Below are 57,671 nucleotides of genomic sequence, written 5' to 3'. Positions count from 1 at the left end.
GGCCGTTTGGTAGCAGGTGAGCCGACGACAGAGCCGCACCCAACGCGGTTGCCGTTAATTGCCGCCAAAACTATAGCTACCATGGCTGAAACCCTTTCAGGGCAAGGCGTTTCCCTAAGATTAACTAAGGTGCGCCCCAACCTATTGGGTTGAGGCGCACTCTGCTGGTTTATGTAATCAGTAGCCAAAGGCGTTAGCTCAACCTAGAAGGAAGAGATAACCGCTATAAATGCGATCAGGAGTCGCAGTGAAATTCGCTAGCCTAGTCAACCGCATAGCCTGATAGGTCTATAGCTGGGCGCAAAGGCTAAAGGGCGTTGCCAAATCCGGGTATGAATCTACCCAATTCGCCCTTAACCTTATTCTTTTCGCAGGCACCCACCGGTAGGGGGTGTCAAGATCGTCTAATGCTGTGGTACATCTGTGGGAATGCCTAAGCTAGGGTCAAACGGGTTTGCGATGAATCGAATCACAAATACGCTCCGCAGTCCTGGCTTGCCAATCTTTTCATGCGATCGCCTCGGCAGCGGTTTGCACGCTGGCCGGTTGAGATTATCACCCAGTTGAGCGTTTCAGCGCAGAGCACAAATCGTTGAAGAGAGGGATAAATCCAGCTGTTACCTGTGGCCCTAAAGCAATCTAAGCCTAAGCGAAACGATAGGGGCGACCGCGGCCTAGATCCATCAATCAAATATTGCTCAAGCTGAGGACAGAGACGCTATGATTGACCGCCCCCCAAGTCATTCTGTTCTGGCCAATCATGGGTTACCCCAAAAGCGTACTTCAGTGTTAACCGAAGCAGATGTTCTAATCACCGCAGCGCTAGCAGATCGAGCAGCCAGACAGCCAGACCTAGGAGCTGAAAACCAAGCCTTTGCTACGCTCGCTCAACAGCTGACCGGCGACCCGCAGTCAAGGCTCGAAACCCTGGTGCAGACTATTAAAGAGCTTTGCCCAGCTGACACGGTGGGCGTGAGCTTGCAGGAAACCCTCCCCGATGGCTCTCTAGGGTTTCGCTGGGTGGCGATCGCTGGTGCTCTAGGGGCTGGGGCACAAACGGCAGCGCTCAACGACTTCAGCCCCTGGAGCATGGCGGCGCGTTGTGGGCAACCACAACTCTATGCCCGTCCCGAGCGCTATTTTGCCGACCTGGGGCAGTCGCCGCTTCCTATTGTTGAGGCCCTGCTGGTACCGATCTGCGGTCAGAATCAGCCGCTTGGCACCCTTTGGCTGCTCACACACACCGAGCAGCGACCGTTTGATCGTGAAGATCTACGCTTGTCGACAAGTCTGGCAGGGTTTGCGGCGGCGGCGTTGCAGAGTATGCATCTCTGTCAGGAGGCAGGGCTAGCCTTGCAGTCTCAGCAAGCCTTGAAAGAGAGCGAAGCCTTTAACCACAGCATTTTTGAGAGCAGTGTTGACTGTATCAAAATCCTCGATCTCGACGGCTGCCTGCTCTCAATGAATGGTCCAGGGCGCTGTCTAATGGAGGTTGAAGACTGCACTCCTTTAGTTGGCACCGTTTGGGTTGAGTTTTGGCAAGTCTCCGATCGACCGAAGGCTGCTCAGGCTGTAACAACGGCGCAGGCCGGGGGAACAGGTCAGTTTAGTGGATATTGCCCCACTTTGAAGGGAACCCCGAAATGGTGGGAGGTGGTGGTGACCCCCATTTTGGATGGTTCGGGCCAGCCGAAGCAGTTGCTGGTTGTTTCACGAGATGTTAGCGATCGCAAACAGGCAGAGCAAATATTGCGCCAGAGTGAAGAGCAGAGCCGAAACATTTTGGCGAGTATCAGTGATGCTTTTGTTGCCCTGGATCAAAACTGGCAGTTTATCTATGTCAATCCAACGGCTGAAACGCTTCTAGGATATGCTCCTGGCGATTTGACTGGAAAAGATTTTTGGGAAGAATTTCCGGGTTTGGCGGGCAGCCAACTGGAGGAGATGCATCGGCGCGTGATGCGCGATCGCGTGGCCGAATCACTCACAGCGTTTTACCCTGACCACGATCGCTGGTACCACGTTCGCTCCTACCCAGCCGCCAATGGGATTACCATCTATTTCACAAATGTCACCGAGCAAATTCAAACTGCCGCTGCCCTGCGCCAATCTGAGGAACGCTATCGGACGCTGTTTGAGTCGATCGATGAAGGCTTTTGTGTGGTTGAAGTTCTGCTCGATGCTCACGGCACGCCGAGCGACTACCGCGTTTTAGAAGTCAACCCAATGTTTGAACAACAAACCGGACTACAACACGCCGTCGGTAAAACAGCGCGTCAGCTCAATCTAGAAGAGCACTGGATTGAGCTTTACGGTCGAGTTGCGCTGACGGGTGAAGCCACTCGGTTTGAAAATAGCTCCAAAACCCTCGGCGATCGCTGGTTTGATGTGTATGCCTGCCGCATGGGTGAGCCAGAAGCGCGAAAAGTGGCGATCATCTTCAAAAATATTAGCGATCGCAAGCAGGCCGAAGCACTGTTCCAACGCACCGCCGCGTTTGATGCTTTCCGGGTTTCTCTTACCGACGCGCTCCGCCCCCTGGCCGACCCAGTCGAGGTGCAGGCCACCGCCAGCTATTTGCTGGGCGAACACTTGGGCGCAAACCGCGTTGCCTACTTTGAGGTGTGCGGGACTGATTATGTAGTTGAGCAAGATTATGTCAACGGTGTCGCTGCCCTGGCCGGATGCTACCCCATCGATTCCTTTGGGCCGAAGCTGCTGGCGGCCTACCGCGCCGGTCGCACTGTGGCCGTAGCCGATGTGCAGGCCGACCCTCACCTGTCTGCAACTCAGCGATCGGCCTATGCCGCCATCCAGATTGAGTCTTACATTGGCATTCCCCTGATCAAGCACGGCGAGTTTGTGGCGGGGCTGGCCATTCACGCCGCCGAGCCACGGGTATGGACCCCGGATGAGATAGCTCTGGTGGAAGAAGTTGCCGAGCGCACCTGGGCCGCCGTGGAACGCGTCCGCGCCGAGGTCGCTCTACAGCAAACCTCCGCCGAGCTAGAGCGACAGCTACACCGGTTTGATGCGATCGCCACCTCCATCCCCGATTTCATTTACACCTTCGATTGCGCAGGACGCTTCACCTACTTCAATCCACAGCTGCTTGACCTCTTCCAAAAAACCTCGACCGAGGTGCTAGGCAAAACCCTCTTTGAAATAGATGACTATCCGGCAGATTTAGCCACCAAAATCCACGCTCAGCTTCAACAGGTGGTCGAGACCCGCCAACCCCTTAAAGATGAAACAGCCTTCACTAATGCATCAGGTTCAGGTCACTATGAATATGTTTTTGTGCCGCTTTTCGACGTGGACGGTGCAGTCGAAGCCGTCGCTGGCGTGTCCCGAGATATCACCCATCGCAAACAGGCGGAGAAGAACCTGCGGGAAAGTGAAGAACGCTTTCGGATGCTAGCTGATCAGATGTCGCAGTTTGCTTGGATGGCAGATCAAACCGGCTCAATCTTTTGGTACAACCGCCGCTGGTTTGAGTATACCGGTACCACCCTTGAATCAATGCAGGGCTGGGGTTGGCAACAGGTTCATCATCCAGAACACGTCGATCGCGTAGTCGAGCATTTTCGCCACTGCGTTGAAGCTGGCAAAGAATGGGAGGACACCTTTCCGCTGCGCAGCCAAGACGGCACCTACGGCTGGTTTCTGTCGCGCGCCGTCCCCGTTAGAGATGCAGCAGGGAACATTTTGCGCTGGTTTGGTACCAACACAGACATTACTGAGCGCCTGCAAGTCGAGCAAGAACGAGAGCAACTGCTAGAGCAAGAACAAGCCGCCCGTGAAGCCGCCGAACGGACAAACCGACTTAAAGATGAATTTTTAGCTGTGCTTTCCCATGAACTCAGGTCGCCGCTCAACCCGATCTTGGGCTGGGCCAGACTGCTGCGCGGTGGCAAGCTAGACCCAGTGAGAACGGCTGAAGCTTTGGCTACGATCGAGCGCAACGCCAAACTTCAGTGCCAACTCATCGACGACCTGCTCGACATTTCTCGCATCATGCAGGGCAAACTGGTGCTGAATGCGGCTCCGGTGAGTTTGGCGTTTGTCATTTCGTCGGCGATCGAAACCGTACAGCTAGCGGCAGATGCCAGACGCGTTGCCATTGAAGTCTACAGTGAGCCCAACGTTGGGCAGGTCGCTGGCGATGCCGGTCGCCTACAACAAGTGGTGTGGAACCTCCTGACCAACGCCGTGAAATTTACGCCCGCCGGCGGTAGGGTTGACGTTCGCCTCACCCAGGTCAACCACCAGGCTTGGCTACAGGTCAGCGATACCGGCAAAGGCATCACCCCAGAATTTCTGCCCTACGTCTTTGAGCACTTCCGGCAGGAGGATGGAGCGACAACCCGCAAGTTTGGCGGGCTAGGGTTAGGGCTGGCGATCGCCAAGCAAATTGTCACCCTCCACGGCGGCAAAATCTGGGTCGAGAGCCCAGGCGAAGACCAGGGTGCCACCTTCACAGTCGAACTGCCTTGCCTACAAACGGTTCCAGTTGAGGACGTAACCAACCCCATCGAGGTTGAGGCCGACCATCTTCCCCTAGCCAATCTGCGCGTGCTGATCGCCGATGATGACGCTGATTCTCGCGAGTTTGTGATGTTTGTCGTGGAACAAGCCGGAGCCGAAGTAACCGCCGTCAGTTCAGCGAGCCAGGCCTTACAACAGCTGACAACCGCATCCTTCGATCTGCTCCTCAGCGACATTGGCATGCCAGAGATGGATGGCTATGAGCTAATGCGTCAGGTTTCTCAGCTCCAAGAATTAGGGGGACAAACCCCGGCGGCTCCAGCTTTGCTGTTACCCAAGGCGATCGCCCTCACGGCCTATGCTGGAGAGCTCAATCAACAGCAAGCCCTAGCCGTTGGCTTTCAGGGGCATATCACCAAGCCCGTAGAACCGGATGATTTAATTAAGACAATTGTGGCCGTGATTAGCAGCAACTAAGCGATTGGGAAACTCTTGAATAAGAGTTTCCCAATCGCTTAGTTCTGCGGCTAGCCCTAAGGGGGCTAGCTAATACGCTTAAACGGTTGTTTAAAGAGTGAAGAAAATAGCAAAAAAACTCCCGCCGTATGGTTGGGAGTTTTTTGCTTCGCCGTGCAGAGGAAGAGGGCGATCGCCCTCTTCCTCTAGCTAACTTATGCGGGCATTAGTACGGTGTCGATAATGTGAATAACACCATTATCGGCGGCCACATCGGCGGTGGTCACCGTCGAATCGTTGATTTTTACTCCGCTAGAAGCATCGATTTTAACATCGGTGCCTTGGACGGTAGTGGCATTATTGAGCTTAGAGACATCCGCAGCCATCACCTTGCCAGAGACGACATGGTAAGTGAGAATTTCCTTCAGCTTGGGCACGTCTTGGAGCAGGCCATCCACGGTACCTTCTGGCAGTTTGGCAAAGGCTTCATCAGTGGGGGCAAAGACGGTGAATGGGCCTGCACCTTTGAGGGTGTCGACTAAGCCAGCAGCTTTAACAGCAGCTACTAGAGTATTAAATGAACCGGCGCTTACGGCAGTATCTACAATGTCAGCCATGGGGTTTTTCCTAGATTTATTACTAGTTAACTAAGGTCATCTGTCACGAATGAGCGGCTAACAATTGAACTATAACGTATCTAGGCTTAACGTGCCGTGAATTGATGATTTTAGAGTTAAATTTGGGTTAAATTGCTTGCCTCAATCGAACTCTAAAAAGCCAAATAGGGCGCGATATCATACCCGATCTAGGGCTTTCTGGTAGGCAGAACAAATATAGATATGCCAAAAAAAGCTATAGTTTGAGCTGTCTATATAGCCTAGGCTGATCTACAGCATCCTTAGGAAACATTCAAAAATAAGCAAAAACAAAGATCCCCTAAATTCCCTTCAGAAAGGGGAACGCTTACTCCTCTTATTGAGTGGGGCGAAGGGGATCTTCAGGTGCTTAAAGCTACAAGAAATCGCTTTCAAATACCCTTTTTGGGAAGGCCGGACAGTTGGCTCCCCTAGTCAAACAGGCCCTCTACGGTCTGGCGAAAGACAACGAGAGCGTGGGTCTCTTGAAAGGGTTTCAGAGCTTCGAACAGTTGATCGGAGATATCAGCGGTAACGAGAGTTTTAAGCTCAATGTTTGTGTTGTAGCCAGCAATATCGCCCATGCGTCTGCCGTGGCTACCAGCGCCCTGGGCAGGCACCAGGGTGTAGCCCGAGACCTTAAGCTCCGTAAGCAAGCTGATCAGCCGATTTTGCAGCACGGCTTCACCAATAATGGTGACGAGGGTGCCTTTGGTTAAAGAAGATGACATATTTACCTCTTAAAGAATGGTGTTTTGGAGCTGGAGTAGCAAGTTGGAGGGCGAACCCCGATGCGACCCACTGAATGGCTATTAAGCTGGTCTGGCTTGGTCGAGTAGATGGTGCAATGTCTGGCCTTCGATCGCCTCGGTTTCCAGCAGCTGCATGGTGATGGTCTCCATCAGGTCGCGGTTGTGGCGAATGGCGTCTAAGGCGTGCTGGTGAGCGGTTTCGACAATATCTTTGACTTCGCGATCGATCGCCTGGGCAGTTTCTTCGCTCATGGTGCGACGACCGCTGGCTCCCTGGTCGAGAAACATCGGGCGTGACCCCTGCTGATAGGCCAGCGGCCCCAGCACCTTGCTCATGCCAAAGGCGGTGACCATCTGCTCAGCTAGATCCGTTGCCCGCTGCAAATCGTTGGAAGCTCCGGTGGTGATGCTATTGAAGACAATTTCTTCCGCCGATCGCCCCCCTAGCAATGTGGCAATCTGTCCCCGCAGCTCGGCTTCATCCATCAAAAAGCGGTCTTCGGTGGGCAGTTGCAGGGTATAGCCCAGAGCCGCCATGCCCCGCGACACGATAGAGATTTTCTCGACTTTGCCGCTGCCCGGCATGAGAGAACCCACCAGGGCGTGGCCGACTTCGTGGTAAGCGACGATTTTTTTCTCTTTATCGTTGAGCACGCGGCTCTTTTTCTCTAGGCCGGCGACTACTCGCTCGATCGCTTCGGAAAAGTCGGCCTGGGCCACGGCTGGGCGATAGTTGCGGGCAGCCAGCAGGGCGGCTTCGTTAACCAGGTTGGCCAAGTCGGCTCCGGCAAACCCAGGGGTGCGGGTGGCGATCGCCTTCAAATCCACATCTTCTCCCAGCTTCACCGTCTGGGCGTGGATGCCGAGAATGGCCTCACGCCCGGAGAGGGCGGGGCGATCGACTAGCACCTGGCGGTCAAACCGACCGGGGCGCAAGAGAGCTGGGTCGAGAATTTCGGGCCGGTTGGTAGCCGCCAGCACAATCACCGTGGCGCCCTCAGCAGCAAAGCCGTCCATCTCAGAGAGCAATTGGTTGAGGGTTTGCTCGCGTTCGTCGTTGCCGCCGTACATGCCATTGCTGCTGCGCGACTTGCCGATCGCATCTAGCTCATCGATAAACACGATGCAGGGAGCCTGCTTCTGGGCCTGCTCAAAGAGGTCACGCACCCGCGATGAGCCCACCCCCACAAACATTTCCACAAACTCAGAGCCTGAAATGCTGAAGAAGGGCACCCCGGCCTCCCCGGCGACGGCTTTGGCCAGCAGGGTCTTGCCGGTGCCCGGTGGCCCAACCAAAAGAACACCCTTGGGAATGTGCGCCCCAATCTGGGTGTAGCGCTCCGGCGTTTTAAGAAAATCGACGATTTCCACCAGCTCGGTCTTGGCTTCGTCTACCCCGGCTACATCAGCAAAGGTGATCTTGGCAGCGTCGCCCTCCACATAGACCTTGGCCTTGCTCTTACCGATGGAGAGCATGCCCTGGGGGCCACCGCCGCCACCGCCGCGACGGAGGAAAAACTGCCAGATGCCCACAAAGATCAGCGGCGGAACCACCCAGCTCAGCAGGCTGCCCACCCAGCGATTTTTGGGCGGAGCCGTGGCGGCAAACTCGACACCGTTGGCCTCAAGGGTTTTGGGCAGGCTCAAATCAAAAATGGGAGTAGTGGAAAAGACCTGCCCGGCCTCCTCGTCAGCCACGGGCTTGAGCTGATACTGAATCTGGTTTTCGCTCACCTGCACCCGCGCCACCTCGCCCTCCTGCACCTGGTGAATAAACAGGCTGTAGGGCACACCCGGAATCTTCGGCCCGAGGATGCTGGGCAAGATGAAGCTGGCCGCCAGAAACACGACGCCCAAAATCAGAAAAATATTGTTGAAGAGGCGAAACTTTGGCGGCGTCGGTTTATCTTTGATGGGCATTTTGGCAACCTGGCAATAGGACGGAGGGTTCTTTTAGAATGACGGTCTGAGGTTTGATTTCTAGTTTGAATTGATGGAGTACAACATTAAAGTTCAAACACCTAAAAAACCATCGCCCCAGAGGTTAGAGCGACGGAAGCATAGAATTTTTTAGTGTTGCTCAGCTGTATGAATTTTTTGCTGCCTTAGGAGTAGGATGGGCGCTGCCCACCACTGATGACAGGGTGTAAAACCCTTAAAATGAATAGCGGACTGAATGCCAAGCAAGCATCCGCCAAGCAGACTTAAGGCTAACCCAGCGCGGGCCACTAGTTCGTCTGTCAAAAGAATGGGATGACACTGACCACAAAAACTTATGCAGGAGAATCGTAGCGTTTAGGATCTTTTTTGGGTTTCTTGCCCCCGCTAGAATCCGCCTTCGGTTTCTTAGATTCCTTATTGCCTTTCTTTTCCTTGCCCACAACCTTTACCTAATCTAAGAACTTAAATATCACTATCCAAATTGATGTTTTCAATTTCCACAAGCATCTTGCCCGCATAGGGGAAACAACAACCCTACAGAATTTCACAGTTCACTTAAAAACGCTGTGGGATTGAACCTGGGCGTTAAAACCTACCTCGGCACCTAGGCCGGCTGCTTCACAACGGGTAGCGTTGTCGCTAGGTAGCTTCAGTCTAGTTGGTATTGACTGGCTTTAACCGATCGCGCACTAATCATTGAGAACCGCCCTCACCCAGATCTCCACCCCAGGGTTCTGGTTGAGGGGAAGCGAAGGTGCGCCCGCGATCGCCCACACAGACCCTACACCAGGGACGCAGATCCATGCCCCAGGTCAGCAAAATCGCGCTATATAGAGGGGGTTGAGCCGTCATACTGACCTAGACCAGCTCAGCGCAGTTATTAGACCGTGGCTCACCCCAGGTATGGCTCTCCCGCAACCCTTCCCCACCGACGACGATTCACCAGCCTCTGCCCTGCCAGAAGAGATGTTTCCGGTAGTGGCCATTGGGGCGTCGGCGGGGGGGCTAGAGGCCTTTACCGAACTGCTGAGCCATTTGCCCACCACCACGGGCATGGCCTTTGTGCTGTTGCAGCATTTAGACCCCAACCAGCCCAGCCTGCTGAGCGAGATTATGGGCCGCACCACCGAGATGCCGGTGATGGAGGTGGTCGATGGAGTGGCGATCGCTCCTAACCATGTCTACGTCATTCCTCCCAATACGGCGTTGACCATTGTGGGGAGCGAGCTGCGGCTGCAACCTCGACCGCGATCGCGCACCGGCAGCCACCTCATCGACAGTTTCTTTAGTGCCCTGGCCCAGGAGCGGGGCACCAAAGCCATTGGCGTGGTGCTCTCGGGGGCCGATGCCGACGGCACCCTGGGTTTAAAGGCGATCAAGGCGGCGGGGGGCATCACTTTTTCGCAGTCGGAGACATCGGCAAAATTTAGCAGCATGCCCCACATGGCGATCGCCACCGGGCAGGTCGATTTCATTCAAACGCCAGAGGAAATTGCCCAGACCCTAGCCAGCCTCAGTGCCCACCCCTACATCACCAGTCCTAGCCCAGCAGAACTCGTGGCCCAGGAGCAGGCCCCAAGCGACACCGGGCTAAACACCATTCTCACCCTGCTGAAGCGGGCCACCAAAATTGACTTTGCCCAGTACAAGCCCAACACCGTCAAGCGGCGCATCTCTCGCCGCATGGCCCTGCATCACTTAGAGAGCCTGGAGAGCTACAGTCAGTACCTCCAGGCCAACCCCGAGGAGGTGCAGGCCCTGCACCAGGAAATTTTGATTGGTGTGACTGGCTTCTTTCGCGATGGCGACGTGTTTGCGGCCCTAGAGCAGACCGTGTTTCCGGCGCTGCTTCGTCAACGGCAGGTCCAAGCGGGCCAAGGCAACCCCGAACTGCCCGTGCGCATCTGGGTGGCAGGCTGCTCGACTGGCGAAGAGGCCTATTCCATCGCCATTTGCCTGCTGGAGTATCTGAGCCGCCACAGCGTCAGCCCGACGATTCAAATTTTTGCCACCGATGTCAGCAAGCTGGCCATTGAGGTAGCTCGCTCGGGCCGGTACTCGCCCACGCAGGTGAGCGACGTGTCGCCAGAGCGGTTGCAGCGGTTTTTTGTGCCCACCGACGGCGGCTACCAGGTTAACAAAGTGGTGCGAGAGCTGTGCATCTTTGCCTGCCAAAATCTGATCACTGACCCGCCCCTTTCGCGCCTAGATTTAATCAGCTGCCGCAATGTGTTGATTTACTTCAGGGTGTCCTTGCAGAGCAAGGTGCTGCCCATGTTTCACTACAGCCTCAAGCCCGACGGTTTTTTGCTGCTAGGGTCGTCGGAGACGACGGGGGAGTTTGGTCACCTGTTTTCGCTGATTGACAGCCGCTACAAGCTCTACGCCAAGCAGTCGTCGTCGCTGCCCTTGAACTTTGACTTTGACCCCACCACCTACACCCCCAGCCCCCAGCCCCCTCGGCCCGCGCCACCCCAAGAGCGCTTCTCAGAAACCGATCTCTATGACCTAGCTAACCAGACGGTGCTCGCCCGCTACGGTCCAGTGGGGGTGTTGGTGAATGACCGGCTGGAGATCTTGCAGTTTCGCGGGCAGACAGGGACTTATTTGGAGCCGGCGCCCGGTCGCGCCAGCCTCAATGTGCTCACCATGGCCAAGGAGGGGCTGCGGCTTGACCTGCGCACGGCCCTCTACCAAGCGCAGCAAACCAGCGAGGCGGTGCAGCGGCGATCGCTGCTGATCGAAGCGGGCGATCGCCGCCCCGTGCAAATTGAGGTTATGCCCCTCAATCCCCAGCCTGCTGACAAGGCCTACTACCTGGTGTTCTTCACCGATTTAGCACCAGACGGCACCGCCTCCCACACCGACATCCCCGCCACCGACCTAGAGAATCAGTACCGACAGGAAAACCTTGCCCTCCAGCAGGATCTCGACACCACCCGATCGCACCTGCAATCGATCATCCAAGAGCAGGAGGCCACCAACCAGGATCTGCGGGCCGCCAACGAAGAAATTCTCTCTAGTAACGAAGAGCTCCAGAGCACCAACGAAGAGCTGCAAACCGCCAAAGAAGAAATTCAGGCCACCAACGAAGAACTCAGCACCATCAACGATGAACTCTACCGCCGTAACTCCGAAACCACCCACATCAGCAACGACTTCCAAAACCTGCTCAGCAGCATCCACATTCCCATTCTGATGTTGGAGGACGACCTCAGAATTCGTCGCTTTACCCCCACCGCAGCCACCCTGTTCAACCTGATTCCTGGCGACGTGGGCCGCCCCCTGGGCGACATCAACCACCGCTTGGCGATCGCCGACCTCGAAGCCTGCATCCTAGCGGTGATCAATACCCTGGAGCAGAGCAGTCAGGAGGTGCAGGATCAGGAGGGCCGCTGGTACGACCTGCGCATTCGCCCCTACCGCACCCTCGACAACCGCATCGATGGGGCAGTGGTGGTGCTGGTGGATATTGATAACCTCAAGCGCAGTGCCGAGCAGCTGCGCCAGGCCCGTGACTACGCCGACGCCATTGTGCAGACCGTGCGCGAGGCCTTGGTGGTGCTCACCCACGACCTGCGGGTGGTGACGGCAAATCGGCAGTTTTATCAAACTTTTCAGGTTAGCCCCGGCGACACTGAGGGGCAATTGATCTTTGAGCTGGGCAACGGCCAGTGGGATATCCCGCAGCTGCGATCGCTGCTTCACGACCTGCTGCCCCAAAACATGCAGATCGACGATTTTGAAGTGGTGCATAACTTTGAGACCATTGGCCCTCAAACTATGTGGCTCAACGCCCGCAAGATGACCCAGGTCAATGGTGACGATTTAGTTTTGCTAGCGATTGAAACTGTGCTTGAGCGCGCCGCCAATGGAGACTAGATGAAAATGGTCTGATTAAAGGTATGAAATGTATAGGTAAATCGCTAATAGAGCTCGAATGACAGCAAAATCCAACCTGCAATATCTAGTCGGCAGTAAAGTCCGCAAGGGTGGGCTGCGCCCTGAGAGCAGTATTTCTTCAGAGAAAATTAGACCTAATCCAAGCCCAGAAATGGAGTTTTTCCTAAGAGAAATCTACAGCTCCCGAGCTAGGCTGGCGATTGTAGAAAGACTGTCACGAACGCCTGACCTTATCCTTGCTGAAGAAGGCAAACTCAGTCCACCGGAGATTATACCCAGCAAAACATTTTGGTATGATATCTCTCGACAGCAAGCGCTTTTTAGACTGAAATTAAACCTCTGAGGAAGGTGCCGCCAGCTACACTTTTTGGGATGACCAACCATCCTTAGGGAGACTGACCCATGAGCATCTCTCACCAAATCAAGGCAGTCTACCAACGCGCCCTTCGGCTGCGTGAGCAGGCCACCACCAACCCCATTGACCCCGCCCTGCTAGAGCTAGCCCTCAAAGATCTCTACCTTGTGCTTGAAGAGCTCCAGGCCGTAGATGCGGAGCTGCACGAGCAAAACCAGATACTCAACGACACTCGTTATCAGGCTGACCTTGAGCGCCAGCGCTACCGCACCCTGTTTGAGCTGGCCCCCGATGGCTACCTGGTCACCGATGCTAAAGGGAAAATCTACCACGCTAACCGAGCAGCAGAAGTCCTGTTTGCGCTGCCCCAGGCGGGGCTGGTGGGCAAACCCCTAATGGTGCTGATTGATCAGGGCGACTGGTCAGACTTTGAGCAGCGGCTAGCCCACCCTCATCCTGTCGCCACTGAGCCCTGGGAGGTCACCCTCAAATCGCGGCAGGGGGATCCGGTTATAGTGGCAATCGCCACCAACTTCCTCAAAGACAGCCGCCTAGGCGGCACCACCATTCTTTGGTCGCTGCGAGATATTTCTCAGCAGCGTCGTGTAGAGCAGCAGCTCCAGGCGGCCCACGTCGATCTCGAAGATCTCATTGCCGCCCGCACCGCAGACCTCATGCAGACCAACGCCCAACTGCTTCAAGATCTCAACGACTACCATCAGGGTAGGCTGCAGTGAATCTCATGTTTAAGCGCATTGATGCCGTACAGCAGCGGGCACTACTGCTGCACCAGCACGCCAGCGCGTCGCCTATTCAGCCCGAGCTGCTGGCCCTGGCCCTAGACGACCTCAGCCTAGTGCTCGAAGAGCTGCGCACCGCCCACGAAGAGTTAATTCAGCAAAATCAAGCCTTGGCTGACTATCGCCAGCAGCTGGAAATCGAGCGCCAGCGTTACCAAGACCTCTTTAACCTCGCCCCCGATGGTTACCTGGTAACTGATACCAAGGGCATTATCCAGGCGGGCAATGTGGCGATCGCAGCCATGCTGCGCCAGCCCCAGGAGTCGCTGGTGGGCAAACCCATGGTGCTGTTTCTACCGATTAAGCACCGCCGCGCCTTCTACGCCATGTTGGCCCAGCTCAGCCGCGCCGCCCAGGCGTTGCCTAAAAAAGCTTGGGAAACCAAGCTTTTGCCTCGGGAGGGCCCGGATATTGATGTGGCCATTACTGTCTCCATCAGCCGCGAGGGCCGCGAATCACACCTGCGCTGGCTGGTGCGAGACATTACTGAAAAAAAGCAGGCCGAGGCCAGAATTCACTACCAGGCCTTCTACGACCGGCTTACCGGTCTGCCCAATCGCGCTTTTCTCGACACTTACCTGCCCAAGGTGCTGGCCCAGGCCGATCGCCAACAGACTCAGGTGGCGGTGGCCTTTTTAGACCTCGACAAATTCAAAGACGTCAACGACAGCCTGGGCCACGAGGTGGGCGACCAAATGCTGCACCGGGTGGCCGAGCGCTTGGCCCAATGCCTGCGCAGCGAAGACCTGCTGGTGCGCTGGGGTGGTGATGAGTTTGTTTTGGTGCTCTCTCGGCTCACTGCGGCAGACTCGGTAGGGCGCACCTGCGATCGCATTTTAGAAAGCCTGGAACTCGCCTTCGAAATTGATGACCACCAGCTGCACATTGGCACCAGCATCGGCATCGCCCTCTTTCCCCAGGATGGCACCGACCCTACTACTCTGCTGCGCCATGCCGACCACGCTCTCTACCAGGCCAAAAACCAGGGCCGCAATACCTACCGTTTTTACCAACCGGGGTTGACCATCAAATGCCTTGACGATGGTGAACAAAGCCAGGGAAGCCAGTAGTTGTAGCGGCCCTAAACCCACAGACGTTTGCAACAGCTAGAGTTATTGCTCTATCCCTCACTTACTTGAAAGGTTCTGCACTCAGATCGAGTTATTCGAGCCCCATTGGGAGAAGGCGAATGAATTTCTAGGTAAGATTCTAAAGAAGCCTCGAACAGAACTCTCTCCTCTGGAAAGACAATGCGTTCGAAACGGTATATCGCCTCACTTACCACCCGAATAATTTGTATATCTGTCGTGTCATTAATGTAATAACAAAGGATGGACGAAGAAACTTCGCCTCTTAACTGATTAGGCAACTTTGACTTTAACAAAGAAAGTATATAGGACATAGCTTTTAGGGGATCATATTGAACGTAGATGATTACCTATAAGCTTTCCACCAGGCTGTCTAAGTAAATGCATGTTTTGTTTGATAATGTAGTTAATTTTTACATTTAACATACACAGTTCAATTGAACTTGGCTGTCTAAAATATAGGGAGCTTTTACCCATATATCCCTCTTTTGGGAGAAGACTTTAGAGGCTTCTTTGGCTCTTTTTTTCGAGCCGAAGGGCTGAGAGTATAGTTGGCCTTGCTCTCTTCAGGAGCAAATTATTCTACGGCTACACATTAGCAGTAAGCTGCTTTGCACTATCCTTATGTTTCATAACCCAATCTTAAATGCTAGTTTTTTCGGTTAATTTTGCTAGACGAACTAAACGCCAAACTTCGTCAACTAATTTCTCAACATCGATAGGTTTGAGCAAGTAGTCTTCAACTACTGGAAACATTTCTTGGACAAATTTGGCCAGATAATAAGCAGAAACTACAAGAATGGGGATCGTCTGCTCTCGATCTAAAGCCACGGCTTTAATTCTTTGAACCAGCGATAATGTATCTTCATTAAAAAAACTAGATTCACAGATTAGAATATCGGGGACCAAATCGTCTAAAAGAGCTATGGCGTCGGCGATCGATTCAACAGGTGTTACCTGTGCACCGCAAATCTCAAACAAAACTTCGTAAAGATATCGGCTGTCAGCATCATTGTCAACGACAAGTATCTGAACATCCTTGAGTAGACCAGGATTTGAAAGAACTTGGCTCGAAGCAGACATGCTATTGCCCTCTATAATAAACAACCAAAGTGCAAAAATCGCCGAAAAATGCTGATCGACCTAGACCATAAACGCTACCGCATCTCCCAATAAAGGCATAGCTTGATGGCAATGGCTACAGCGCCAATACACCTGGTTCGATCGGGCATGGCGAAGCGGTGTATTTGAGCAGCAGGGGCACGATTGTCTAACCCCCACAGATCGCCTTTGAGCGATCGCGCTGACTTTCTCCAGAGTAGAAACCGATTGAGCAAGGGGGGTAGTCATAAATTATCCGTTCAGGTGAGTTGGCCTACTCAAATACCCGAATCAGGTAGTCGAAATAAGCGCCGACCTCACTGTTATCTTCAGCAGATAAGAGGGCGATCGCGAAGGTTTTCATAGCGCGAATACTTTCAGCTATTCCTTCCATTGGGGTGCCGAGGGAGTTATACATTTGGCGCACGCCAATCACACCAATCTCTTCTAGGGGAGTGGTGTCTCCGGCGGCGACCCCGTAGCTGACCAGGCGCAGGTAATAGTCCATATCGCGTAGGCAGGTGGCGGTCATGTCTTTGCCGTAGGCGTTGCCGCCAGGAGCAACTAAGTCGGGGCGGTTTTGAAAGAGTTGGTTAGCCGCCTGTTTAACGATGCGATCGCGGCCGTCGGCCAATGACTGCACTAGCCGCACTCGCCGAGCACCGCTGGCGGCAAAAATCTTGATCTGCTCTGCTTCCCCTGGGGTGAGGTAGCGGCATTCGGTATCGGCATTAACAATTAATGTTTTAACAATGCTCACTTGATCACCCTCTTAATCTGCTTAACCACGGACAGCTTGATCTTGCGACAGCTCAATATGGACGTATCTAATAATTGAGGGATGAAGCTGACATGGAAGTGCGGGAAAGCTCGTCGGAACCTCTCTTACGATCGTGGTAGACAGAGGTTTTATTTCATGTGTGAATTGATTGAGACTAGGAGCTGGGCAAAAACTTCAGTAAACTTAGATTGCTTGAGGTATAAATTTGTCATTAATACGCATAAAGCTGTAGCGGGTGAAATCTGGAGTAAAGGCGACCAAAATTTCAGGGTTCAATCCTACCAAGCATTTTTTCGCTTTTCTATTCTCCAGCCTTATCCAACCTTGCGGGCACTGTCCAACTGCCCCCTACGGCGCGGTAAAGGTTGTCTAAAATGCCTATGGCAGCAGCAGCATCGGCGATTTCACGGGTGATGGGCTGCCCCTCTAGCGCAAACAAGCCGCCCCTCAGAGTGAGCACCTCACGATGGGGAACTTTGCCGGTGACAAAAGCCTTTTGCGCCGCTGGGTCAAGGATGGCACTGGTCAGGGCGATCGCTGTGGTACGGCCCAAGCCATGCAGAGGCTGGCTGGTGATTTCGCTGGCATAGCGACCTAGGTGCTGAAGGCGCTCGTTAGTGAGCTGGACAGTTTCGTTTTTTTCTCCAGCGTCGTAGGAGACGATGGTTTTGTCGATCATGTCTCTACTTTTAAGCATGGTGTAGAAGTCCTTTCTTAAAGGGATATTAACTAAACGAAACATGTTCCCTTTTTAAGAAGGGTTAATAACCAAAACTTTTGCTGAGAAACATGAGGGGATCAGACCTACTCACGAAGAACTTATCTACTGCTGAGATACTGATCCCCTAGCCCCCACAGTAAGGGGGTTAGTAGAATTGGGTGTTCTAAACGCAGTCGCTACTTCCTAAAGCCAGGCATAACCTTAATCACGCCGAGACCTTCTAAAGACCCAGCTGCGGCGATCGCCAGGACCAAAACCAGCTTCACACACAAGTCGCTATTTGACTGTTTGCCAATCGAGCGTGGCATGGCCAATCTTTTCACGGTTTTGCGGTTGATGTAGCGGTTATCTAAATTATGTCGCAGCTGTGATTGAACTACCGTTTAAGCCCTGTTTCAATCGTTTGATTTAATCAAAAATGTATCTAATTCTCATATTTTCCCTACCGCCTTCCCGTCCCCCTCACCTTCCTCACCTTCCTCATCTTCCTTATCCCCTCACCTTCCTCAACAACCCATCCACCCATCCACCCCCACTTCCTACTCCCTACTCCCTACTCCCTCTGCCACTCCCGCTCCTCCAGCTCCTTCTGAGGTAGCAGCAGCGTCGCTTCAATCTCCTGCCGAATAGTTTCGGTCACTTCACAGTTGCTGTTCAAACAATCCACCAGCAGCTGGTTGGCGTCGTAGTAGCGCTTTAGCACCTGCTCTTGCTCAGGGCTAAACTGCCAGGGGTGGTGAATATTGCGATATTCGATAATCGAATGTTTAACCTGCTCGACCCAGACCGGGTAGCTGTCTTGCCACCAGGCTTGTAACCGCTCCTGGCTCTGGTGCGAGGCGGGCAGCTGATCCTTCAGCTGCTGGAGCGACTTATAAAATCCGGCATCGAGCACCATGACCATAATATTGCTGAGCGCCTCACTACAGGCGTGTACATAGGCAAAATCTTGGCTGCGATCGACGGCAAACTCTACCAGCAGGTTTTCTAGGGCAGCATCTAAAAAAATTCCCTGATCAAGGGTGCTAGCCAGGGCAAACTGGTCGGCGGTGTGTGGGCTTTGGGCCATGGCCAAATAAAAGGCGCGGGTAGTGGCCAGCTTGGGCTTAGGGGGAATAGTCTGAGATTTCCGGCTGGCCCACATCAAAAAATCTTGCAGGTGGGGGTCTTGGGCCACCAGAGCATCGATCTCCTGTTTCATCAGCTGCACCAGCGAGTCGGCGCTGCGCAACATAGCAGCGGTGAGCAAAAACACCTCATGCCAGTGAGGGTCGGTGATGTGACTAACCAGCCCCCCCAGCGCCTGCTCCAGCGCCCGCAGATTGTGGGTGGCGACAATTTTGCGCGCCGTCAAATATTCTTGAAACGCCAGATACGAGAACGAAAAAATGCCCCGCGCCCGCTCGATCAGCAGCCCGTGCTGGGCCTCGATCGCCTTCAGCATCGCCTCGCTTTCGAGCTGGAGTTCTTCCGGTTCGAGGGCATTTCCAGGGAGGTTTTGCAGGTAGTCTTCGATGTATTGCTCGATGGTGCGCTGCTCAAAAAAGTATTGCCCCTGCTCAAAGGTGACAGCGGCCAGCTGACTCAGCAGCTTCATTTTTTGGGGCAGCAAAAACTCCCGGTAAATACTGTCGCGCTCAACGCCTTTGGTCTCATCCCACTTGCCTAGCAGCAGGTCGAGGCCCTGTTTATAAAAGGCCGTGCGCTTGCTGGGGAACTGCCCTTCCGCCTGAAACACCCAGCAAGCCAGGTGCAAAAATAGGGGCGTCACCACTAGCTGACGAAACTGCCAGTTTTCGGGCTGCTCAAGCTTTGTAACAAATGCCATCGCCCTGGCTTCGCCCTGGGGGGTGGCCGCTTTACCCAGGGCGACAAACCACTTTTGGGCAAAAGTGGCAATCTGCGTCTGGCTGAAGGGGGCAATTTCTACATCAGTAAAGCCGTGCAGGGCCAGCTTTTGAGCCGCCGTGCGGCACGACACCACATACCGATTGCGGTGGTACCGGTCTGAAAAAGTGCGAATCTCTCGAATAACGGCGTTGATGTCCTGATTCAGCACCTCATCTATGCCGTCCATTAGCATCAGCACTCGCCCCTCGGTAAGCAGCATTTCGAGCTGGGCAGGGTCGGCAATGCCAGCAGTGAGTAGGGTTTGGTGAATGTAGCTGAATAGGCTAAAGTCGCCCTGGCGTTTGGCTGCTTCGGCAAACTCTCGCAGAACAATGAACAGGGGTATCTGCTCGGGGGCAAACTCGCCCTGGTTACACTGCACGGCCAAGTGCTGCAAAAAAGTGGTTTTGCCCACCCCCGGCTTACCCAGCACCCGCAGCTTGCCATGGGTTTTAACCGCTTCCACACCAGAAATCTGGGGCTGGTCAATATCCCCTAGCCCCACCCGGTCAAACTCGGTGGGGGCTAGACTATTGAGCTCAGCAATCTCTAGCCACTGCTGGTTAGCGACGGCTTGGAGAATGTTGACTTCGACATAGATGTCATCAATGTTGACCGGATGGCCAATATCGAGCAATTGCAGAATGCCGCACTGGTGCTGAATCGTGTCGTAGTGCTGCGATCGCACCTCTGCCACCAGTTCGTCCACCGTCAGCGGGCGCGGCCCCAGCGACTCTCCTGGCTCCGAAAAGTCGGCGGGCGGATCGGCGGCAACCTCTCGCCAGTCGAGGTCTAAAACTTGACAAACTTCCACAAAAATTTGGCGATCGACCGGACGACCAGTAAAAAACCGCCAGATCGGCTGCCGAGTTTTGAGGTTCACCTCCCCGGCCAAATTTTCCTGAGTCCACCCCTTGAGCGCAAACGCCCGCTTAGCCCGCTGAATGCCAGCGGGGGAGGCCTTTAGCGATCGCTTGGCCATACCGTAAAAAGAGAATCCTAAATTGTGAATTTAAATAGAAAAAAAAGCAGTTGTCTTATATGAGGCTCATACTAACGCCTTTTTCTGAGACTTTTGGCCTAGCAGCACCCCATAGCGCATCTAAATCCCCAAGTCCCATTCATCCCTAATACTTCGTAGGAGCATTTGCACGTTAAAATTTATGCCACACAGACAGGGGCTTTTTTCGCACAACCGTGTCGTCCTAGGCTTGACCTATTAAAAATTTTAGCAAAGCTGTCTTTCGGCTATTGAAGACCTCAACCGAAAAAACGCGACGCCAATCTGTTAGCGACGATGTACGTTCGCACGCTAAATGTCGCGATTCGCAGATTAGTTTCCTCAGCATTTAACCATCTCAAAGCCAATCACGGCAAGGCCTTTGGCGATATACCTGTAAATTAACGATATTTTCTTGATTCGCACAAACGATGTCGCAAAGTCTGCTTTCGCAAGATAAAGGTCGTTTATTCCTTTGAATGTTTTTCTCAAATTAAGTGTCGTTTTCCTGAAGAGCAAAATTGCTAACCGCTCCTGGTACTCAGTTCGCTAAGGTAGCCCAAGTAAATAGACATCCATTAGATTGGGAGGGATTAGTCTTATTCTTCCGCTCAGATGATGGATGGTGCCCCTCTAACGTTAACCGATAGCCTCAAGGTGTTGTTGAAAGACATCGCGACCCGGCTGAAAGGAGCAGAGCGCCGACAATTTATGGCACAAGTGGTTCAATCGCTGGGTCGTGGGGGAAGCGTTCAAGCCGAACGAGAGTTGGAGTGGAATCGGGGCACGGTTCGTAAAAGACTGTATGAACTGGAGCACGGCCCAATTCATACAGTCTTTGAGCAGTGGGAGAGCGTACTGGCCAGCGTGTTGCAGAGCAGCTTAGAGCCGCTGCGGGCCGAGATTTGCGTGAACACGCAACGGGTGCTGCACCTCGAAGACCACGTCCAGACCTTGGGCGAGGATTTGGCGATGTGGCCGCAGCACTGGAACCAAAGCTTGGGGTGCTTGGTCGAGCAATTGCAGCGTATCGTCAGCGACGAGACCTCCTCCGATGCGCAGGCGACCTTGCAGGAGCAGTTGCGGTTGTTAATTGCGGCTTTGAGCAGTTGGAACGGGCAGCTCAAGACCGAGTTGGCCTTGCAGCAACAGTTGATCGCGTCGTTAGAACGATTGGAAGAACGGTTGAACAAGAGCCAAGGGGGCTAAACCCGGAACCGACACAGGTGAACTCAAGGGAACGGCTTCTGGCGCTGTGGCATCACTATTCTGAGGGGGTGTCGTCGGCTCAGTTGGAGCTAACGGTGGCGCAGCGGGCTTTGCGAGATGGACGTTGTGCGAAGGAGGTGACGCTGATGCTGGTGGCGGGGAGTGAGACGGTGAGGTTGATCTATAACAAGCAAGGTAGGAAAGAGGCGATGGTCAAGGACCGGCCCAAGGGGCCAACGCTTTTGCCCAGCACTTGGTTGCTGTCGCGAGCCAGCACCGCACCTCGTCTAGGACTACCAAGCATCACAGCCATGGGCTAGAGATCGGCGACTGAGGCAGCTGTGGTGCCTTTAAGTTTTGAATCGTTTGAGGGTCGCTGTCATACGCCTACGGCGGAGCGAAGCTCTACGAAATCACTGTGGGCACCACTGGCCTCAACGATGTGCTTTACCCAGGTAGGGAGCAATGCTCTAAGGCATCGGGGGCCAGCCGCTGGTACGTGTCGGCGCGGGGCACGCCGTTCGGTTGTGATGCCCCTAGCTTGTTACGGACCCATTTTTTGTGCTTGCCCTGTGGAAGAAGTGATACAGGGCATCAATCATCAAGCTTACTAAACTGCCTAACCACTTCTGCTTCTGTATCAACGGGTTCGGCTGGAACCGCATCATTTTCAGCCAAATCTGATTCGTTCACTTCACTGAGGGTTTCTTCGAGCACTTGAATGGCCCCACTAATACGCAACAGAGTATCGCGCACATTGGTTTGCTTGGCCTCTAGTTCGGTCAGCACTTTTTGACCTGCTTCGTATTCGGATTTTAGAGATTGAAGGCGTTGTTGGAGTTTTTCTTGCATGGCTATGTTTGGAAAAGGGTTAAATACAATAGTTTTTCATTTCGGAGGCTGAAAAGCTATCGTAAAAGAGGTTGGGGTAACAGACTGAATATGCAGGATGACATATCCCAGAGTAGTGGATTATAAATCCAATTGCTTAGAAAGTAACAGTGTTGAAGTGGGTCGATGCCTTTGATGGGAGCGCTGTACCTGAAGCTGTTGGACGACCGGATGACGGAATTGGGCTGCTTTTATGTCCGCTTTATGGATGATTGGGTTGTGCTTGCGCCGATGCGGTGGAGGCTACGGCAGGCGATTAAGGCGGTGAATAAGGTGATGGCTGATCTCCGGGTTGAGTAACACCTGGACAAAACGTTTATTGGGAGGATTGCACGGGGGGTTGATTTTTTGGGGTATTGATTTACAACTGAGGGATTGGGGATTGCGACGAAGACGGTGGAGAGGTTTGCTAAACGGGTTTCTCAGCTTTATGAGCAAGGTGCGGGGGAGAACCGCATTGAGGAATACGTTCAGCGGTGGTGGCGGTGGGTGAAGAGTGGGGTGGGTTTGTACTTGGGTGATGGCAGTTGTCTGTGGGGATGGGCGGCGATGCAGCTGAATTGGCTTCCGACTTGCAAAGGTAACCTAATGAACACTCTCATTGGCCGTGCGTTAACGTAATGGCCCTACCGGCAATAATCATCTTTTCTTCCTGGTTTTTCGCGATTGGTTTGGTGCATTGGCTGTCGTGCGTAACGATGTGGCCGTCTGTCCTCCTAGAAGTTCGGAGTCGTGGAAATGCTCTCATCGGCTTTCGTTCGTGTCGCGCGAGGGGGTTAAGGGTGGTGTCTATCACGCTCCAGTTAATCGCTTAAATAGGTCAACTGCCTCGACCCGTCGGGCCAATTTGCGTGTAATTGGTCTCATGAGAGCGTCCGGGTCTCCGCCATTGTCATAAACTGCCTCAAAGTTTTGATCGAGTGATGGGGATGACACGGTTAACTCGATCTCGAGCAGAAAATAGCCTTGGGCCGATGGCACCACCTCCTGCTCATACCCAAAATACAAATCGTTGAACCAATTGACACGGCTGGGTTGGGAGGGCTCTTGCCCTATCCATTTTAGTCGGAGACATGGTGCTAATTGGAGTTCTTCGGTGTGGAGTACGCCGTTTACAGAGAGAGAACCTGCGATCGCTGTATTTCCTCCTACCTTTAGCATCTCTTCTTTTGTTGGATCAGTACCAATGCCAGTATTACCTTTTATGTATGTAAGTCCATCACTGGCTCGTATGCTCAGGTTTAGCTCTTCGCCGGAGTTCTCATAGATTAAACCATTTCCCACCCCTCCATATGTTCGCAGCCGTATTGCATGAGAATCAAAACCTTTTCCTGAAACGGCTGTTCCCCCTGCAAGAGATTTTAAAGCCCCTGGTTGCCCCATATAAATGCCCCAGTTATTATCATCGGCATTGCACATAAAGATTCCTCGATTGCTTCCTCCCTCATGGCCATTCTGCACTACATACTTACCCCCAACAGTGAAATCCCCTGCGATCGTAGTATTTCCGGTGACGGAGAGAGTCTTTGCGGTCGTGGTATCTCCGGTAACGGAGAGAGTGCCTGCGATCGCCAGGGTTCCTTCAATGGTTTGATCGCCAATGAATTTGTTTGTAGTTCGGGTAGCAACCTCATTCCACGCGGGATTTGAGGTTACACTCGGAGCCACTGCTATTTTTCTAAAGAAAAGTCGATCATTAGGTTGATAGGATGCGGCAATTTGAAGCTGGTGATTATTACCTGTATTAGAATGCCGAGCTGTAATCAAGTGCGTCCAACCGTGAGAAGTATCGGGGACGTTTCCTTCAATATCTTTTTCTCCGCCATTTTGGTAGAATCCTGACTTGAGTGGACTGCCAAAATCAGTGATGTTGCTTTCATAACCTAACATTGCCGCCCCTTCAACATCCAACTTTGCGGCTGGGGTGGTTGTGCCAATGCCTACCTTGCCATCGGAGCCTTTAATCGTGAGAAGATTGCCTTCCGATGCCCCCCGTCCAATTCGAACATCAGAAGTGGAACCAGAATCGCGATTCAGGTAGAGATGTTTGCCATCGGTTTTAGCGTTAATATTCCATCCCTCTGCCCAGGCCAGCATTTCTAGCGTCCCTGCTCCTTTGTTTTGACTGTTCATTTCCACCAGATCGGATTGGTTGAAGGCAACTTTTAGGAGATTACTAAGTCCAGTACCGGCACTACCGCTGATATTGCCAATTACCACATTGCCTGTTAAGGTGCTGGTTCCTGTGACCGAGAGGGTGCCGGTTAAGGTCGCGTTGGTTGCTTTGATGTTGCCGCTGACCTCCAGTCTCTCAGTTGGACTGATTGTGCCAATGCCCACATTGCCCGTTAAGGTGCTTGTGCCTGAAACTGTGAGGTTCTGAGTAATGCTCAAACTGCCAGAGAGAACAGCGCGATCGCTGGCTCCGTTTTGCGATCGCAAAGTAACGCCGTTTCCATCCTTGGCAGGTAGTTTGAGGCCAGAATATTGGCGGCTTTTTAAGTCTAGCTTAAAAGGATTATTAGCCCCTTTACCTTCTAAGACAGCCAATAAAACTGTAGACGATGATAATGTTTCTGAAACTTCTTTTATAACAATTGTTGAACGCTCATAGGCGCGGGTGGCTTGAGAACCTCCTCCATCTGTCTGCTGATCGGATCCCTCTTCATTCCAATCAATCGACAAGTTGTAAGTTTTTGTTAGATCTAGTGTTGACAAATCAATTTCAAACGTCTGTGCTGTTACTTTCAATATCGTTTTTTCATAGGCTGCTTCATTCGTGAGCAGTATTTGCCTCCCTTCGTTGTCGATCGCAGCTCCGGGTGTGATCTGTAAGCGGTTGTTTGAGGTAACCGTGACCTGCAAACCTTCTAAAATTCCAGACACATGCAAAAATTGACTGATGCGGCGCTGGCGATCAATGTGATATTCTTGCTCATCTGCAAAGTCATCAACTGACAGGTATTGACCATCAAAATAGCGGGGGCGTTTTTCAACATATTTGGGTTGAGGCTTCAACTCATTTGACATGATTCGTGACTCCAGTTCAAGAATAGTTAGGGATTATTTAGAGGTTGAGGGGGAGGAATCAGCAGATTTGGGGCGTTCGGCTGTTGTGCCCAAGGCAGTCTTGTTTTGATGGGTCTTATAACCTCGGCTACGAGAGTTTGCAAAAAGCCGCAGTCTTTGTTTAGGAATATCCTCACTTTTTACACCCTCTGCCTCAAGCTTTTCTGGCGAAACCAACCGCATTGTTGGCATTAAAATTTGCAGCGCATAGACAGTGTGAGCTGGCTTTTCTTGATCAATAATGGCGCGGGCAACGGTTTCCTTGCGGCGATACTCGGTCAAGTCCTGGCTATCGAGGCGAAGCTGCACCTGAAAGTAATGCGGGATTTGATCAAACTCAAAAATTTCCACATACTCTGTGACCGATTTATCCTGCGGGTTTACTTGCTTTTGCAGGTAGATCTGAAGCATTTTCTTCATTGCTGTCTTTGTGCCCCGCTGCTGGTATAAGGGCACAATACGCTGAATAAAGTCGCGCTTAACTTGTTCATCCCAGTCATCGCGTAGGCTTAGGGCAACCCAGCCAGCTAACCAGGGTAAGAACTCTGGCGGCGTTTTTTGGGCTGAAAACCGGGTATGAATATCAGCTAAGGTTTTCTCAAACCCAGCCGGAGTTGATACATCCTCGACTGAGACACCGCTAAGAATGGCTTCAAATGCCAGAAGAAATTGCCCCAAAAACGGGTCTTCGTGAAGCGCGGCTGGAAGATAGTCAAGATAGTGGCTGGGGGGGGAGTTAGAGGGTAAAGTCATACCTAATTATGTGTCCCCGCATGGGTAAACTCAACCTGATCAAGCTGCACAAGTTGGTGCGCCTTTAACGAGACTTTGTTCTGGCCTGGTGGCTTCACCGTCACAGTTACGTCTTCCACATAGTCAACCCCGTCTAGCTGATCTAGCTGCTGGTAAATCTCAGAAATATAGACGGCTCGGCCAAACGGCCAACCCTGTTTATCTTCTCCCCCTGATAGAGGATGGAAAAACTGTTGTAATTGAGCAACGCCTGCCGCTTTGACCTGCTCAAACACGCGACCCGCCTCTAAATTTAGGTTAGCTTTAATAGAAATGTTCACATATTCAGGAGAGACAACGTGCTGCTTTGTCCCTAACAAGCGTCGTTCTTCCAAAAAGTCTCGGATCTTTGTCTGTAACGATGGGTTGAGGACAGTAAACGGTTCTTGGGGCACGACCACCAGGCTGATATGACCCGCGACTGGCTCAGGGGGCTGTGATTTTAATGTTAGATTCCGGTTTTCAAACACCTTAACCCGCCCAACCGCAAAATTCTCCATCACCAGAGCCTCATAATCTGCGGCTGTGACAGCTCGATAGCGCTTTCGCAGTGCCAAAATCGTTTTCTGGGTTGCTGCCTGAAGTGATTGATTTGGAGGCATCGTCCAGGTGGCATAACCCTTGAGTAGTTTAAGAAATTCCTCCTGAGATTGGTCAGGTACCTGGTTCACCTGGTATAGCAGCAGTTCCGTTAACCAGGCAAATAGCTCAAGTAGGATAATGCCTGTGTCAGAAGGATTGTGATCTGTCCATTCTGGATACTCACTGGGGATGAGCGATCGCGCCATTTCTACCAGGTCGGCGTAATCATGGTCATCGAGATTGGGTAACGGTAGGGGCATAAGGCATTCAACGGAACAGTCAGGAAGAAACAAGCTGGGCAAACAACTTACGGCGGCGAACTAATTGTGATCTGGTGCTGCCCTGAGTAGATTAGGAAGCGATCACGATTATCCGTAGCAAGATTGGCGATTGGTGAGGCGATACTGAGAGACTCGACATGGCTCACTCCAGGAATGCGCTCAATCCGGGCATAGAGGTCTGACTCATGCGGATTACGACCAAAAGACCAACCTCGTCCCCTCGTATCTCCAGTAAGTGGATGCAGGAAGTCTGTGAGAGCAGCTTTGACGGCAGCCTCCAGCGAGTTGGCAGCCTGAAACGAAACTGGTGCAATGGTAGCTGTGACGGTAACTTTAACCCAAAACGGCTCAGTCACCTGTAATTTGAGGCTGGGGCTGGTGCGATCGCCCAAGTAGCGTTTGACCTGTTCAATTAGTGCCAGACTGGGAGTAGGCTGGAGTGCTGGGCTGTGGGGCACAATTAGCACGGTTGCAGTGCCTGCTTGCTGCAATGCTTCGGCTAAACCTTCAGGTGGCAACGGCTGCTCATCTGCATTCGGTATCCAGGGCAGCACCACTGGATCGAATTTAGGAGTAATCACTTTTACACGAGCAATTTCGCTAGAGGCCGCGTAAGTCAAGTCTTCGATGTCTTGCCAGGTGACAGCGCGATCGCGGTGGCGCAGTTGCTTCGGGGCTGATTCTTGCACAACGGCGATCGATTCCAGATCGGCTCCCCCGTTGGCGGGTTCGTGGTTCGTTACCCGATTGACATAGGGCACCGTGGTTTTAAGTGCAGTCAATGTTCCTACCCCACAATTGCCCTGCCTGCCCCCACCCGACTGGTAACGAGCCATGCGAATGTTGTTGCGCCCTATTGGCGGAGCCATACCTTGCCCTTCACCGCCGAAGCGAATTTCGCCAATCATGCGATCGAGTATGTAGTGGCGATCGCGGCTGCCAGAAGCGTAAAAATCGCTGACCTCGTGCCAGCGCACCCAAATGTCTTCAGGCTGCCCTGAAGCATCGGTGGAAATGGCGATCGCGTTATTGCCTTCCAGTTTTTTTATCGCAATCTGTTCTTCAGCGGAGGGTAGTTCTGGTTCTCGCACAAGCAATTGCTGCCCCAACAGAATGGGTGTATGTAGTATGCGTAATACCAGGCTCGGATTACCTGTGCCACTGCCTAAAACTTCGTCTTGGTAAGTCGTTGCCTGAATCGCCCAAACCGTATTTGTGAGCACCTGCTGCAAACGAGGCTGAATCTGAAAATCACCTTCCTGCAATCGCAGCCGCAACCAGTATCCCGACCGACCAAACAGCGCTTGCGAGGCAAAATCTGATGGACCAACAAACTGCACCATGCCACGCTGACTCAAGTTTTGAGTGCCGTCTTGCACACTGAGCGATCGCCAGGCCTCAACACCGTAATACTCCCATTTCAGTTTTGCGGGCGTTTCTGCAGGATTAGATTTCAATAACTCACCGGGGCTTGATGGAGCGATTTGTAAGTAGAGGGCAATCGATTGATTAGGAAAGGGACGATCAAATCCTAAATACAAGCCATCTTCCTGGTGAAGAGGAAAAGTATCAGCATCAGGGTGAACAAAAGCTCCTGATGGTAAAGCATTCAATACTTCTTTAGGCGCAATGTTTTTGATTTCACTGCGGCTAAGGGTAAGGGATTTCAGACTGGGTGGGAAATAGCCTGCAACTTGTTCTAGGATCGTCGTTGTGGTCTTTGTTGCGTCCTCGGCTGACTTGGTCTTTGTTGCGTCCTCGGTTGGCTGGGTCTTTGTTTCAAAGCGAGGTTCACTGCCGTAGTTGCCTGCAATTAGCCTTGCTCGTAGCCAGTAATTTTCTTCGCCATTTACCTCCACTGGGGCGACCTGATCTGGCAAAGTAATAACGGCAACCAAATCATTTAGATTAGATGGATTTGGTTGAGATATTTTTTCCCAAGCAGTTCCATTCCAGGCTTCCCATTGGAGCTGAACGTCCTCACTAGGCTGAGGAGTACTAATCTTTTTTTTACTTATAGTTGCCGTAAACGGATAAGGATCACTTTTAGAGAGGTTGATCGTAATAGTAGATTTTCCAATTGACAAAAGACTCTGACTAGCAATGTAAAAGGTGTCGTTGAAGCGAGGGGTTTCCCCAAGGGGAAAAAAGTCTTTGCTCAGATCAATTTCATCGGTATTAAAAAAAGCCTGATCAGGAACGATTGCTCCTGTTTCGGCACGTATTAGGCGAATTTCAGCTGGTGATAGCAAAGTTCCAGGCGCAATCCCTCGTAGCCATTGGGCTTCTGTGCCTTCAATTATTTTATATTTAGGAGGTTTCCATTCTTTAGGCGCAGACTCGGGCTGTGTAAGTTGTAGCTTATCATCCACACCCTTAGTACTTAATATTTGCCAGATTTCACCATTCCAATAGCTCCAGTTCCACCCTTTCAAGTTGCCTGAATTAGAGATCGCCAATTGAATCTCTTGAGAATCTATCTTAGTAGTTAGTTGATCGGCAGCGATATAGAGGGTATTGGGTTGCTCAATCTCAAAGACCGAAAAGTCTCCAGTAGCGGTAGTTGCTGTCACACGGTGATCGCAGTATTGCTTACCCCGATGCACAATCGCCGCTTGCAATTGCGATCGCATCACTACCAGATCCTCTTGAGTTTCAAACAAAACTTCCTCAGTTTCACCAGGTTGAGATACTGCTGTAATCTGAGTATGGGCCGGGACAATGGCACCGACCGGGCTATTATCCACCAGATAAGCTGTCAGCGGCACACGGGCAGGTTGTGGGGGTTGCTGTTGAGCGCCAATTAGGTTGAGGAATGCCAGAAAGTGCTTTTCAGGAACGCGGTTGAGGCGATCGGTGACCATTGATGCCATGCGTCCAAAGATCCGAATCAGGGCACGTCCAGCATCGGTTTTGTCTTCTGGAGGAATCCACTGAAAATCAAGAGTTAAACCTACACTGGCCTGAATTAGTTTTAGAAGTTTACTTTTTGTCTGATCATCTATTGATTGATTATTTAATTGGCAATCAAACGAATCTTGCAATTGTTTGCGGAGAATTGTGTTATGTGTAGATTCATCTTTCCCCTCATCAACAATCTTCTTATCAACAACCTGTTTTCCAGCCCAATCGAAAATACGAAGATGATACGAGTCTCGGTCTTTTCCAACGATTACTAATCCCTTTCCTTCCTTAGGAAAAGCAAGCTGCCTTAGAAGGTCTTTGACCGTGCTATCAGTTGGTATAGACTGATTGTTAGCTTTACGGTGAAAAACATTCTCCAGAAACTTACGCAAGCTCTCGCCAGGTGAAAATTCTCCCTTTCCTACATCAAAAATTTGTTTTTTATCTTTATCAAAAATACGAATGTGGTAAGAGTCTCCAATCTTGCCAACAATTACCTTATTCGGTTCTTCATTAGGAGGAAGGTCGTCAGCACTACTGATAGTTATAAACTCAATCTTGAGAGGTTCTAAAGCCTTGATAGAGAGCGATTCCCAATCAGGGGGTAGTTCCCAAAGAGGAGATTTCAAGATTAGAAATCCATAGCCGGTAAAACATTGAGCTAGCCACTCAGCACTAGCCACCAGTTCTGTATAGGTACGGGGATCAACTTTGGGCGAGGGAAGAGGCATGGAGAATAGAAAAGTTAGGTGACGTAGAACGGATAAACGAGGTTGAAGAGATTGTTGGTGGTACGCACTAAATAACGAATGTCAATTAACAATCGATTGGGTTCATCCGCATCGGGAATCGCGGTTACATTCAACACATCAATGCGAGGTTCCCACTGAATCAAAGACTCCTGCACCGCACTGATTACCTGACCGATCGCCGCTACACTGTTGGTAGAAAACACTAGATCGTGCAGGCTACAGCCAAAGTCAGGACGCATTAACCGTTCGCCTCTGGCAGTGCTCAAGATCATGCGAATTGATTGGCGCACGGCTTCTTCATAACGAGCGGGCTGAATTTGCCCTTTACCATCCAGCGTTACTGGAGAAGTCCATCCAACTCCTAAAAAGTCGCTATCCATCGCTCACTTCACCTCCATTTGACTGGCTTTAACGTCTACCTTGCTACCCTGGGCGTCAATTTCTACCCCTTTGCCCGATAGAGTCAGCTTGCCTTTGGCTTTGATCGTGATTTCACCCTCACCTTCAATCACCAGGCTATTATCTTTGCTGGTGATGACAATGCGATTTTTGCCCGTGCGATCGCGAATCTCGATCTGCTCAGAACCCTCAGTGTCATCCAGCACGATCGCGTGACCACTGCGGGATACCAGTTGGCGCTGACTCACCTCGGCTGTGGGAGGGATAGCACTAGCACTCCAGAGGGCACCTAAAACATAGGGGTGTTGAGGATCGCCCTGCTCAAAAGCGACTAACACTTCGTCGCCTACTTGCGGGAGGCAATATAGCCCCTGCTCGTTACCCGCAAGGGGGGTTAGCATCCGTGCCCAGTCACTCTCATCGGTCATCGAAAGCAGCGGCAGTTTAATCTTCATCCGACCCAGTTTTTGGGGATCTTGGATGTTAGTGACGATCGCAATCATGACTCCATAAATGCGATCGCTTGCTTCTAACGGTGTCAATAAACTGACTAAATCTCCTAAGGGCATCGGGTTGCATTCCTCCTCACGCTAAACTCGGTGCGATAGCCTTCTCCAACGGCATAGCGATGGTTGGTAGCAGTCACGTAGTAGTTTCCACTAAAACGCTGTCCCAGCCCCACAATTTTGATTACCTGACCGGCTTGTAGGGCTGCGTTGCCCTTGCAAGCCCCTTCCCCGGTGATGTAGCTCAACGCCATCCGGTTGATTTGCCCCTGGGCAATCGTTTGGGCCGCTTGAGGACTCGCTGCCGCTTGGTCAATCACGGCATAGGCCGTCTTGCCAAATTCACTGGCGGTGGCACGGATACCACTGGTTGTGTCTTTGCCCATTGCGACCACATTGCTATCGCTGGCTTTTCCTACTACAGTAGGCTCTTTTTGCCGAGCATCCCAGCCCCGAACTTCCACTTCATTTACCTGCCCTAAGGTGTTCAAGCGGGGAGAGAATTCCAACAGGTCGGTTCGGTCTAGCGTCAGTTTTGCTTCACCCTGAGGCTGCAAGGGGCGAAAGATTAACACGGTGCCTTCAACCAGGATCTCGTACCCAATCCGAGAGGCGCGATCGCGAATAAACGCCAGATCTGTTTGATTCCGTTGCAGCACATATTCTAGCTGTTCTGAGGTAGGACTAGCGCTCACAGATAAGTTGGCATCTCCGGCAACCTGCGCCACAATATCGCTGTCTCGCATTCCAGTGAACGATCGAGTTTTGGTGCCTCGCATCAGGCGATGGCTTAAGTCATGCCCACGCACGATTAATCGAGGAGCCTGGTCAGAAAAAAACTCGGGTTCCAACCCGGTAATTTCTCCCACCATAACCACTTTTATTTGGTTGCCGTAGCCAAACTTGATCTCGACTTTGTTACCTGGCTTAAACTGATCATCGTCGGACAATACAACCTTTTGATCCTCTAGATTCTCATTGTTGAGTTCTAGAGTAAACATGCCCACGGCCTCAACATCTTCCGCAACTTCTACAGCCAGTACACTGGTCTTTGCCTTGGTTTCTAGAAGACGACTGTTAATCAGAATTTCGACTTTTGGAGCTAGCCTATCTGAACCAGATTTGACTTGTGGCATCGCTAACGTCCTCCTTGAGAAGGCAATGGCGGCACAGTCAGAAAACTACCAACCTCTAACGTACGAGGATTATTCAACCGATTGGCATTGGCAATGATTCGCCACAGAGAAGAGTCACCATATTCTTCCTGGGCAATGCTGCTGAGGGTTTCTCCTTGCTTAATAATGCGAATCGGATCATCAACGGGATTTGTCTTCTTCTGCTGTTGTTCAGGTTCTTCCCACTCTAGAAACGTACAGTTGAGAGTGGCTCGGACTGGCATACCCTCAGCAGTGAAGTGGGTAAAGGTTTGAATGACCTGCTGAAGAACCCCTTTAAACAGCACGGAGCCATTAAAATGTCTAATATTAGGCTTGCCTCCCCACACCAACCGGCAAAGAGGAGGCCGACCAAGATTGAAGCGGGCATTTATGAAACTGAGGTTATAGATGGGGAGAGTATATATCCTGACATCTATGGCTTGCGTACTAGGAGTGGTTAACAAGTCTGTAGCTTTTTGAAAGATCGACGAAGCAGTGTTATCTTTATCGGGAGCACTGGTATCAAAGAAAAGCTCAACTGTGAGGCTAGCAGGATCGTCCTTTGGCACTAGACCATTGGCACTAGCTTTCCAGCCAGACTTTACAATCGTTAGCTTATTGGGGTTGTAGAGAACAGGTATCTCTTTACTAAATTTATTTCTGCTTTCTTCAACTTGAATTGTGAGTCTTTCTAATGCCATGTCCGTTGTCCTCTACGCTCGCGCTCTACAGCGAGTTTCCGTATCAGTTTTCGTTCCACTTGCTGGGTTAGGCGGCTAACATCTACCGACGGTTGGGTGGGAGAGACTGTTGGGGTAGATAGAGTTTGGTTAGCAGGTTGACCGTTGACAATAGGTGATCGGTCAGTTGACTGATGACTAAAAGCGGTCGTCATGGGTAATTCCTGCTTACTGGAAGAAACCTGGGTTAGCGCATGGGCAAATACCATCGGTTGAGTTTGCTGTCGGAGCGCCTGAGATGGAGATAATGCAGCCGCATTTTCTACCTTCACGAGGGGCAGTTCCCCTAAAGGTTGGGATCCAGTCGTTGGGGCTGCGATCGCGGTGTTTAGATCTGAACCAGTTGGTGGCGATGTTGCACTTGAAAGCGGTAGCTGATTGGCCGCTGGCGATCGCATTAGAGGTTTCTGTTCTGGTAATTGGGATGAAGTTGGCAGCTCAGGTTGATTGTCTGCTTTAACCACCAATTGCACTTTTTCTGCTTTGGTGAGGGGCAGTTCTTCTAGAGGTTGGGATTCAGTCGTTAGGGCCGCGATCGCGGTGTTTAGATCTGAACCAGTTGGTGGCGATGTTGCACTTGAAAGCGGTAGCTGATTGGCCGCTGGCGATCGCATTAGAGGTTTCTGTTCTGGTAATTGGGATGAAGTTGGCAGCTCAGGTTGATTGTCTGCTTTAACCACCAATTGCACTTTTTCTGCTTTGGTGAGGGGCAGTTCTTCTAGAGGTTGGGATTCAGTCGTTAGGGCCGCGATTGCAGTGGTTAGCTCTGAACCAATTGGTTGCGATGTTGCACTTGCAAGGGGTAGCTGATTGACCGCTGGCGATCGCAGTAGAGGTTTCTGTTCTGGTAATTGGGATGAAGTTGGCAGCGCAGGTTGATTGTCTGCTTTAACCACCAAGGCTTGCTCTTCTACAGAAGACATTCCCCTATTGAGTTCTGGCTCCAATAAGGGCGATCGCGGTGATGCAGTCACGATCGGAAGTTGGGAAGACTTGGGTATGGAAGCTGCACTCACACTTAGCCTTGGCAAGGCTGATTCTCTACCCTCAGTTTCTCTATCCTTAATTGAAGACTGAAGAGACGTTGAATTAGATGGGGTTGGCAGCAGATGTGAGGTAGCTGTCGAAGCGGCAGGATCCACAAATTTAGCTTGAATTACTAGTGGCAGGGAGGGGGAAGCTGAATCTGTTGCTCCATCGACGGGCTGCTGGATCACGGTTTGAGTTGAAATAGTGTGTTCCCGCTCTATCCGTACCGATTCACTAGAACCTTCCTGATTGCGATCAGAAAGATTGTCAGAGACAACGCTTTGTGTTGCGGGAGCAGCCCAATGAGCATAGACAATGGGTATGTCCGGTACCTGGAGATCAAATTGTTTGTTCCAGCGCTGTTGAAAGTGATGCAGCAAACTAAGGCGTTGCTTGAACTGGCGCGATCGCTCAAAAATTGCCACTGCCAGTGTGTCGGGAATGACACCAGGACGAATGAGGGGACGCAGTAGGCGCTGAGCTAGCTGTAGATTAAGGGCATCTTGCCAGAGGGACTGAACCATACATTTTAGGAATTAATCACGTTTGTAGCGCTGTTAGTTACGTTACTCAAGCCTGTTGCTACCGGATTCCTCACTATACCAATGCCTTTGCTATCCTCTCTACCAGCGCGATCGACCGACGCACCGCAAATATTGCCTACTGCTTAAGAAGTCTCTAAACGATCAAGTTGATTGGCTCTGCGAAGCCCTTTACTTGCTATTGGGATTGTGATGCCTCGATGCACCAGTTCGATTTTTTCTACCGCAATATCCTGAGCACTGCTATTAAATTGAGGCCCCGTCCACTTCACTGGATAAGCATCTCTAAAGTTCCACCATCTCACGGGCAATCGCTGGTGATCGAGCAGCATAATCGTGCCGTTGCGGCGGCAGATTTTGCCGTGACAAGCATCGTCATACCAACTCCACAGAGTCCAAGCATCAGTCAGTCCCTTACTCAGTACTAAATTAGGATAGGTTGTCCGAGTGGGAAATTGATGGACGTAATCGTTTTGACCGCCTTCTTCGTAGGATTCAAGTTTAATTTCACTCTCTAGCCCAAAAACCTCCATGAATCCGCCCGTCACTAGCCCGTCTAGCTCCACCAGAAAGTTGTAAGGTATGTAAGGATTTAGCCTTACGCCTAATACATCGGAGGCGATCGCCGATATTCCCGTCAATCCACGCATAATGTTTTATATCTCCTGTTTCTCATCTACCTCTCCTCATTCAACTGCTGGTTAATACGGGCAATTTCGGCTACCCATTGCTGCCGCTCCCAGTGTTCCATTCCCATCACCTGCCCATAGGACCAATGAAAATGGTAAGCCAAGTAGGCAATTTCCTCCCGCAATCGATCCGCTGGATAGCCTACGACTCCCCCAAAGGAACGGTCTCCACTTGAAACTCACCCTGACAGTGGGGGCAGGTTACCTGTAGACGACTGTGACCGTTTTGGTTAATTCGTTGATAAAAGTCTTGCAAGAAAATTAGGTCGCCCGAGAACAAACCTTCAATCAGTTTGGGCGTAATGGGATGCACTGTTCCCAATTGGGTAATCACCCGCGATAGCAGAATAATAACCAGGTAACCAGGGTTGGACTGCACTCTCGGATCGCGCATCGGGGCAATTTCATCGTAGGCCGTAGACAGACGCATGATTCCTTCTCGGTGCAGCGTGCCTTCACTATCGACATAACCCTGGGGTAGCACGAAGGGAAATTCAGTTTGCTGCATTGTTGGTTGCACAGCCTCTTGCATAGACATTACGACCATGTATCAACGGTTAAGCCTTCATGCACCAGCTCCAAAGCTTCGATCGCCACTTCTTCAGAGGTGGCATTAAATCCAGGTGCAGTCCAGGTGGTGGGCCAGCAATGGGTCAGATTCCAGCGAATTTTTTCCTCCCCGGTATGGTCAAGCATCACAATAGAAATATCCCGACGCATTTCAACTCCTTCGGCGTTGGTTTGCCACCAGTCCCATAGCTCCCGATTATTGGTAGTCCCGCGACGCAGGGTGATATTGGGGTAGGTCTTCATTCCTCCAAGCTTTCGCATCGTAGATGGGTCAGTGCCTTCTCGATAGTCGTGGGAGGTGCGGGTGGCTGCTAAGCCGCTACACTCTCGGAATCCCGCATGAATAATACCGTTCCATTCCACGAAGAAGTTATACCCCATGTAGGGATCAGGCTGATGCGGAGCTTTAGCATTCGGCATTGTTGGTCTCCTTAAATTTTGAGATTAGAAAAACCGGTCAAGAGGCAGCGATCGCAACCCCTGTGTCACCGTGAATCAGCCGCAGTTGAATAAATTCATTAGGAATTGTTGGAGCAAATTCAATGAATGTTATGAGTTCACCGCGATCGCGCATTTCTAGAGGATTTGTCTCTCCATTGCAGCGTACTCTAAAGGCTTCATCAGGTGTTGCGCCCTGGAGATGCCCTTGCTGCCATAGAGTTTGCAGATAGGCATTTAACTCTCGCTCGATTCGTACCCATAGGCGAAAGTCGTTTGTCTCAAAGGCAACATCCGCCAAATTGAGGGCAATCCAACGGTGGATGGTGATCGCCAATCGGCGCACATTCACATAGCGCCATTGAGGATCAGAACTCAGCGTGCGGGCACCCCAAATACGCACTCCCCGTCCTCGCAGACTGCGAATGCCATTAATTGGAGTCTCAGAAAGTTGGGCTAACTGAGTTTGTTGCTCTCGGGATAAGGCTGCAACATCTAAGACTCCTTCCAAGGCAATGTTGGCAGGAGCACGGGGAGTATTGGCGCGATCGCAGGCTGCATACACTCCCGCTACATGACCACAGGGCGGTACAGCGTCTTCTCTGTGTGGTGTTTTGAGCCAGGGACCATAGATGGCTCCGTAGTCATTATCAGGTCTTTTTTTTAGCTCTTCTCCATTTGCCTTCAGGGTTGCTAAATCAGATGAGTAAGGCGTATCCAGAATGGCGAAGCGATCGCCCATCTTTGCACAATGCTCTAAGATTTTGGCTTGTATTTTCTGATCAGTAATATCTGGTGCACAGATCAGGTCTGCTGTGTCCATAACAGAATCTGCCGTTAAACATTTTTCCAGTGCTTCCTTAACTTTTTCCAGTGCTTCCTTAATATCTGGTGCACAGAGCAGGTCTGCTGGGTCTATAACAGAATCTGCCGTTAAACATTTTTCCAGTGCTTCCTTTGATATGTCTAGCCAGACCACAATGCAATCACGGCCACCGTTTTCAAAAAAGCCTCGTACTGCGGCGGCTATGTAACTGCCCGGTGTTTCAGGCCCAAATTTTTCTTGAAACTGAGTCCAAAGATGAAAAACCTGCGGCTGATTGACCTCATATACAGATTTCCCGTCTTTTTGAAGGCATACCCCTAAAAAAGCAGGTACTCCTGTTAGGGGCAGAACGGGTTTAGGTGGAAATACATCCTGCCAGTAAAGCCCTGGTAGCGAAGGAAGTTCGGTTTGCATTACTTCCCTCCAGACCACTGACTCAGCTCAAAAATGACAAATTCGGCAGGCTTAACTACGGCAACTCCAATCTTGACGTTCAGTTGCCCTGCATCCCGTGCTTCCGGTGGATTGGTTTCTGCATCGCACTGCACAAAAAAGGCTTCTTCCGGTGTTGCACCAAACAAGGCTCCACTGCGCCAAACCATCGTCAAAAATGCCGTGACGCTGCGACGAACCCTGGCCCAGAGTTCAGGACTATTTGGCTCAAAAACCACCCATTGAGTCCCTTCGTCAATCGATTCTCGCAGGTAGTTAAACAAACGCCGAATGTTGATGTATTTAAACTCACCGTTGTCATCGCCTCCCCAAGTGCGAGCACCCCAAACCGTAATGTTGCCATTGAGATTGCGAATGCAGTTTACCCCTTTAGGATTTAGCCCATCTTGTTTAGCGCGGGTGAGAGCAGTCTCTAAGCCAATAGCTCCTAGAACGACTTCATTGGCAGGAGCTTTGTGAACACCCCGCTGAGCATCCACTCGGGCATAAACTCCAGCAATATGACCGCTAGGTGGGACATACTTATTTTGATTCGTAGCAGGGTCAAGAACTTGAATCCAGGGGTAGTAGAGTGCAGCGTAACCAGATTCCCCTGGATTCCCATCTTGACCAGGTTCTGCAGATTTCAAAACCCGGAGAGCATCGAAGATGGCGACGCGATCGCCCAGAGCCTGGCAATGATCAGAGAGCTTTCCTAATGTTGCTAGATCAGTAGAGCCAGGAGCCGCCACAATCGCAATTTCATCAATAGCGGCAAAGTCTTCTAGTGCAGTGTCAATGTTTTTTGTAGCAACCCAAGTTACAAAACAGCGGGTACCACCATTCCGGAAAAAACCATAAACGGCATGAGCCAGATTGGATTGTCCTTCAACAGTTGAAAAATCACCAAAGGACTTTTTGAACTCGGTAAAGTTGGTACACAACTGCACTTCTCCACCAGCAACGGATAGCGGATAGTAATCGACGGTAATTTGTGCATCAGCTGAAGGAGGCGAGTTAAGTGTAATGGTGGAAACCTGCTTCTCCAGATCATTATTAACTGTGACAGTGGGCTGATTGCCTGTTCCTACTGTGACAGCTACACCTTGGTTACCAACCGGGTAGCGACTGAGAGCAAATTTTGTCTTTGTGCCATCCCCCTTACCAACGACTTCGCCAATCACCTTTTGCAATACATATCTAGGATTTGTTGAGGTTTGCGGGGCAGGTGTAGGCGGAGCTGGAGGTGTAGGCTGAGATGGAAGTGTGTAAGTCGCTAGCAGCTTTTTCCCGGCAGGAATTGCTGTTGTGAATGTAATAGTCGCTGTTTTATCCGTAATCTTAAACGAATCTCCTTCAACCTCTAAAGAATTTGGTGCAGTGTTCCTTTCGTCGCCCTCCGGAAAGAATGTATACTTTGATGTCTCACCCCCGAAGGGAGATTTTACGTCAAAGGTAAAGGACTTTCGCTCAATAGCACTACCCTTGGCTGTGACTTCAGCCCCTCCAGAACTGACTGGAGTGGGCTTATCTGTCCCAAGAGGCTCAGGTGAAGGATTACTATCGCCTGAGCCTCTTGGGACAGTAGGATTTGAATCTGGAGAGTCAGCAGAGTCAAGAACGCCAATAAAACCCGCAGTACTGGTGCCCACTCCGGCGATCGAGACAGCACCAGACGATACTTCTTTAACGTAGATACCAGGGGAGAGATAAGTCGTCATTGTGGGTGATTCCTCAAGTAATAATTAGGCTGGAGTACCATTGACTTTGGCTGGCACTTTTTTGGTGAGTTGAATACCAGGCAAGGAGTAAACAGCGCCTCGCAAAAGATCAACATTCTGTGTGCAAGTGTTATATCCAGGAGCAGAAATCTGAAGTTGAAGGTTGCGGGCAGGAGGGGGCTCTGGAGCTTCTAAGTTCAGAAGTTGGAAGTCGCCTTTGCCATCGCATCGCGTCTGTTCGCTGCCATTCACAACCTGAACTCGTGCGTGCAATACTGGAACAAACTCATTTGGATTTGATGATTTAGTCTTGACCTAACCTACGATACCAGTGGTGGCCAGTATTAACTCTTTCCACTCTAATTTTTCTTCATTGTCGATCTTCACATCTGCTTCAACTCCTTGAAGACAAGTTGACTGTCGAGGACAAGTTGCCTTTAGTGCGTACTTGCCGGGGGGGTAAATCTATGAAGTAAAAGGAGCCATCTTCTGCGGCATGAGTGCGATCGGGGCGATCGGATAAAGAGCCCCAGTTCGGTCCGTGGCTGAGAGACTTGAGAGATAACTGACGCTGAAAAGTTGGAGGCGCGCTAATAGCTTCTACTTGAGCTTGTCGGACTGGTTGGGGTAGAAGTGTCCAATTATCCTCATCCTGCAACTTGAACCCAATCGAAACTCTACCGCAAATTGTAACTCGATGATGAATAGGAGGACTAATTGGCAGTGTTTTAGTCATTACTTTCCACCGAAACCTGAAAATTCGTCACCAATGGCAGATTTTGTATCTCTGTATTTACAGTCATGGGAATAGTGACAGTGTAGTTAAGGGTTGCTTTAGGCTTCCCTCCCATGGCCTGCCAAAACTCACCTAAGCTTTGCAACTTTGCTTGTTCCAACACCGACGCCCTCAAAGGCAAATCGCTGCCCACCAGTCTTCCCTGCAATACAGTTGGCGGCAATGTAAAGTTATTCATCAATGCTTGTATTACCTCGCCCAAAATCTGGTGCTCTGTTGCGAAATCTTTAGAATCACTCGTCCACATCGTGATTAGATATGAACAGTCGATTCGTACCAGGGGGGGTTCTCGCGTTGCTGTTCCATCGCTTTGTCGAGCCACAGACCAACTGCTACTGCGGAGTTCCTGGTTTTGTCGAATATCGTAAAGAAATAAATTGAGTGCTGGAAGCGTAACTATAAATTCTGGACTAGGTGTCACGAAAGTGACTGCTATCGGCGTTGTAGAAACACTATCTCCAAATCGATCTGGCAATTCAATCTTTAGAAGTTCTTCGATCGTCAGATCTAGATCATGAAGCATTTTAAATGTCTATATGTAAATAAGCTTAAATCTAGGTAGAAAGCTATTGCTAGCCAAGAAATACTTGTGTCTATTCAAACCCCCTCGATTATATACCGAAATAAATAAAAATCCGAGATTCAAAGGGTTATAAAATCTAGGCAATTTTTCACATTTCTTAATATTATCCTGAACTTGTCAATGTTGTTTGCTAGGTTTGGATCTTAATATTTGATGCCTACTCAAGATAAATCTTCAAAAGCTTCATTCGTCATCGGTTTGCCCATCTTTTGATACTCGCGGCGGATCGCCTGTTGGATATGGGAAATGGTTACTTTGTCTCCTTCGTTAGCGGCTAGAAATGCAGTCGCCAAGGCAATGTTGCGAATGTTTCCTCCAGTCAGATCAAACTGTTTAGCCACAACAATCCAATTGATTTCTGAGTCGAGGGGTAGAGACTGAGGCCAAATATGCTGCCAAATTCGGTACCGTTCTTGAACCGATGGAAGAGGAAAGTCTATGATGAACCGCAAACGTCGGATAAAGGCCTCGTCTAGATTACTCTTCAGATTTGTCGTGAGAATGGCTAAGCCTTCATAGGCTTCCATTTGCTGCAATAAGTAGCCCACTTCGATGTTGGCATAGCGATCGTGGGAGTCTTTGATTTCAGTGCGTTTGCCAAACAAAGAATCGGCTTCATCAAATAGAAGAATAGCATTGGTGCTTGCTGCAGCCGTGAAGATTTGGCTGAGGTTTTTTTCGGTTTCACCGATGTATTTACTTACGACTTGGGACAGATCGATACGGTAAAGGTCGAGTTGCAGGGATTTGGCGATGACTTCTGCTGCCATTGTCTTACCTGTACCCGAAGGCCCGGCAAATAGGGCGTTAACGCCTTTTCCTAGGGATAGTTTGTGATCAAAGCCCCAGGTTTCAAATACAGTGTGCCGATGTTGTAGATGGGTACAGACTTCTTGAAGCTGCTCAAACTGCACCGCTGGCAGCACCAAATCTGACCAAACATAGCGGGGCTGAATAGGCTGGGTCAACCTGTTGAGATGGTGGCCCGACTGATTCCGGGCAGCCTGAAACAACACTGCCTCGATTGATGCAGGCTCCAGTTCATAAGCTAGCTGGTTTTGAGTAGTGGCGATCGCACCTTGAATTTGTGTGGGAGTTAGCTGAAAGCGATCGGCTAGAGCCTCAATGGTGCCTTGCTCAACCGTTAGTCCTACGCTGGCTAAACGGGTCTTCCAGCATTTAAGGCGATCGCCAAAGCCCGGAACCGTGAGGGAAATTGTCACTATGCCTAAACCCCAATCGGCGGAAGGCTGCCAGGATTGACGACCCGCAACGACGATGGGGGCATTAGTCTCTGCCAGGAGATTGATTAAGAAGGGATACAAATGGTTAGTGGTGTCTTGATGCAGGCTATCAACTGAGTGCAGATAGAGAACTGTGTTTTGCAACCAGGCATTTCGTCCTAGTCGCTTTAACCGTTGCCGAAATTGTTCTGGTTGCCGAATCAAGTCATCTAAATCGACGATTAGTAAGGGACGACTTAATTGGTGGGCAAGTACCTGAGCAAATTGATGAGATGTGACGGCATCGGGACCTTGTAGGTAGAGCCGGATCGGTTGGGTAGAGGAAGAGTTTTGAGCAATGGCACTGATTTGCTGCACCAGGGGGGCAGGTAAGTCTGTCTGTTCTGCGGGAACCGTTGCCAGAATGAGTGAACGACTGGGGCTGAAGTCGGCATCTAATCCCGTTTCATGCAGGAGATAGCGAACGATCGCTGGGTCAAGGCTAATCTCCTGCGCCAGCAGGGAAGACTGGTTGGTGGGTTGGGGTGGGGAAAGTTGCAGCAGATCATTATGCCGCAATGGGGCAATGGGGGCAAAATGCGATCGCCGTTGTAGTTTCTCCGCTGCATCCGCACATAGCAAATTCAGCACCAGGTTAACGCTGGGCCGAACGCTGCGCCCATCCTGCTGTAAATAGGCGTAGATTTGCTCATAGCGGCGATCGAGTTCTGGAGCTAGAGCAATCAGGATTACGTCCAGGTCAAATATAGGTAAGTCAAACTGCTGTTGCAGCAACCCTAGCCGGGAGGAAGGCTGGATTTGACTCGATGGCATTTCAGTAGATTGTGCGGGGCTATAGCGGGGATAGCCAGGAGGAAGGGCGAGTTCAGGTTGACGGAGACTGCCTGCATTCTGCGGCGTTGCTGCTCTTTCTCCGCCGCTGTGCAAAGCTTCTGCCAACTGTGAGCTGCGCTCTAGCAGACCGTCGAGCACATGGAGAGCAGGCAGCAACTCGTCTAGAGGCGACTTGAAAACAGACGTCATTATACGAGTTGTGGTTGATGAAGTTTGCAGGCTAGACTAAAACTTTCGTTTCATCCTGACATAGTTTTGTCTCACCGTGAGTATAGTGAGGGCTGATTTCGATGCAATAGCTTGGGTATCGCCAGTGCAGGTGTCGAGGATAAACAACTGGCTTCAGTAAAAGGTTCAAATCATGGGAAAGGCGATCGCTCTTCAAGGAACCGTGGTTGCTGTACCAGGTGCAATGCCCTACTCACCTGCACAGACTGGGGCCTGGACGGCCTTGCCAGTACAGGTGAAGGCATACCCCAAGCTGAAGGTGGGGGGGCAATCTGTGATTTATGAGGCGGAATGCAAGTTTATGTTTACGGGGGTTCAGACTCCCCCTTCTGGACCACCAGTGCCGGTAACGGGGCAGGAAACGGTGAAGCTGACGGCAAAGAGTACCAAGTTGCAAAAGAAGGTACTGGTGCAGGGGGATATGATGCAAAGTTCCTATGGCAACCAGTTGAAGATTGTAACAACGAGCAAAGTGAAAACGGCTTAGAAGTTTAGCGAATCTTTGTTTTTGCTGGGGCGCTCGAACCTAAGATTGGAAAGATTGCCGCTATGGGGCGGGGCAGTTTTTAGTCACCTTTATTGAGGGCTGTAATGACGGGAGTTTTGCACCAGAGCCGGTTAAAGGGACACGCAGCAGCGAGAACGCTAGGAAGAACGACAGCTGCCTCGCGGGTAGCAAAACAGCCCGAGGACAGTGTTGCAATTGAGCCGATTTATGACATCTCTCAACGACCCCAGTTTTTGGGGTTATCGGGTGAGTTGGGGGGAGCATCGTCGCTGTTTCCAATTCAGGCAAAGCTGACAATCGGTCAACCGAATGACAAGTACGAACAGGAAGCTGATCGGGTAGCATCCCAGGTGGTACAACAAATTAATGCCCCCGTTTCTCCCCAACCATCTCAGGGTCAGTCTGTACAGCGAACCGAAGCCCCGGAAGAGGAAGAAATTCAGGCAAAACCAGAGAATAGCTCACTATTACGAATGGACGAGATCGCAATAGGGGAAGCTTCAATGGATCTGGACAAGGATATAAATAGTGCTAAAGGAAATGGCAAGGCTTTAGATGCAGGTCTGCAACAGTCAATGGGGCAGGCAATGGGGGCGGATTTTAGTGGGGTGAAGGTTCATACAGATACAAAGGCAGACAAGTTGAATCGGTCGATTCAGGCGAGGGCATTTACGACGAGGCAGGATGTGTTCTTCCGGCAGGGGGCGTATGATCCGGGGAGTAAAGGGGGGCAGGAGTTAATTGCCCATGAGTTGACTCATGTGGTGCAGCAAAGCGGAGAAGAGGTACAGAACAAGGGGGCAGATGGACGGAAGGAGAGCATGCAAGCCAGGGTGAGCGCTAAGGTGCAGTGCACACGGCGCATCCAGGCGGGGGACATGTCGAGGGAGGTGCGCTTCGAGTCGTTAGGAAAAGAACAGTTAGAAGGATTAATAAACTATCTGGAAACAGGGAAAGGCTATTACGTTATAGATTATGGGAACGAAGCTGGGGGAGCAGAAAAGCTGAAAAAGGACGCGTTGGCCAGATTGGCCGAGCTAGGGAGCGAAACGAAAAATTTCAATGTGCGGAGCCGAGCGGTATCGAACGGCGTGGGGTTTGTGTTCTCAGACGATGCCATGATAAGGAATCTGGCAGAGGACAATGATATCTGGGCATATCCGAGTGAGAAAGAGGCAGATGTAAAGAAGGTACATGCGGACAAGTTCAAGGGACTAGAATTGTTGCTCGACCAGCCAATGCTAGCCATGACTAGGTACTATGGAAAACGAACGGCCATGAGAGGTGTCCGTGAAAACGCGGCCGCAGGTACTGGGAAACCAGCGATCAAGGAAAGTGATAGTCGCGAAGTGACGAGTATGTTGCAGCTTACTGCGCCATGCAGACGGGGCGATGAGTCAGTGACTAGGGACGTCGCGATGGGCGGAATGTCAGCATACAATTATGCGAGGACTGTAGGAATAGAGGATGCAGAGAATAATACATGGGAGTGGCTGCATCTGGTGGGAAGCGCCATAGGAGGCGCGAACAAGGTGGGGAATCTGGTGGCAGGAACATATGACATGAACACGCAGATGATTCCCCTGGAGAAAACGATCGTGGAATACTGTTCACAGCAAGGTATCTTCGCCCACAACCCGGTAAATGTCACCGCGAAAGCGACGCTAACGCCAGACGGAAGAGGAAAGTACTTATGGGTTGCGGAGAAGATCGTATTAACGATACAGCATGAGGCAAAGAAAACGAGCTTGACGGTGCAGAACGAGCAGGAGATGATGAGCAAGTTTGAGTACGACTTCTACGCCCATGTATTCAAGCCCATGGTAGGAGTTAGAAAGTCGGCGGTACCACAAGAATTTGATGAAGATTACGTGATGGGAGAATAGCGAAAGAGAGGTAAGTAGCAGTGTAGCAGGACGGGGGTATTAAGAACCGAGTGTACAAGGCGTAAAAAGTATCTATCCGAGTGCGATCAATCACCTTTTAAAGCGGTTGGCTTTTTTTGGTGTGCGTTATCGAAGTAACGCACCAACCCAGAGGGAAAGAGAGTGATCACTTGTGCATATCGGTCGCATAAGCGGCAGCATACCCCGCACCCTAACCGACAACTGCCATCACCGAAGTACGAATCAACCCCACTCTTCACCCACCGCCACCAACGCCGAACGTATTCCTCAATGCGCTTCTCCCCCGCACCTTACTCATAAAGCTGAGAAACCCGTTCAGCAAACCTTTCCACTGTCTTCAGTGCAATCCCCAATCCCTCCGGAGTAACCAATACCCAAAAAATCGAATCCTCGCCTAATCATGCCGATGAACGTTTTATCGGGGTGGTGCTCAACCCGGAGCTCAGCCATCACCTCAGTCACCAAAATTTAGTCACTTTTATCGAGGGCTGTAATGATGAGAGTTTTGCACCAGAGCCGGGGAAAGAGGCACGCAGCAGCGAGAACGCTGGGAGGACCGATGTCTGCTTCGCGGTTGGCAAAACAACCGGAAGACAGTGCTGCAATTGAGCAGATTCATGACATCTCTCAACGACCGCAATTTTCGGGGTTGTCAGGAGAGTTAGGAGTAGCATCGTCGCAGTTTCCAATTCAGGCAAAGCTGACGATCGGGGCGGCTGGGGATAGGTATGAGCAAGAAGTAGAAATCCCCAATAAAACAGGATTACCAGATAATCTAAAAGTCGGGGTAGAAAATCTATCGGGATATTCCCTTGATGATATCAGAGTTCATTACAATTCGCCCAAACCTGCCCCGTTACAGGCACTAGCTTACACCCAAGGGACAGAGATTCATGTAGCTCCTGGACAAGAGAAACATTTACTCCACGAAGCATGGCACGTTGTCCAACAGAAGCAGGGAAGGGTAAAACCGACAAAGCAGATGAAGGGGGAACAGATAAATGAAGACCGCATTTTAGAAGGGGAGGCGGACCGGATGGCAGAAAAAGCAGAAGAGTACAAGCAACCTAAAACCCCAACAAAAAGAATGGGGATAGACGGCACGAAAACAACAGAAGCAAACAAAGGGCGAACTCAACATGTAGTTAGCCCGATCATCCAACGATGGAAATCTGAAACTTTAGAAAACGAAGCACGAAAACAAAATCAACAGGAACTTGAAAAGGTAAATAAACGAATAGCAGCGATTAGAGGCCAGGCACTGGCAACAATGCGAGAGGTCGAAGACCCGAAGAGAGATGGTGATGCAGCGATAGATGAGTTATGGGAATATATATCGCCAGCGGAGCGAGAAGAGTATGAACATTTACAACATGTAATAGAACTAGAGAGAATGCGTAAGCGGGGAATTGCAGACGACATCCACCATATTTTATCCCGAACAAAAATTGAAAGTTTTTACCAACTACTAGAAACAGAAGGCCAGGAAGCATATAAAAAGATATTTTCAAGGGAAGAAACAGAAGTAGGCGACAACGGTTTAAACGATCAAAAAAATAGAAATAGTTTGTTCAGTTTGCGCTCAAATTTGGTATGGGGGCCGGAAGGTAAAAAACGTACAGACGATCCGGCACATAAAAAAAAGGAAGCATCGCCACAGGGCAAGAAGGGAGAAAGTGACATTGATCCGGTATATAACGAAGATGGATCGTTGAATGAAATCTCTGCGATCTACTATCAGGTAGATAAAAAGATTGTGGAGATTATAGGAAAACCAAAAAGAGGAAAAGACCCGCTAGACGATGAGGAGCAAAAAGGCGATATAAGTAGAGCAAAAGGAGAACGACAGGGAGGGACATGGACGAATTACGAGGAGGACGTTAATGAGATAATGAATCTCCTATTAGATGCAGAATTCGCATTAGCAAGGGAGCAAAAGAAGGACAGTATATGGAAGACTAGGGTGAATAAAAAGGGAGAGGTGTGGACAGGCAACAAAGTGGGAGAACAAGGGGAATCATGGAGGAAGACAAATAAAAAGCGTGAAGACGAGGGGTAAAGGAGTGAAAAGGAGTGAAAAGGAAGAGAGAGGGAAAGAGGGGAGAGAACGCAGGTAGTGATTGAATGTCAAAAGAGCGGAATTGAAAGTATAAAAAGGAAAGAAATCGAGAATAAAAAAATCCTCAGAGGAGTTGTGCGATCACTAACACACTACGGGGCTAGCTACCACCAAACAAATTGCAGAGTGTGCGCTCGCATCGTAGGTTAGGCTTCGTGCCTCAACCCAACTTCTAGAATTGATTTCTCCCCAACTATTCGGGTTACTACCCCCAACAGCAAACCCACCCTACTCCTCACCCACCGCCACCAACGCCGAACATATTCCTCAATGCGGTTCTCCCCCACACCTTGCTGATAAAGCTGAGAAACCCGTTCGCAAACCTCTCCACCGTCTTCGACGCAATCCCCAACCCCATCGGAGTAAACCAATACCCCAAAGAATCAAACCCTCGTTTAATCCGTTCAATAAACGTCTTATCGGGGTGTTGCTCAACCCGGAGGTCAGCCATCACCTCATTCACCAAAATTTAGTCACTTTTATAGAAGGCGGTAATAATGGTTTTTTTGCACCAGAGCCGGGGAAAGGGGAACGCAGCAAAGAGAACGCTGGGAGGACCGATGTCTGCTTCGCGGTTGGCAAAACAACCGGAAGACAGTGCTGCAATTGAGCAGATTCATGACATCCTGAAACGACCGCAATTTTCGGGGTTGTCAAGAGAGTTAGGAGTAGCATCGACCCTGCTTCAAACTCAGGAAAAGCCGAAGACCGGGGCCCCGAAAGATAACTATGAGCAGGAAGCCGATCGAGTGGCGAAACAGGTTTTTCCTCGACTTCAAGCTCCTCAGTCCCATCCATTAAACCTTCTTCACCCCCGGCCACAGGTAGGAGACGCCCTGAGCGCGAAACCGAGGGTGAAACCGGAGATAGAAGGCAGCGTCAAGGAACCCTTGGCTTTATCTCGTTTGCTTGAGAAAATTCGCGGTCCGCGGAAGGTGAGTAAGGCGCACAATGATAACGAAAGAGACCTTAGTAAACCCGAGTTGGTAAGGGTCGAACCCAAGAAACCAATCGAACCCCTCAAACTACCACCCATTCGTGCGCACGACCAGGGACCAGAGCAGCCAAGGTTTTCACCCCAGGGACAAGAAGCGGGCTTCGGGCAAGTTTCGGCCGTCCGGGCGGAGAGATTCCGTCTCATGAAGGCTGAGACAGAGCCCAAAGCTTACGAAAGAGACCTTAGTAAACCCGAGTCGGTAAAGGTCGAACCCAAGAAACTAATCGGACTCCCCAAACTACCCCCCAACCGAGGAAGCGCCGCAAACCGAGGGGGAGGGGACCATAAGATCCACCGAGTACAGGCTGCGGATGCGGGAAAGAGGACGGCGGGACAATTCCCGAGGACTGCGCCGGAAGGAGAGGACCGGGGGGCGGGGTGCACAGCCTACACTTCAGACGCATTATACTCAACGGCAGAAGAAGGGTGGGCGATACAGGAGCAAGACAAACCACCGCGCGAGCACACCTTCGAGATTGTTAACCGGGGTGGGGTCGTAGAGTTCCTGTTTTACCAGCACGCAGCAGGAAGCGTTGGACAACGGATCGAAGCAAGTGACAGCCGAGGGCAAATTACCCCCCCGCTTACCAGGGACGAGGCTTGGAGGATGATTCGAAACAGCAATGACAGATCGCTGGATATGGACCCACACAGGCCATCGTTACCCGTAGCAGATCAAACCCAGATGGAAGCGCTAGTGGAGGACCTGATAGGTCTTGCATGCCGATCGACCACGACGGAGGGAGCGACTGACAGTAATTTAATAGCAAAAGTGATAGTGGAGTGGTACAAAGGGTTGTTACAAGATCTGTAGATCCTCGCGGGGGTAATGCGAACTCTGCGGAAACCGAGGGAGCTAGGTTGCAGTAGTGATCGCCATCTTGTAGGGTGCATTCCTCTCCAATCGGACAGTGACCCACTCAACCCCTTCTAAGGGACGCAAGATCGCAAAGCCAAGACCAATCGCAGCCAACCCTCCAAAACCCGTCCACCCCCGTTCTCACCCACCGCTACCAACGTCGAACGTATTCCTCAATGCGGTTCTCCCCCGCACCTTGCTCATAAAGCTGAGGGTAGTGTTCTAGACCTGTGTATTGGAACAAAATATGAAGAGTCCCAAACCCGTTCTCTACTCATGGTTCTCGAACCCATTGACTGCCCGACGTATCATACCCTTGATGTCGTCAAAAATGGCAAAAGCAATAAAGGCAAGCAGCGCTATCGCTGCAGCAACACCAAGTGTTCGCGTGCCTCTTTCATCCGCAACTACACCTACCGAGGCTACTTGCCTGAGGTCAAACGACAAATCAGTGACATGGCGATGAATGGCAGCGGTATTCGCGATACGGCTTGGGTGCTGAAGGTTAGCCCAACGACCGTGATTGAGAAACTAAAAAAAACATCGGCATCTGGAGCCGGTTAACCGGGCCTTGTTAGAGCAGACGCCAACGCCTCCCACCGCAGCCCTGATCGTGCGGGTAGACGACGTGGAAATGGACGAGATGTGGAGCTTCGTGCGAGCAAAGCGGCAGCAACGATAGCTCTGGCATGCCATCGACCATCAAACAGGTGTTGTGCTGGCCTATGTTCTAGCACCGCACGAAGATGTCTCCCTCTCAGCGCTCATGACGTTGCTCACACCCTTTGGCATCCAGCAGTTTTACACCGATAGATGGGGGACTTACTTACGGTTGCTTAAGCCTGAACACCATACGGTTAGTAAAATGAACACTCAGCGCATTGAACGAAAACACTTAACCTTGAGGACTCGGATCAAGCGGCTGGCGCGCAAAACTATTTGCTTCTCTAAGTCTGTCTTGATGCATGACACCGTGATTGGACTGTTCATCAACCGCTTTGAATTCGGGCGACCTATCTAACAACCAATACACAGGTCTAGAACACTACCAGCTGAGAAACCCGTTCAGCAAACCTCTCCACCGTCTTCGTCGCAAGCCCCAACCCCTCCGTCGTAAACCAATACCCCAAAAAATCACCCCCCCGTGCAACCCTCCCAATAAACGTCTTATCCGGGTGTTGCTCAACCCGGAGATCCGCCATCACTTCATTCACCGCCTTGATCACCTTCCGTAGCCTCCACCGCGTCGGCGCAAGCACAACCCAGTCATTCATAAAGCGGACATAAAAGCAGCCCAACTCCGCCATCCAGTCATCGACCGGCTTCAGATACAGCGCCCCCATCAACGGCGACCAAGGACACCCCAAGGAGATCCCCTTAATATCGATGAACTTTCTCCCATCATTGACATACCGCCGTAAATAGCCCCAGAGCAACGCCAAAACCGCCTCATCTCGCACATAACGCCCCACAATTCCCATAAGAATCTTGTGATGAATACTGGCATAGTAGCCCTTCACATCAGTGCGAAACACAAATGGGTGATCTGCAACATTTGTCGCCACCTCTCGCACCGCCGCCTTCATCCCCCCACTCCCCGCCCAATGAAAACACCGCCGAGAGAGATGAGGTTTGAGGTGTACGGTTAAAACAATCGCCATCGCCTTCAACACCATGACTTCAACCCAATACAATTGCGAGAATGGTCTCTAAAAAAGTGCGATCGCACTCAACGCATCAGCATGGTTGCAGGCTGGCGAAATCGAACCGTGGTGACCCCGATGACCTTTGAAGGCTATTGCAACACCGATTTATTTGACGCTTGGGGCGAGCGGTACTTGGTGCCCGAGTTAAGCCCGGGGCAGGTCGTGGTGATGGACAATGCCAGTTTCCACAAGTCTCATCGCACCCAAGCGTTGACTGAACAGGCCGGATGCACCTTCCTCTTTCTGCCGCCTTACTCCCCCGACTTCAACAAGATTGAGAAGTTCTGGGCCCGCTTGAAACATCACCTACGTAAAACCCTAAGTACCTTTGACCATCTCTGGGATGCCGTCGACGATGCCTTCAAAACACTGTCCTAACCAACTCGTTGTCTGCAATAGCACGCTGAGGCAGCGAATTTCTCGGTCGATGAGGAAGACGTTGTCCTTCTCCATGAAGCTAGAGAATCACATCGGGGCCATCTGGACGTTCATCCATGCTTACAATCGCCGAGTCAGAGAGAAGCTGTCAGAACGGGAAGACCCTACCTTTTTCCCTGTCCTTTACTAAAATGCACCACCAAATTTGGTATTGGAAAAGTTCGCAAAATCTTTGTCGCAATGGCTAGCCATTGCGAAAGCATGATGGTACTCTTGTACCAAACTGCTGGTTCTTGAGTACTTCGTATGGATAAAGGTCAATTTGAAGTCACAGATCCTGACTCTCAATTTCTAGATGAAGTTCTTTTGAGCGATCAGGCCTTCAGCACGGATCCTTCTCGCGTCCTCATTGAAGCCTCGGATCTTCATCGGTTGCGATATAGGTTGGTTGAGTGGTTGGCTGAGTCGCCTAACCCAAAGGTAAAGTCCGATAGGAAGAAGAAATTAGCAGAAACGCTTCAGATGTCAATTCGCCAAGTTGAGCGATTACTAAATCAGTACTTTGAAGATAAGCTTCAGGAAGAGGGGGGAGTTCAGCGCGCCGACAAGGGAACTCATAGGGTCGAAGAGTATTGGCAGGACTATATTCCGGAAGTGTATGAGAAAAGCCTAAAGGATAAGCATCCGCTCAAACCTGCTGACATTGTGCGTGAGGTTCAAAGACATGCTGTAGTCGATTTAGGAAAGGAAGAAGGTGACTATCCGCACCCAGCAACTATTTACCGAATTTTGAAGCCTCTCGTCGAACGACAAAAAAGGAAAAAGAAAATCCGCAACCCCGGCTCTGGCTCTTGGCTTGTGGTTGAAACGCGAAATGGTCAATTTATTAGAGCCAATTTCAGTAACCAAATTATTCAGTGTGATCACACAAAGTTAGACATTCGGATTGTAGGGACTGATGGCAAAACTCTACAGTGGAGACCTTGGTTAACCACAGTTGTAGACACTTTTTCTGGCTGCTTGGTCGGCTATCATCTTTGGCATAAGCAGCCAGGGGCTTATGAAGTGGGACTTGCCCTTAGGCATGCTAGTCTTCCTAAAGACTATCCTAAAGAGTATAAGTTAGAGAAAGAATGGAATATTTATGGTCCTCCCCTACAATATTTCTTTACGGATGGTGGTAAAGATTTAAGTGCTTCAAAACATGTTAAGGCTATTGGCAAAAAACTAGGGTTCCAGTGTGAATTGCGAGATAGACCTAATCAAGGAGCAATTGTTGAGCGCCTATTTGGGACGATTAATACGCAAGTCTTAGCGGCATTACTAGGATATCAACCCAGCAGGGCCGGTAAAGAGCAAATAGAGAAGGCAGAAAAAGAGGCTTGCTTAACCATTGATGATCTGGATAAGATACTAGCAGGTTATTTTTGTGACGATTATAACCATCAAACTTATCCCGACGATAAGCGCTTTACCCGCTATGAACGTTGGTTCATAGGTATGGGCAGTAAACTGCCGGAGCCCCTCGACGAGCGAGAGCTTGATATTTGTTTAATGAAGCAGGCACAAGTAACTGTCCAAGAACACGGAACTGTTACCTTCAAAACATACAGTTATCGTTGTGAGGAGCTAAGGCCGTGGAGAGGTAAATACGTTAATCTACATTATGATCCCGACCATGTGCTTACTATGCTTGTTTATAGCCTAGATGAGGAATTTATTGGTCATGCTCATGCTATCAACATGGATATGCAGGATTTGAGTTTGGACGAATTGGAGCAGCTAAATAAAGAGAAGAACAAAGCTAAGCGCAGCCATTCAAATTATGATGCCTTACTAGCTTTAGACAAACGCAAAAAGCTGGTTGAGGAACGAAAGCAGGATAAAAAACAGCAGCAGCGTTCAGAACAGAAAAAGTTAAGAGAAAAAGGAAAAAAGAATTCAAAAGTAGTTGAGCTAAGAAAGGCGCGGAAGACTAAGTCTTCTAACGCTGCAAGCCTGCCTGAGCTTCTGCCTGAACGCATTGATTATTCTCAGGATAAGCCAGCTCAGGCTATGCAGACTTCTCAAGTGAATAAAACATCTGCCATCCCTGAGGCTAGTGAAAAAAGAGACATAGACGAAGGCAAGCGTCACAGACTAATTATTCCCAAAGATAAAAAGCTAAAGAAGATCTGGTAACATGACAAACTCGCAGCTCGTAACACATGTCCCTGTAGAGGTGCTGCCTTCAGCCCTCGATATAACCGATTTTCTTGCTAAGACTGCGGAGATTGAGGAGCTATTTAGAACGGCGTTTATCCCCACACACCGAGCATCTCAATATTTCAGATGGCTCGATGAACTTCGCTTGGTCAAGCAGTGTGGGCGGGTAATTGGCCCTCGGGATATAGGGAAAAGCCGATCATCGTCGTGTTACCGAGAGGAAGATTACAAACGAGTCTCTTGCATTAAAGCATGGTCAAACTCAAGTTCTAAGAGACTATTCTCTCAGATATTGAAAGATATTAATCATGCAGCATCCAAAGGTAAACGACAAGATTTGCGACCTCGATTAGTAGGTTGTATCGAACCTTTTGGTGTTGAGCTGATCATTATTGACAATGCAGAAAACTTGCAGAAAGAAGCTTTTTTGGATCTAAAGCAACTTCACGAGGAGTCGGGCGTCCCTATAGCTTTGGTCGGTAGTAGTGAGCTTGATGACAGTTTAGAGTTGTATGATCTCATATCTACTTTTCCATCTCTCTTTGAGTTTGATAAACTTGAAGAAGATGACTTTAAGATGACATTGCGCACAATAGAATTAGATATTCTCGCGTTACCTGAAGAATCTAATCTGGAAAGTGACTTATTTGCAAATCTGGCTTCAAGCACCGGAGCTAGAATGGGCTCTCTCATTAAAATTTTAACTAAGGCCGTTCTTCACTCTCTGAAAAGTGGGCATAGAAAAGTTGATCCTGAAATTTTGCGGAAGATAACTGATCGATACGGACAAAAGTGTTTATCCCGAAAAGAGGGATAAGGTAGAGGTGGTAAGTTGACGAGATGCAGAGATTTTGATTCTTTACCAAGGCTAGTTCCTGTACAGCCCTACAAAAATGAAAGCATAAGCCATTTTCTTGGACGTCTTCGTCACCTTAAAGCTAATACTCTGTCATCGGGATATGCCCTTGGACAATTAATTGGGGTAGGTGCGGCTGTTTCCCGTTGGGAGAAGCTTTACTTTAATCCTTTTCCTGAAAACGAATCGCTAGAGATGCTTGCCGCTTTATGCAGAATGGATTTTACCCTATTGGAAGCAATGCTGCCTCAGAAAGGCAGATCTATGCAGCCTAGACCTATCTTGCTCTGTGGGGCTTGTTATTCCGAAGTTCCTTGCCATCGCATAGATTGGCAGTATAAGGCAGAGACTCCAGTATGCGATCGCCATCATCTACAGCTTTTGAATAAGTGTCCTTGCTGCAAGAAACCCTTTCAAATCCCATCCCTTTGGGCAAAAGGTGAATGTCATCACTGTGGAATGCCCTTTAGGTCTATGGGCAAGAAGCAAAAGCAAGTTAAAACACTAGGTTAGACACCTCAGAAATGCCGAGGTGAACGTGAGGTGGTTTTCTCCTTGAGAATAAACGTCTCACTAACCAGGCTTCAGCGGCGCATCTCAAGCTGCAATGCTATCTGCCAATGGATCAGCGCCTTCAATGTCTAATCTGCCTCAGTAAGGACTGTGGACGCTGACCCCTATATTCGTGTTCTCCGGCAACATGCATTGAATTTCCAGTGCATGATTATTTCTGACTCAATTGGATCCATCCACCACGTTTTTTGTTAGCGATCCTTTTGGTCTCACTTTCTTGATGCAGAGTACTGTACATACTCTGCATCAGTAGGAGTATATAGGATTAATCGCTATGCGCCCATATTTATTTAATAGCGCTTTTAGTAGATAAATAACTAGCTTTTGAGCAACGCAGCAAGCGCCTCTTGAGCGACTGTTTCAGCTCGCTGCGATGTTACCTTTTGATAGCGCAAGGTGGTCTGAATATTCTGGTGCCCCATTAACGCTCTCAATTCCTCGATTCCCATCAGTCCTACTCGTTCGGTGGCGAAGGTATGACGCAGGTCATGCATCCGAATACCCTCTAGCTCTGAGCTTTGGGCGATTAAATCCGTCCAATCCTGGTGAGCCGTGCGATAGCCCATCCGGCTTACTTCCAGCGTAAAGGGCTGCTGAGCCGTAAACAGGGCTAAACAACCTGAGTGTCGTTCGTATCTTAAATAGTGCTCTAGAACCCGAGCCGCGTCTTCGCTATAGAAGCACCACCGCCGTTTGTTGCCTTTGCCAACCACCTGAAACTTTCGCTGGTCTAGGTTCATGATCTCCAAATCAAGAGCCAGTACCTCAGCGATCCTGGCCCCTGTTCGGTGCAGCAGATGAACCAACGCATTCATCCGCAAATTTGGCGCTACCACTTGATACAAGACCTTAAGCTGCTCCGGGGTCAGGTAGCGGATCACGTCATCCGTACCATGCTCACCTTTCTCCCGGTCAGGCTTCCGCCGCTTCAATCGAGCGATTGGGTTAGCTTTGATGTAGCCTTGCTCGACCGCGAAGTTGAACAACGCCTGGATAGTGGCTTGGTGCCGTTGGTGGGTGGTGTAAGCCAGGTTAGGCAACTCGCTGAGATAGTCCTGCAACGTTTGCCGGGTCATGATCTCAATCGGCATCTGCCCGTACTCCTCCAAGAGGGGCATCAAAGCGGACTCATAGGAGCGCTGGGTACTCTTTTCTAGTCCTGGGCGTTGTAAGAACTCTACCGAAACACCAGCTAAGGTAATGACCGTTTTCATTTCAATTAATCACCTTTACTTTGCGGTTAAGATAGCTTTTAGGTAAACCCTTTTATCTATACCTCAATGCATTTTTTATCTCAAAACCTGGCTCCAACCCCTGGAGAAACCCTTGCAGCGTATGTGCAGCGGGTGCGGATGAGCCTGGGCCTGAGCCAAAAAGAGTTAGCGGAGAAGGCTGGGATTCATCCTCAAAGTGTAGGCAAGATGGAGCGCGGCCAAACCACACGGCTAAAGCAGAAGCCTAAAAGCGGTCTGGCCCATGCTCTGGGTATTTCAGTGGAGTATCTAGATGCGGTCTGTCAGGGAAGGACTGTGGAGGAAATAGCAGTCCTCAAGTTCTGCCCCCAGTGTTGGGTGCCCGGAACCTCACCCGATCCGATGTGGACGACGCCACGCTCAAAGCACTGCTTCGCCTGTGGAAGCAAGTTGCAGGATCGTTGCTCAGGTTGTCATGAACCTATCGCCTCTCTCAAGTTCCGGTTCTGTCCCTATTGTGGGAAGTCGTATAAGGGTGGTGGCAGTGAGTAAGCTTCGACCACTCGGTGTGTTCCAAACGGTTGATTCTCAAATGGAGGCATAGTCCCTGGAATCAGCCTTCCAAATCCTCAGGTTTGATTAACTCTCCCAGGTAGAGCTTCACAAACTCCTGAGCCGCTTCAGGATTTACAGAATTTAGCGCCTTCACGATCTCAGAGACCGTCTCCGCCGTAGGGTCACGCTGCTCGTGAAACCACCGAAACACAACCGACCGACGCACGCCCAGCAGGGTCGCCAATTTGTTTTGGCTGATGTCGTAGGTCTCTAGAACCGTTTTCAAGGCATAACCTGCTCTTCCCATGCTCTGAATGATCTCAGAGGGAAGAAATGTCGTAAATGGACACTTAATGGCGTACATCGGATATAGGATGGGCAAATGTAAGCCAATGAGTGTCCACTATGATCTCTAGTTTCCAGGCCACTGATGCAAAATCCGAAGTTATACACCCCCTTGAGCATCCTGCTCCCGAAATCCAGCCCCATCAGGAAACCGTTCGCATTACCGTTACCAGCTCTCCCGAAGGGGTAAAAGCCGTCATCCATGATTTACACAGCCGCCGCTTTGCTGAAGCTAACGACTGGTGTCCACCAGTACCCACCGGCAAAGTGGGTGAAGTCATGACAGTTCTGATGAAGCGAGTGTGGATCGATTAATCGTCGCTAGCAGCCCTTACCGTGTTAGCT

46 protein-coding genes and 2 pseudogenes are annotated in these 57,671 nt (G+C 50.6%); 18 read left to right on the top strand and 30 right to left on the bottom strand.

Going from position 1 to position 57,671, the window contains the following annotated elements; all coding sequences use genetic code 11:
- Nucleotides 1-720 precede the first annotated feature (720 nt).
- Nucleotides 721-4,965 carry a PAS domain-containing protein gene (locus H6F59_RS12260; RefSeq protein ID WP_190699633.1) on the top strand — a complete coding sequence of 1,415 codons (4,245 nt, stop codon included), beginning with the start codon at nucleotides 721-723 and terminating at the stop codon, nucleotides 4,963-4,965.
- Nucleotides 4,966-5,159: 194 nt separating this feature from the next.
- Here the strand turns inward: H6F59_RS12260 and H6F59_RS12255 are convergent, their stop codons facing one another.
- The 4 genes from H6F59_RS12255 to H6F59_RS12240 all read right to left on the bottom strand — a co-directional run bounded on the left by H6F59_RS12255 (nucleotide 5,160) and on the right by H6F59_RS12240 (nucleotide 9,124).
- Nucleotides 5,160-5,561, bottom strand: a complete 402-nt coding sequence (locus tag H6F59_RS12255) for a fasciclin domain-containing protein (RefSeq protein ID WP_190699630.1) — start codon at nucleotides 5,559-5,561, stop codon at nucleotides 5,160-5,162.
- Between the two features lie 449 nt (nucleotides 5,562-6,010).
- Nucleotides 6,011-6,310 (bottom strand): P-II family nitrogen regulator, encoded by a 300-nt coding sequence (locus H6F59_RS12250; protein WP_190699625.1) that lies wholly within the window; start codon nucleotides 6,308-6,310, stop codon nucleotides 6,011-6,013.
- 81 nt (nucleotides 6,311-6,391) lie between these two features.
- Nucleotides 6,392-8,251 carry an ATP-dependent zinc metalloprotease FtsH gene (gene ftsH, locus H6F59_RS12245; protein WP_190699622.1) on the bottom strand — a complete coding sequence of 620 codons (1,860 nt, stop codon included), beginning with the start codon at nucleotides 8,249-8,251 and terminating at the stop codon, nucleotides 6,392-6,394.
- Between the two features lie 714 nt (nucleotides 8,252-8,965).
- Nucleotides 8,966-9,124: a hypothetical protein gene (locus H6F59_RS12240; RefSeq protein ID WP_190699618.1), complete on the bottom strand. Its 159-nt coding sequence runs from the start codon at nucleotides 9,122-9,124 to the stop codon at nucleotides 8,966-8,968.
- Nucleotides 9,125-9,175: 51 nt separating this feature from the next.
- Here H6F59_RS12240 and H6F59_RS12235 point away from each other — a divergent pair, with 51 nt between their 5' ends.
- From H6F59_RS12235 to H6F59_RS12220, 4 genes are read left to right on the top strand one after another with little or no spacing between them, the layout of a single operon-like run.
- Nucleotides 9,176-12,154, top strand: coding sequence for a chemotaxis protein CheB (locus tag H6F59_RS12235; protein ID WP_190699614.1), 2,979 nt, complete (start codon nucleotides 9,176-9,178; stop codon nucleotides 12,152-12,154).
- Between the two features lie 58 nt (nucleotides 12,155-12,212).
- Nucleotides 12,213-12,518, top strand: coding sequence for a hypothetical protein (locus tag H6F59_RS12230; protein WP_190699611.1), 306 nt, complete (start codon nucleotides 12,213-12,215; stop codon nucleotides 12,516-12,518).
- A 59-nt stretch (nucleotides 12,519-12,577) separates the two neighbouring features.
- A complete protein-coding gene (locus H6F59_RS12225) occupies nucleotides 12,578-13,267 on the top strand; it encodes a PAS domain S-box protein (RefSeq protein ID WP_190699608.1) in 690 nt (229 codons plus the stop codon).
- 5 nt (nucleotides 13,268-13,272) lie between these two features.
- Nucleotides 13,273-14,400: a diguanylate cyclase domain-containing protein gene (locus tag H6F59_RS12220; protein ID WP_206755205.1), complete on the top strand. Its 1,128-nt coding sequence runs from the start codon at nucleotides 13,273-13,275 to the stop codon at nucleotides 14,398-14,400.
- Nucleotides 14,401-14,450: 50 nt separating this feature from the next.
- Here H6F59_RS12220 and H6F59_RS27650 read toward each other — a convergent pair whose 3' ends face one another.
- The 5 genes from H6F59_RS27650 to H6F59_RS12195 all read right to left on the bottom strand — a co-directional run bounded on the left by H6F59_RS27650 (nucleotide 14,451) and on the right by H6F59_RS12195 (nucleotide 19,893).
- Entirely contained in the window at nucleotides 14,451-14,732 is a 282-nt protein-coding gene (locus tag H6F59_RS27650; protein ID WP_190699589.1) for a DUF1830 domain-containing protein, read from the bottom strand.
- 328 nt (nucleotides 14,733-15,060) lie between these two features.
- On the bottom strand, nucleotides 15,061-15,501 hold the full coding sequence (locus tag H6F59_RS12210) for a PleD family two-component system response regulator (protein ID WP_190699586.1): 441 nt from the start codon (nucleotides 15,499-15,501) through the stop codon (nucleotides 15,061-15,063).
- 292 nt (nucleotides 15,502-15,793) lie between these two features.
- Nucleotides 15,794-16,279, bottom strand: coding sequence for an allophycocyanin (locus H6F59_RS12205; protein ID WP_190699583.1), 486 nt, complete (start codon nucleotides 16,277-16,279; stop codon nucleotides 15,794-15,796).
- A gap of 322 nt (nucleotides 16,280-16,601) precedes the next feature.
- The gene (locus H6F59_RS12200) at nucleotides 16,602-16,997 is read right to left on the bottom strand and encodes a hypothetical protein (RefSeq protein WP_190699580.1); all 396 of its coding nucleotides are present in this window, start codon (nucleotides 16,995-16,997) and stop codon (nucleotides 16,602-16,604) included.
- 577 nt (nucleotides 16,998-17,574) lie between these two features.
- On the bottom strand, nucleotides 17,575-19,893 hold the full coding sequence (locus H6F59_RS12195) for an NACHT domain-containing NTPase (RefSeq protein ID WP_190699576.1): 2,319 nt from the start codon (nucleotides 19,891-19,893) through the stop codon (nucleotides 17,575-17,577).
- A 636-nt stretch (nucleotides 19,894-20,529) separates the two neighbouring features.
- Between H6F59_RS12195 and H6F59_RS12190 the strand changes: the two genes are divergently transcribed.
- Both H6F59_RS12190 and H6F59_RS12185 read left to right on the top strand, forming a co-directional pair.
- Complete coding sequence (locus tag H6F59_RS12190; RefSeq protein WP_206755204.1) at nucleotides 20,530-21,120, top strand: hypothetical protein; 591 nt, start codon at nucleotides 20,530-20,532, stop codon at nucleotides 21,118-21,120.
- Nucleotides 21,121-21,137: 17 nt separating this feature from the next.
- Nucleotides 21,138-21,440, top strand: coding sequence for a hypothetical protein (locus tag H6F59_RS12185; RefSeq protein WP_190699570.1), 303 nt, complete (start codon nucleotides 21,138-21,140; stop codon nucleotides 21,438-21,440).
- A 274-nt stretch (nucleotides 21,441-21,714) separates the two neighbouring features.
- Here the strand turns inward: H6F59_RS12185 and H6F59_RS12180 are convergent, their stop codons facing one another.
- The 18 genes from H6F59_RS12180 to H6F59_RS12100 form a co-directional block, all read right to left on the bottom strand.
- On the bottom strand, nucleotides 21,715-21,972 hold the full coding sequence (locus tag H6F59_RS12180) for a hypothetical protein (protein ID WP_190699567.1): 258 nt from the start codon (nucleotides 21,970-21,972) through the stop codon (nucleotides 21,715-21,717).
- An 831-nt stretch (nucleotides 21,973-22,803) separates the two neighbouring features.
- Nucleotides 22,804-25,041 carry a hypothetical protein gene (locus H6F59_RS12175; RefSeq protein WP_190699564.1) on the bottom strand — a complete coding sequence of 746 codons (2,238 nt, stop codon included), beginning with the start codon at nucleotides 25,039-25,041 and terminating at the stop codon, nucleotides 22,804-22,806.
- A gap of 33 nt (nucleotides 25,042-25,074) precedes the next feature.
- Nucleotides 25,075-25,833, bottom strand: a complete 759-nt coding sequence (locus H6F59_RS12170; RefSeq protein ID WP_190699561.1) for a phage tail protein — start codon at nucleotides 25,831-25,833, stop codon at nucleotides 25,075-25,077.
- Between the two features lie 2 nt (nucleotides 25,834-25,835).
- Nucleotides 25,836-26,714, bottom strand: a complete 879-nt coding sequence (locus H6F59_RS12165) for a baseplate J/gp47 family protein (protein WP_190699558.1) — start codon at nucleotides 26,712-26,714, stop codon at nucleotides 25,836-25,838.
- Between the two features lie 47 nt (nucleotides 26,715-26,761).
- The gene (locus H6F59_RS12160) at nucleotides 26,762-30,370 is read right to left on the bottom strand and encodes a putative baseplate assembly protein (RefSeq protein WP_190699555.1); all 3,609 of its coding nucleotides are present in this window, start codon (nucleotides 30,368-30,370) and stop codon (nucleotides 26,762-26,764) included.
- A gap of 14 nt (nucleotides 30,371-30,384) precedes the next feature.
- Nucleotides 30,385-30,771 carry a GPW/gp25 family protein gene (locus H6F59_RS12155; RefSeq protein WP_190699552.1) on the bottom strand — a complete coding sequence of 129 codons (387 nt, stop codon included), beginning with the start codon at nucleotides 30,769-30,771 and terminating at the stop codon, nucleotides 30,385-30,387.
- A 3-nt stretch (nucleotides 30,772-30,774) separates the two neighbouring features.
- Nucleotides 30,775-31,359 (bottom strand): phage baseplate assembly protein V, encoded by a 585-nt coding sequence (locus tag H6F59_RS12150; RefSeq protein ID WP_190699549.1) that lies wholly within the window; start codon nucleotides 31,357-31,359, stop codon nucleotides 30,775-30,777.
- Nucleotides 31,350-32,432, bottom strand: a complete 1,083-nt coding sequence (locus tag H6F59_RS12145) for a phage late control D family protein (protein ID WP_190699545.1) — start codon at nucleotides 32,430-32,432, stop codon at nucleotides 31,350-31,352. Before H6F59_RS12145 ends, H6F59_RS12150 begins: the two co-directional genes overlap by 10 nt.
- Nucleotides 32,433-32,434: 2 nt before the next feature.
- Complete coding sequence (locus tag H6F59_RS12140) at nucleotides 32,435-33,154, bottom strand: LysM peptidoglycan-binding domain-containing protein (protein ID WP_190699542.1); 720 nt, start codon at nucleotides 33,152-33,154, stop codon at nucleotides 32,435-32,437.
- Nucleotides 33,145-34,746: a hypothetical protein gene (locus tag H6F59_RS12135; protein WP_190699538.1), complete on the bottom strand. Its 1,602-nt coding sequence runs from the start codon at nucleotides 34,744-34,746 to the stop codon at nucleotides 33,145-33,147. The genes H6F59_RS12140 and H6F59_RS12135 overlap by 10 nt, the downstream gene beginning before the upstream one ends.
- 143 nt (nucleotides 34,747-34,889) lie before the next feature.
- On the bottom strand, nucleotides 34,890-35,414 hold the full coding sequence (locus H6F59_RS12130) for a phage tail protein (RefSeq protein WP_190699534.1): 525 nt from the start codon (nucleotides 35,412-35,414) through the stop codon (nucleotides 34,890-34,892).
- 26 nt (nucleotides 35,415-35,440) lie between these two features.
- On the bottom strand, nucleotides 35,441-35,578 hold the full coding sequence (locus tag H6F59_RS27645) for a DUF6760 family protein (RefSeq protein WP_348251248.1): 138 nt from the start codon (nucleotides 35,576-35,578) through the stop codon (nucleotides 35,441-35,443).
- 17 nt (nucleotides 35,579-35,595) lie between these two features.
- On the bottom strand, nucleotides 35,596-35,961 hold the full coding sequence (locus H6F59_RS12125; RefSeq protein WP_171576181.1) for a phage tail assembly protein: 366 nt from the start codon (nucleotides 35,959-35,961) through the stop codon (nucleotides 35,596-35,598).
- A 29-nt stretch (nucleotides 35,962-35,990) separates the two neighbouring features.
- On the bottom strand, nucleotides 35,991-36,443 hold the full coding sequence (locus H6F59_RS12120) for a phage tail protein (RefSeq protein ID WP_190699531.1): 453 nt from the start codon (nucleotides 36,441-36,443) through the stop codon (nucleotides 35,991-35,993).
- Between the two features lie 37 nt (nucleotides 36,444-36,480).
- Nucleotides 36,481-37,701 (bottom strand): phage tail sheath subtilisin-like domain-containing protein, encoded by a 1,221-nt coding sequence (locus tag H6F59_RS12115; RefSeq protein WP_190699527.1) that lies wholly within the window; start codon nucleotides 37,699-37,701, stop codon nucleotides 36,481-36,483.
- A complete protein-coding gene (locus H6F59_RS12110; protein ID WP_242021399.1) occupies nucleotides 37,701-39,440 on the bottom strand; it encodes a phage tail sheath C-terminal domain-containing protein in 1,740 nt (579 codons plus the stop codon). Before H6F59_RS12110 ends, H6F59_RS12115 begins: the two co-directional genes overlap by 1 nt.
- A gap of 728 nt (nucleotides 39,441-40,168) precedes the next feature.
- Nucleotides 40,169-40,759, bottom strand: a complete 591-nt coding sequence (locus H6F59_RS12105) for a DUF4255 domain-containing protein (RefSeq protein WP_190699524.1) — start codon at nucleotides 40,757-40,759, stop codon at nucleotides 40,169-40,171.
- A gap of 221 nt (nucleotides 40,760-40,980) precedes the next feature.
- Entirely contained in the window at nucleotides 40,981-43,086 is a 2,106-nt protein-coding gene (locus H6F59_RS12100; protein WP_190699521.1) for an ATP-binding protein, read from the bottom strand.
- Nucleotides 43,087-43,258: 172 nt separating this feature from the next.
- Here H6F59_RS12100 and H6F59_RS12095 point away from each other — a divergent pair, with 172 nt between their 5' ends.
- From H6F59_RS12095 to H6F59_RS27640, 5 genes are all read left to right on the top strand, one after another.
- Complete coding sequence (locus H6F59_RS12095; protein WP_190699509.1) at nucleotides 43,259-43,612, top strand: hypothetical protein; 354 nt, start codon at nucleotides 43,259-43,261, stop codon at nucleotides 43,610-43,612.
- Between the two features lie 104 nt (nucleotides 43,613-43,716).
- Nucleotides 43,717-45,519, top strand: coding sequence for a DUF4157 domain-containing protein (locus tag H6F59_RS12090; protein ID WP_190699504.1), 1,803 nt, complete (start codon nucleotides 43,717-43,719; stop codon nucleotides 45,517-45,519).
- A gap of 580 nt (nucleotides 45,520-46,099) precedes the next feature.
- Nucleotides 46,100-47,599, top strand: a complete 1,500-nt coding sequence (locus tag H6F59_RS12085; RefSeq protein WP_199325736.1) for a DUF4157 domain-containing protein — start codon at nucleotides 46,100-46,102, stop codon at nucleotides 47,597-47,599.
- A 2,192-nt stretch (nucleotides 47,600-49,791) separates the two neighbouring features.
- The gene (locus tag H6F59_RS26415) at nucleotides 49,792-50,079 is read left to right on the top strand and encodes an IS1-like element transposase (RefSeq protein ID WP_242021398.1); all 288 of its coding nucleotides are present in this window, start codon (nucleotides 49,792-49,794) and stop codon (nucleotides 50,077-50,079) included.
- 151 nt (nucleotides 50,080-50,230) lie between these two features.
- Nucleotides 50,231-50,536, top strand: a complete 306-nt coding sequence (locus H6F59_RS27640) for an IS1 family transposase (RefSeq protein WP_348251247.1) — start codon at nucleotides 50,231-50,233, stop codon at nucleotides 50,534-50,536.
- A gap of 16 nt (nucleotides 50,537-50,552) precedes the next feature.
- Here the strand turns inward: H6F59_RS27640 and H6F59_RS12075 are convergent, their stop codons facing one another.
- Nucleotides 50,553-51,101 (bottom strand): reverse transcriptase domain-containing protein, encoded by a 549-nt coding sequence (locus H6F59_RS12075; RefSeq protein WP_242021397.1) that lies wholly within the window; start codon nucleotides 51,099-51,101, stop codon nucleotides 50,553-50,555.
- A 90-nt stretch (nucleotides 51,102-51,191) separates the two neighbouring features.
- Here H6F59_RS12075 and H6F59_RS12070 point away from each other — a divergent pair.
- The 4 genes and pseudogenes from H6F59_RS12070 to H6F59_RS12055 form a co-directional block, all read left to right on the top strand.
- A pseudogene (locus H6F59_RS12070) lies at nucleotides 51,192-51,599 on the top strand (IS630 family transposase); the annotation flags it as partial.
- 16 nt (nucleotides 51,600-51,615) lie between these two features.
- A pseudogene (locus H6F59_RS12065) lies at nucleotides 51,616-51,789 on the top strand (IS1 family transposase); the annotation flags it as partial.
- 116 nt (nucleotides 51,790-51,905) lie between these two features.
- Nucleotides 51,906-53,780, top strand: a complete 1,875-nt coding sequence (locus tag H6F59_RS12060) for a Mu transposase C-terminal domain-containing protein (RefSeq protein ID WP_190699491.1) — start codon at nucleotides 51,906-51,908, stop codon at nucleotides 53,778-53,780.
- A 1-nt stretch (nucleotide 53,781) separates the two neighbouring features.
- Complete coding sequence (locus H6F59_RS12055; RefSeq protein ID WP_190699486.1) at nucleotides 53,782-54,621, top strand: AAA family ATPase; 840 nt, start codon at nucleotides 53,782-53,784, stop codon at nucleotides 54,619-54,621.
- A 929-nt stretch (nucleotides 54,622-55,550) separates the two neighbouring features.
- On the opposite strand, the gene H6F59_RS12050 is transcribed toward H6F59_RS12055, so the two are convergent.
- Nucleotides 55,551-56,447, bottom strand: coding sequence for a tyrosine-type recombinase/integrase (locus H6F59_RS12050; RefSeq protein ID WP_190699483.1), 897 nt, complete (start codon nucleotides 56,445-56,447; stop codon nucleotides 55,551-55,553).
- Between the two features lie 66 nt (nucleotides 56,448-56,513).
- Between H6F59_RS12050 and H6F59_RS27635 the strand changes: the two genes are divergently transcribed.
- Nucleotides 56,514-56,978, top strand: a complete 465-nt coding sequence (locus tag H6F59_RS27635) for a double zinc ribbon domain-containing protein (protein WP_190699480.1) — start codon at nucleotides 56,514-56,516, stop codon at nucleotides 56,976-56,978.
- 61 nt (nucleotides 56,979-57,039) lie between these two features.
- On the opposite strand, the gene H6F59_RS12040 is transcribed toward H6F59_RS27635, so the two are convergent.
- Nucleotides 57,040-57,288, bottom strand: a complete 249-nt coding sequence (locus H6F59_RS12040; protein WP_190699477.1) for a helix-turn-helix transcriptional regulator — start codon at nucleotides 57,286-57,288, stop codon at nucleotides 57,040-57,042.
- Nucleotides 57,289-57,386: 98 nt separating this feature from the next.
- Between H6F59_RS12040 and H6F59_RS12035 the strand changes: the two genes are divergently transcribed.
- A complete protein-coding gene (locus H6F59_RS12035) occupies nucleotides 57,387-57,641 on the top strand; it encodes a hypothetical protein (protein ID WP_190699474.1) in 255 nt (84 codons plus the stop codon).
- Nucleotides 57,642-57,671: the final 30 nt, after the last annotated feature.

Origin of the sequence: Nodosilinea sp. FACHB-141, assembly GCF_014696135.1 — a bacterium.
GTDB lineage: Bacteria > Cyanobacteriota > Cyanobacteriia > Phormidesmidales > Phormidesmidaceae > Nodosilinea.
The sequence above is the reverse complement of the archived record's forward strand: the minus strand, read 5'-3'. Positions and strand labels throughout refer to the sequence as shown.

What these genes read in the sequence shown, in the direction of transcription:
- H6F59_RS12260 (WP_190699633.1), top strand. Translation starts at nt 721, where the DNA reads ATGATTGACCGCCCCCCAAGTCATTCTGTTCTGGCCAATCATGGGTTA.
- H6F59_RS12255 (WP_190699630.1), bottom strand. Translation starts at nt 5,561, where the DNA reads ATGGCTGACATTGTAGATACTGCCGTAAGCGCCGGTTCATTTAATACT.
- H6F59_RS12250 (WP_190699625.1), bottom strand. Translation starts at nt 6,310, where the DNA reads ATGTCATCTTCTTTAACCAAAGGCACCCTCGTCACCATTATTGGTGAA.
- ftsH (WP_190699622.1), bottom strand. Translation starts at nt 8,251, where the DNA reads ATGCCCATCAAAGATAAACCGACGCCGCCAAAGTTTCGCCTCTTCAAC.
- H6F59_RS12240 (WP_190699618.1), bottom strand. Translation starts at nt 9,124, where the DNA reads ATGACGGCTCAACCCCCTCTATATAGCGCGATTTTGCTGACCTGGGGC.
- H6F59_RS12235 (WP_190699614.1), top strand. Translation starts at nt 9,176, where the DNA reads ATGGCTCTCCCGCAACCCTTCCCCACCGACGACGATTCACCAGCCTCT.
- H6F59_RS12230 (WP_190699611.1), top strand. Translation starts at nt 12,213, where the DNA reads ATGACAGCAAAATCCAACCTGCAATATCTAGTCGGCAGTAAAGTCCGC.
- H6F59_RS12225 (WP_190699608.1), top strand. Translation starts at nt 12,578, where the DNA reads ATGAGCATCTCTCACCAAATCAAGGCAGTCTACCAACGCGCCCTTCGG.
- H6F59_RS12220 (WP_206755205.1), top strand. Translation starts at nt 13,273, where the DNA reads ATGTTTAAGCGCATTGATGCCGTACAGCAGCGGGCACTACTGCTGCAC.
- H6F59_RS27650 (WP_190699589.1), bottom strand. Translation starts at nt 14,732, where the DNA reads ATGTCCTATATACTTTCTTTGTTAAAGTCAAAGTTGCCTAATCAGTTA.
- H6F59_RS12210 (WP_190699586.1), bottom strand. Translation starts at nt 15,501, where the DNA reads ATGTCTGCTTCGAGCCAAGTTCTTTCAAATCCTGGTCTACTCAAGGAT.
- H6F59_RS12200 (WP_190699580.1), bottom strand. Translation starts at nt 16,997, where the DNA reads ATGCTTAAAAGTAGAGACATGATCGACAAAACCATCGTCTCCTACGAC.
- H6F59_RS12195 (WP_190699576.1), bottom strand. Translation starts at nt 19,893, where the DNA reads ATGGCCAAGCGATCGCTAAAGGCCTCCCCCGCTGGCATTCAGCGGGCT.
- H6F59_RS12190 (WP_206755204.1), top strand. Translation starts at nt 20,530, where the DNA reads ATGGATGGTGCCCCTCTAACGTTAACCGATAGCCTCAAGGTGTTGTTG.
- H6F59_RS12180 (WP_190699567.1), bottom strand. Translation starts at nt 21,972, where the DNA reads ATGCAAGAAAAACTCCAACAACGCCTTCAATCTCTAAAATCCGAATAC.
- H6F59_RS12175 (WP_190699564.1), bottom strand. Translation starts at nt 25,041, where the DNA reads ATGTCAAATGAGTTGAAGCCTCAACCCAAATATGTTGAAAAACGCCCC.
- H6F59_RS12170 (WP_190699561.1), bottom strand. Translation starts at nt 25,833, where the DNA reads ATGACTTTACCCTCTAACTCCCCCCCCAGCCACTATCTTGACTATCTT.
- H6F59_RS12165 (WP_190699558.1), bottom strand. Translation starts at nt 26,714, where the DNA reads ATGCCCCTACCGTTACCCAATCTCGATGACCATGATTACGCCGACCTG.
- H6F59_RS12160 (WP_190699555.1), bottom strand. Translation starts at nt 30,370, where the DNA reads ATGCCTCTTCCCTCGCCCAAAGTTGATCCCCGTACCTATACAGAACTG.
- H6F59_RS12155 (WP_190699552.1), bottom strand. Translation starts at nt 30,771, where the DNA reads ATGGATAGCGACTTTTTAGGAGTTGGATGGACTTCTCCAGTAACGCTG.
- H6F59_RS12150 (WP_190699549.1), bottom strand. Translation starts at nt 31,359, where the DNA reads ATGCCCTTAGGAGATTTAGTCAGTTTATTGACACCGTTAGAAGCAAGC.
- H6F59_RS12145 (WP_190699545.1), bottom strand. Translation starts at nt 32,432, where the DNA reads ATGCCACAAGTCAAATCTGGTTCAGATAGGCTAGCTCCAAAAGTCGAA.
- H6F59_RS12140 (WP_190699542.1), bottom strand. Translation starts at nt 33,154, where the DNA reads ATGGCATTAGAAAGACTCACAATTCAAGTTGAAGAAAGCAGAAATAAA.
- H6F59_RS12135 (WP_190699538.1), bottom strand. Translation starts at nt 34,746, where the DNA reads ATGGTTCAGTCCCTCTGGCAAGATGCCCTTAATCTACAGCTAGCTCAG.
- H6F59_RS12130 (WP_190699534.1), bottom strand. Translation starts at nt 35,414, where the DNA reads ATGCGTGGATTGACGGGAATATCGGCGATCGCCTCCGATGTATTAGGC.
- H6F59_RS12125 (WP_171576181.1), bottom strand. Translation starts at nt 35,961, where the DNA reads ATGCAGCAAACTGAATTTCCCTTCGTGCTACCCCAGGGTTATGTCGAT.
- H6F59_RS12120 (WP_190699531.1), bottom strand. Translation starts at nt 36,443, where the DNA reads ATGCCGAATGCTAAAGCTCCGCATCAGCCTGATCCCTACATGGGGTAT.
- H6F59_RS12115 (WP_190699527.1), bottom strand. Translation starts at nt 37,701, where the DNA reads ATGCAAACCGAACTTCCTTCGCTACCAGGGCTTTACTGGCAGGATGTA.
- H6F59_RS12110 (WP_242021399.1), bottom strand. Translation starts at nt 39,440, where the DNA reads ATGACGACTTATCTCTCCCCTGGTATCTACGTTAAAGAAGTATCGTCT.
- H6F59_RS12105 (WP_190699524.1), bottom strand. Translation starts at nt 40,759, where the DNA reads ATGCTTCATGATCTAGATCTGACGATCGAAGAACTTCTAAAGATTGAA.
- H6F59_RS12100 (WP_190699521.1), bottom strand. Translation starts at nt 43,086, where the DNA reads ATGACGTCTGTTTTCAAGTCGCCTCTAGACGAGTTGCTGCCTGCTCTC.
- H6F59_RS12095 (WP_190699509.1), top strand. Translation starts at nt 43,259, where the DNA reads ATGGGAAAGGCGATCGCTCTTCAAGGAACCGTGGTTGCTGTACCAGGT.
- H6F59_RS12090 (WP_190699504.1), top strand. Translation starts at nt 43,717, where the DNA reads ATGACGGGAGTTTTGCACCAGAGCCGGTTAAAGGGACACGCAGCAGCG.
- H6F59_RS12085 (WP_199325736.1), top strand. Translation starts at nt 46,100, where the DNA reads ATGTCTGCTTCGCGGTTGGCAAAACAACCGGAAGACAGTGCTGCAATT.
- H6F59_RS26415 (WP_242021398.1), top strand. Translation starts at nt 49,792, where the DNA reads ATGGTTCTCGAACCCATTGACTGCCCGACGTATCATACCCTTGATGTC.
- H6F59_RS12075 (WP_242021397.1), bottom strand. Translation starts at nt 51,101, where the DNA reads ATGAAGGCGGCGGTGCGAGAGGTGGCGACAAATGTTGCAGATCACCCA.
- H6F59_RS12060 (WP_190699491.1), top strand. Translation starts at nt 51,906, where the DNA reads ATGGATAAAGGTCAATTTGAAGTCACAGATCCTGACTCTCAATTTCTA.
- H6F59_RS12055 (WP_190699486.1), top strand. Translation starts at nt 53,782, where the DNA reads ATGACAAACTCGCAGCTCGTAACACATGTCCCTGTAGAGGTGCTGCCT.
- H6F59_RS12050 (WP_190699483.1), bottom strand. Translation starts at nt 56,447, where the DNA reads ATGAAAACGGTCATTACCTTAGCTGGTGTTTCGGTAGAGTTCTTACAA.
- H6F59_RS27635 (WP_190699480.1), top strand. Translation starts at nt 56,514, where the DNA reads ATGCATTTTTTATCTCAAAACCTGGCTCCAACCCCTGGAGAAACCCTT.
- H6F59_RS12040 (WP_190699477.1), bottom strand. Translation starts at nt 57,288, where the DNA reads ATGGGAAGAGCAGGTTATGCCTTGAAAACGGTTCTAGAGACCTACGAC.
- H6F59_RS12035 (WP_190699474.1), top strand. Translation starts at nt 57,387, where the DNA reads ATGATCTCTAGTTTCCAGGCCACTGATGCAAAATCCGAAGTTATACAC.